The organism is Rhizobium rhizogenes NBRC 13257 (genome assembly GCF_000696095.1).
In the GTDB taxonomy this organism is placed as follows: domain Bacteria; phylum Pseudomonadota; class Alphaproteobacteria; order Rhizobiales; family Rhizobiaceae; genus Rhizobium; species Rhizobium rhizogenes.
In genome coordinates this window covers 56021-113691 of the sequence record NZ_BAYX01000021.1, presented here as the reverse complement: position 1 = coordinate 113691, position 57671 = coordinate 56021, and the positions used below count along the sequence as shown (strand labels likewise).

The window sequence follows — 57671 nt, the reverse complement described above, 5'->3', positions numbered from 1 at the left end:
CCTATGTCGAGCTGAATGCGGCGATACTCGAACAGCTCGAAGCTGGAATGACGGCTGAGGCTTCCGCGGCACTCGAGGCTTACCTGACGCAGTCCGAGCGCGCTGTTCTCGCTGCCTTTTCGCGAATTGATGTGAGGAACTCATCCGGGAAGTAAATGCGTGCGGCTAAGCCGACCTGAGACCTGTCGCGCTTGAACTTATCGCTGAAATTGGCTTTGCCCATACAGGCCTCCTTGCCTCTGTTTTAGGGAAGAAGGTGTCTACGAAACTAGGGTCTATTCAGACCACAAGGCGCTTGAACGCAAAACTGGCGTGGTTGTACTCATCCATTGGATAATAGTTTCACGGCAGGTCAGGTTGTCCAAAAGTACTTTTTTGAGGGAATGCGGCTGACCATTCTTGCAGCGCGGCGGCAGCTTTGGCGTAGTCGAGCCTAGAGATTGCCTCACGCACGCTCTTAAATTTCTCGTCGTTCGCTCGACCGCCAAGCACTCGCTCCAGCATCTCAAACACCTGCCGCGCATGAAGTTGGCAATCTTCCAAAAGGTCATGCAGCTCGATCGTCAGGGCTGCCACCGCGGGAATATCCAACCGCACATCAGCCTTCGCGCGCGCGGCTGGTTCGGCAGATTGAACGAGGTGAGGAATGGCGACAAAGGCTGAGTTCAGCGCATCGGCCAATGCTGACAGCAGACGAGGGTTGGTTGATGGAGCCGGGTGGGCCAGCCGCTCCTCCAGCATCGTGGCCAGGGTTGCGACTTCAGACAGGCCCAGCGTTGTGGAGACACCTTTCAGCGTATGAGCGAGAATGCGCCCCTGTTCGAAATCGCCATTTTCTATATGGCGGCTCAAGGTGGGCACGACATCGGCAAATTTTCGGCCAAAATCGACGATCAGCTTGCGCAGCAGCGGCTCGTTACCGTTCACCCTGACAAGCGCCGCCTCAAGGTCGAAAGGCGGCAGCGCAGACGGCAGTCCGCCGAAGGGCGAAATGGTAATTTGTTGCGCCGACGCAGGACTGGCGAGTCCCGGGCCATCTGTCACCAATGGCAGTCGGATCCAACGGCTCAACGCGGCCAGCAGTTGTGCTGGATCGAGGGGCTTGGATATGTGATCGTTCATGCCCGCCGCCAGGCAGTTCTGGCGCTCGGCCTCGTAAGCATGCGCGGTCATGGCTATGATAGGCAACCACTGATCGCCCAGCCCAGCGCGTATCTCCCGTGTCGCATCCATGCCGCCAAGCTCCGGCATCTGAAGATCCATCAGCACGGCATCGTAGCGATGGCCGGCCTCAAGCACCTTTCGCACGGCGATCAAGCCGTTTTCGGCCGTATCGACGTTCAAGCCGCCGTCGGTCAAGATTATCTGGGCCAATTCGAGATTGATCTCGTTATCCTCGACCAGCAGAATTCGGGCGCCCCGCAGCGCTGGCGCGACCATCGGAGTGTGCTCGGCAGTGTTCTTGGACGGTACTTGGTCCGTATGGGCGAATATCCATGTTAGCATGTCGAACAAGGAAGAGGCGCTGACGGGCTTGGATAGAAAGCCGTCTATGCCGAGCGTTTCGGCTTCACCGACCGCCTGCTCCCTTCCATAGGCGGAGATCATGACGATGCGTGGCCAGTCTTCACTCGGCAGGATGGATTGTAGCACCTTGATTGCTTCCAGGCCGTTCATGCCCGGCATCTTCCAGTCGAGCAGCACCAGATCGAAGGGACGGTGTTCGGCAATGGCACTACTGATCGCCGCTAGCCCTTCCTGCGCGGAGGCTGCCAATTCCGGGATAATCGACCAGGCTTCGCAAAAGCCTTGGAGAATTTCCCGTGAACCCTCGTTATCGTCGACCACCAGCACTCGCAGATTGGCGAAGGCGACCGACTTTTGCTCGACTGTGTGCCGACGAATTTCATCTTCCTCCAGCATAACGGTGAAGGTGAAGGTACTCCCGTGACCCTCTTTGCTTTCCACCGAAATGCCACCATCCATGAGGGCGACGAGTTGACGGCTGATCGCAAGCCCCAGCCCCGTGCCGCCGAAGCGCCGCGTGGTGGAGCTGTCGGCCTGGGTAAAGCTGTCGAACAGCCGTGCAACCTGTTCAGATGACATACCAAGACCGGTATCGCGCACCACGCCCTCGATCACGCAACGGCTATCCTGATGTTCTCGTAAGTTGAGCTTAAGGGTAACTTCACCGCTGCTAGTGAACTTTATGGCGTTGCTGACGAGGTTCAGCACCACTTGGCTCAATCGCAGTTCGTCGCCGCGCAACATAGCCGGGATTGCCGGATCCACCTGCCAGCCGATGGCGATGCCTTTCTCCTGCGCTTTCAATGTAGAGAGTTCCATGGTTCGTTCGATCATGGCCCGGGGATCAAAAGACGCTTTTTCCAGCGCCATCTTGCCGGCCTCAATCTTTGAGAAATCCAGGATGTCCTTGAGCAGGCTCAGCAACCGGTCGCTCGCACCGCGGATCTTGGTGACGTAATCGTGCTGCCGCGCTGTGAGTTCCGTTCGGCCGAGAAGATGGCTGAAGCCTAGGATGGCGTTCATCGGCGTACGGATCTCGTGGCTCATATTGGCCAGGAATAGGCTCTTGGCCGCGTTGGCTTGCTCGGCTTCACGCGTACGGACTTCGAGCGTCTCGTTCTGCACGGTGAGAACGTGCCCCATATTTTCGATGCGCTCGAAGGCGTTGACCAGCTTGTTGCTGAGCCAGATCAGCACGGTCGTCTGGAAAATAACAATCCCCGCATGCAACAGCACCCGGTTGATGCCCGCGTCATTGACGAAGACCGCCGCTGGCACCGTATAGTTCAGCACCAAATGGTGTAGGGCAATGGCCGTGGCCGCCAGCAGCAGGCTAGGCGCGTCGAACCAGGCGATCAAAAGGGCCAGAGTGGCGAAGAAATACATGTGCATGTCCATCTGCCAACTCAGGCCGGATGTCAGATAGACCAGCAGGGCCGGCTCACCCATCAGCGCAACGGAGCTTAGATGGCGTGTGACCGGCGCACTGCCCGTAAAATGCCAAGACAAATGTGTGGTCGCCGCAAACAGCCCGGCCAGCAGAACCGGCATGAGAGCGGGTTTGCCGACATAGAATGCGATTGCTGCAAGGAGAGGGACGTGAAGCCAGAGCAGGGGAACAAGCAATCGTCCGAAACCAGTGCGCAGGCGGGCGATTTCATTCATCAGATTGCCCCTTTGCCATTATCGACAAGACCGCGACAGCTACGTTGCGTCGGCGCGTCGAGTACCAGCCAGGCGCCGGCAGCATAGAGCGCGGCGACGAGGTCCTCCGGTTCGTCAGGGCGGCGCTCGCCTTCGGGCGCACGGCGCACGACAATGATATTGGGCAGTGCTCCGCCAGCAATCATCCGTCCGCCGGCCGCCGCGACTAGGGAGGCCATCCGGTCCTCTTTCCACCACGGAGGTCCTATGACGGCCATCTGAGCATCGGGCGCCGGATTGCCATAGGTCATGGCACCGATACCGAAGGCACTGACAAGCAGCAGTGCCAAAGCCGGTAAGATCGCCACCAACCTGCGGCTCTCGGAGCAAGTTCCAGATGTCATGAGGCATCCGCTGAGTGTCAATTAGATAATCTAATGTAAATTCTGCTAATTAATGTTGGTCTAGGCAATGATTGTCGGATTGGATCAGATTTCGGGTAGGCTTATGAATCGAAGATTGGAAGATTCCAGCTGATTGACAGATATTGTCAAGTTTTTTGACTTTTCTGCGCGAGTTATGCGAGCTGGACGTGACCAACCACGGACAATGTCCTGCAGCAGTATCCTTTACAGGATGGCCCGGTCGCAAACTTTTGGAAAGCCTTGAGGAGCGGCTCTCGCTGGACACAGTTATGCAGCGAGCGCGGAAGATTGCTGAAACGCTGACGAATAAAACTCGTCAGCTGCTTTTCGTGCAAGACAATGCCTCTTTACATCAGAAACCCATCAGATCGCATGATATGCCGCGATGATTGCGACAACCTGTGCCGAATCCAGTGCCTGCAACTGAGCCGTCTTTGGATATGCGGCCTTCGGCAGGGAGATCAGAGACGCACACAGTAGCGGCCGCCAATCGAGTTATTGCCATTCCACGTTTTTGAAACAGCCGGGTCGATCGTTCGAACCCCCGTACGGGGGATTGGCGCCTCGCTGAGCAACGTCGTCGCGGGCTGGCTTACCAATATCGGTGGATATGGGCTTGCCTATTGGGTTCATGGCGGCGTAGCCGCTTTCGCAGCTGCTGCCTTTTTCGCGGGATATAAGAGCATTGCGCCAACACAAAAGAACGATATTGGTGAGGCTGACGACCTTGCCGTCGCTACACCCTGATCGCCCTTCCGTCCTTTACCAATCTGTGAATTAAGAACGACATGAACGCACTGACCACGACTTGGGGAATAGCCGGGCTGACCGCACTCGGCGTCATCATGCGGCCTTTCGCACTGCCGGAAGCCGTATGGGCGGTCATGGGCGCGCTGCTGCTTCTGGTTTTCGGGCTGATCGGTATTGCCGATGCCTGGGTTGGCGTTACGAAGGGCCTCGACGTCTATCTCTTTCTCATAGGCATGATGCTGCTCTCCGAACTGGCTCGCCGGGAAGGTCTCTTTGATTGGCTGGCCTTGGTCGCAACCACCCATGCCAAGGGATCGCCAAGGCGGCTTTTCGTGCTGATCTATGGTGTCGGCATCGTCGTCACCGTCTTTCTCTCGAATGACGCAACAGCCGTCGTGCTGACGCCGGCGGTCTATGCGGCATGCAGGGCGGCGAGGGTGAAGGATCCCATGCCCTATCTCCTCATCTGCGCCTTCATCGCCAATGCCGCTAGTTTTGTCTTGCCGATCTCGAACCCGGCCAATCTTGTGATTTTCGGCGGCGGTACGATGCCGCCGCTGTCGCGCTGGTTTGCCGCCTTCGCCTTGCCTTCTCTCGTGTCCATCACCGTAACGTTCCTCGCGCTCTACTGGACGCAACGTTCCGTCATCAATGCCGATAGCGTCGCGCCGGATATGCAGGAAATGCCGCTGTCATCAAGTGCGAAGCTTGCGGGTATCGGTCTGTGTGCCACGGCTGTTGTATTGCTTGGCGCATCCACGCTCGATTTCGATCTCGGCTTGCCGACATTTCTGGCAGGATGCCTTACCACGACGGCTATCTTGCTGATGGAGCGCAAAAGCCCGGTCGAGACGTTCAAGGGCGTTTCCTGGAGCGTGCTGCCGCTCGTCGCCGGATTGTTCGTCGTCGTGGAGGCGCTGAACCGGACGGGATTGATCGACAGTCTGGCGCAGTATCTTTCGCACGGTGCCGCGGCCTATCCGTCACAGACGGCTGCAGCTGCAGGCGCAGTCACCGCTTTGGCTTCCAATCTCGTCAACAATCTGCCGGCGGGCCTTGTGGCAGGCAACGCTGTTCAGGCGGCGGATGTTTCCGACAAGATCGCCGGTGCCGTGCTGATTGGCGTAGATCTCGGGCCAAATCTTTCGGTCACCGGCTCACTCGCGACGATCCTGTGGCTGACGGCGCTGCGTCGCGAGGGGCTGCATATGGGAGCGTGGCCATTCCTGAAGCTTGGCGTCATCGTGATGATACCGGCGCTGGTTTGCTCAATCATTGCCCTCATCATCCAATAGGATATTTGGCCATTGGGCCAGTTGTTCAATGCTTGGACAGCTTCTTCTCGACGCGGGAAATTGATTAGGCTCAGGACCCATTGACTGGATGCTTGCCGATCGTGGATATGACGCCGACTGGTTCATGGCTGCTCTATTCCACAAGGGCATCAAACCCTGCATTCGGCGGCGCAAATCCCGCTACAAGCCGGTCAAATACGACAGGCGCCGCTACAGATGTCGCAACCGCATCGAGATCACGTTCGGTCGTCTCAAGGATTGACGCCGCATCGCTATCCGATGCGACCGATGTCCGACCGTCTTCTTCTCCGCCATCGCTCTCACAGCAACCGTAATCTTCTGGCTGTAATCAACCAGACCTGACCCTAGCTCGCGGCCATCAACCTGTCTTCGGCCTCAAGCTGGCTCTCCTGGCGTGAAATATATTTCATTGCGTGAATTATATTGACATATCGATTTCTCCGAGGCTAATTACAGCCACCGGGGTTCGAGGAGGAAGTCCGGTTTCACGAACAAGGCGCGCGGTGCGCCATCGGCTTTTTGGGAGGGGCGTCAGCCTCGAGGAGGAACTTTGCGCAATTTTCTGGGCACGACAGCGATGGCTGTTTTGGCTGTCGCGACATTGAGCACGGCTGCGTCAGCGGCTGAAACGGAAAACCCGTTTCGCTGCAAGCCGGGTGAGAAATACGTCATGAACGTCATGGTTTCGGGCGTCGAATACTGGTTCCCGGTCTACGAAATGTTCAAGCAAGCCGGTCGGCAGCTTGGCTGCGAGACCGCCTATACCGGTACGCCGGAATATGACGTCAACAAGCAGATCGCCACCTTCGATCAGGCGCTCGCCCAGAATCCGGCAGGCATTCTTGTTCATCCGATGAATTCCGACCCATTCATCGAGCCGATCAACCGCGCCATCGATCAGGGCACGGCAGTCGTCACCTTCGCGGCGGATTCGCCGCTTTCCAAGCGCATCTCCTTCATCACTTCGGACAATACGCGTGAAGGCACTTACGCCGCCGATGCAATCGCCGAGAAGCTTGGCGGTAAGGGTGAATACGCGGTGCTGGAAAATCCGGGCCAGGACAACCACGACAAGCGCATCGCCGCCTTCATCGCTCGTATGGAAACAAAATATCCTGGCATGAAGCTCGTCGGACGGGCCGCGTCGAACCAGGACCCCAACAAGGCTTATCAAGGTCTCATGAGCCTGGTGCAGGCGCATCCAAATCTCAATGCCGTGTTCATGCCGGAGGCAAATTCGGCGATCGGCGCGGCCCAGGCCAACAAGGAAAGCGGCGGCAAGATTCTCGTGATGTGCGCCGATGTCAATGCCAACATCCTCGACATGATCAAGGCCGGCGAAGTGTTCGGCTCGATCAATCCGAACCAGGGCATGCAGGGCTACATGGGCTTCATGATGTTGTGGTTTGCCAAGCATCCGGAACTGATCGACCCGATGAACGATGCCAAGCGCTCCGGCTTCAACCCGATGAGCATTCCCTTTGTCGACAATGGTCTGTCGATCGTAACGGTGGCCAATGCCGATGATTTCTATTGGGATAAATACCTGAAGCGCCGTGGCACGAAAGGCATCGAGGAGTAGGCCTTGCAAAGTGGTTGTCCGGGATGAGGAGATCCCGGGCAACCGATGCAGAGTAGGGAAGGGAGAGGATGTCATGACGCCAGCGCCGGTCTTGGAGATACGTAATGTCAGCAAACGCTTCGGCGCCATCAAGGCGCTGACGGATGTGACATTTGCCCTGGAAAAGGGTGAAGTCCATGCACTTTGTGGCGAAAACGGCGCGGGCAAGTCGACGCTCATGAACATTATCGCCGGGGTGCTGCAGCCAAATGAGGGGGAGATCCTCATCGACGGCGCGTCCGTGAAGATCTCTTCTCCGGCCGCCGCCCAGTCTCTGGGAATAGGTCTCGTCCATCAGGAAATCGCGCTTTGTCCGGATGCAACGGTTGCCGAGAACATGTTCATGGCAACAACGAACCGGCGCCGGTCGCCCTTTATGAATTTTGCTAGGCTGGAGCGGGAGGCGCAGGCCGTGATGGACCGCCTTGCCCCCATTGATGTCCGCCAGAAGGTCGGCGATCTGCCTATTTCCAGCCAACAGCTTGTCGAGATCGCCAAGGCCCTGACGCTCGACTGCCGCATTCTCATCTTTGACGAGCCGACGGCCGCGCTGACAGAAGCGGAAGCTCAAGTGCTCTTCGGCATCATCAACGACCTGAAAGCCCATGGCATCTCGATCGTCTATATCAGCCACCGCATGGCGGAGATCTTCAGTCTTTGCGACCGCGTCACCGTCTTTCGCGACGGGCGATATGTTTCGACGGAGCATGTGTCCAATATCACGGCGGAAGATGTGGTGCGCCGCATGGTCGGCCGCGAGATCACCCAGCTCTATCCGGAAAAACAGTCCGCGGCGGAGTGCACTGGCGAGAGCATTCTTTCCGTCCGCAATCTCGGCGACGGCAAGCGCTTTCAGGATGTCAGCTTCGAATTGCGCAAGGGCGAAATTCTCGGGATCGGCGGCCTGATCGGCTCCGGCCGGACCGAGATCGCGGAGGGCATTTGCGGGCTACGTCGGACGACGGAGGGTGATATTCGGCTTGGGGACGAGGCTCTCCAAGTGAGATCCTATGCCGATGCGGTACGGGCTGGCGTCGTCTATCTCTCCGAGGATCGCAAGGGCTCCGGCGTATTTCTCGACCTGTCGATCGCGCAGAACATAGCTGCTCTCGATCTGAAGTCGTTGACCGGGCCTTTCGGCCTTTTGAATGCGAAGCTGGAGGCCGAGCGAGCGCAGGATCTTGCGCGCCGTCTCGGCGTTCGTATGGGCGGTATAGACATGCCGATATCGTCGCTTTCGGGGGGCAATCAGCAGAAGGTCGCCATCGCCAAACAACTGGCGGTCGATCCGAAGGTGATCCTCATGGACGAGCCGACGCGCGGCATCGACGTCGGCGCGAAATCAGAAATTCATCGCCTGCTGCGTGACCTCTCCCGTTCCGGGATCGGCATCGTCGTCATCACGTCGGAACTACCCGAGCTCCTTGGTCTTTGCGACCGGGCGATCGTCATCCGCGAAGGCACCGTTGCCGGCGAGCTCGAAGGAGCAGCGATGACGGAAGAGGCCATCATGCGACTCGCTTCGGGCATCGGCGCCGGACAACACACCACATCGAAGGCATCAGAGCATGCCGTCTGAGAAAAAGGCAGAAACGGGGGACAAGGCAATGACAGATCATGCATTGGCGGTGACGAGGGAGCGCGCTTCCTCCTGGAGAAAGCTTGGAACAATGCGGGAAGCGGGGCTGATCGCCATCATTCTTGCCCTCTGCATTCTGATGAGCTTCGCCTCCCCGCATTTTCTGACGCTCGGCAGTTTCAGGGCGATGCTGATGTCGTTCTCGGTCGAGGGTATCGTTGTCGTCGGCATGACAATCCTTCTGATTGTCGGTGGTATCGATCTCTCGGTTGGGTCGGTCGTCTGCTTCTCGATGGTCCTGTCGGGATCGCTATTCCTATTGGGACTGGATCCCTGGAGTGCGTCGCTGATCGGCATCCTCGCCAGCGCGCTGATCGGCTGCGCCATGGGCTTCTTCGTCACTGTCATCGGCCTCAATCACTTCATCACATCGCTGGCCGCCATGGTGATCGTGCGCGGCATCTGCCTCATCATCACCAAGGGAACGCCGCTGTCACTGTTCACGCTGCCGCCTTCCTTCAAGGCCATCGGGCAGGGCACGTTTTACGGGGTGCCCTTTGTGATCCTGATCTTTGTCGCCGTGGTCGCCATCTTCGACTTTCTGCTGCGCAGGGCAACGGCCTTCCGCAAGGTCTTTTACACCGGCAGCAACGAGAAGGCGGCGCTCTATTCCGGGATCAAGACCAACCAGGTCAAGTTCTGGGTCACCGTGCTCTGCGCCACGCTGTCAGGCGTTGCCGGCGTCATCTACATGTCGCGGTTTGGCGCCGCGACGCCCACCTTCGGCGTCGGAATGGAGCTCAATATCATCGCAGCGGCTGTCATCGGCGGCGCGTCCCTGAGTGGCGGTTCCGGCACGATCCTCGGTGCCATCCTCGGTATCGCGCTTTTGTCCGTGGTCACGAGCTCGCTGATCCTGCTCAATGTATCGGTCTATTGGCAGGACATGATCAAAGGCTGCATTCTACTCGCCGCCGTTTCCATCGACCATTTCCTGCACAAGCGGAAGGCTGCCTGACATGCCGATTGCAAAGTCGAAATCCCCATCCGCGCCCCGCGAGGAAATCGTCATCGCGCGCCAGATGCATCAGGCTCTCGTTCTGCACTTCCTTGAGGGCCTGACCCAGGCGCAGATTGCCGATCAGCTCGGCCTCTCGCATGCCACCATCAACCGGTTGATCAAGCGCGGTCGCCAGCTCGGCCTCGTCGAGATCAAGATCAAATCTCCCGTCGAACCGCTGGTCGACATGGAAGAGCAGCTTCTGGCGCTTGGCGGCATCAGCCGCGCCATCGTGGTGCCGACGGTGTCCGATAATCCGCAAACGACGTTGCAGACGGTCGGAGAAGCGGCGGCGCGGCTGCTTCTCGAGCAGATTGCGGACGGCGATACCATCTGCATCACCGGCGGCAAGGGTGTCAGCGCAGTTGTTGCCAGCCTTCAGCCGCCGCGCCGTTTCGATGTCGCGGTCATCCCGGCAACCGGCTGCGTGCAGGGCAAGCACTATACGGATGTGAACCACGTCTCGACGATGATGGCCGACCGGCTCGGCGGCCACTCATTCCAGATCCACGCGCCTCTCTTTGCCGACAGCGCCGCCGAGCGCGACATGCTGATCAACATGCGCTCGGTTGCCGACGTCTTCAGGCAGGCGCGCGAGGCCAAGGTCGCGGTCGTCGGCATCGGCTCCATTCTTTCCGACGACTCCAGCTATTATGACCTGCATCCCTCTTCGAGCACCGACCGCGCAGCAATCGAACGCTCCGGCGCCTCATGCGAACTGCTGGCGCATCTGCTCGATGACCAGGGCAGTATTTGCGATTACAGCCTCAACCGGTCCCTGGTCTCGCTGACCCTTCCGGAGTTTGCCTCGATCCCGACGAAGATTGGCGTGGCAAGCGGGCCGAACAAGGCAGGGCCGATCCTCAGCGTCATGCGCGGTCATCATCTCGATACGCTGGTTACCGACGAAGCGACCGGCGCGCGCGTTTTGGCGCTCGCAAACGGCGAAGGACAACGCGCATGAGCGAGCAGCAATTGATACGCGATATAGGAAGGTCCGGCGTCGCCGCTTCCGCAGTCGGCCTCGGAACATGGGCGATCGGCGGCTGGATGTGGGGCGGCACGGATGAGGCGGAATCGATCGCCGCGATCCAGGCGTCGCTGGATGCCGGCGTCACATTGATCGATACAGCACCGGCCTACGGGCTCGGTCGATCCGAGGAGATCGTCGGCAAGGCGCTTGCGGGCCGCCGTGACAAGGCGGTTATCGCCACCAAATGCGGCCTCGTGTGGCACACCGACAAGGGCAGACATTTCTTCGATCAGGATGGCAGACCGGTTCACCGCTATCTTGGCCGCGATGCGATCTTCCACGAGGTCGAAGAGAGCCTGCGGCGCCTCGCGACGGACTATATCGACCTCTACATCACCCATTGGCAGGATCCTACCACCCCGGTCGAGGAGACGATGCGGGCGCTGGAAGATCTGAAGGCATCGGGCAAAATCCGGGCAATCGGCGCCAGCAATGTCGGAGCGCCGGAACTTGAAGCCTATATTTCGACTGGCGGCCTGGATGCCATCCAGGAGCGCTTCAGCATGATCAACCGGGAGATCGAGATCGATCTGCTGCCGCTGACCCGAGCGAACGGCATTTCGACGCTAAGCTATTCCTCGCTTGCACTCGGCCTTTTGTCCGGCACCATTGGACCCGACCGGGTCTTTTCCGGCGACGATCAACGGCGGGAGAATCCGCGCTTTTCCGTTTCCAACCGCGAGAAAGCGCTGGCCTTTGCGACTGCCATCAGGCCGGTTGCCGATAGGCACAAGGCCAGTGTTGCGCAAATCGTCATCGCCTGGACGCTCGTTCAACCCGGCGTCACCTTTGCCCTCTGTGGCGCGCGCAATCCCGCGCAGGCGCTCGACAATGCCCGGGCCGGAACCATACGGCTGGATGCAGATGATCGATCAGCCATCGATGCAGCAATTTCAGCGAAACTGACCGATATGGACAGGTAACGGATCGTCATCATGAATCGTGAAGAGACGTTCGACGGGCTTCGCCGGAGCCCGAAGGTGGACGCGTGTGTCATCGGCGGCGGCATCAACGGCATCAGCGTCTTTCGCGAGCTGGCGCTGCAGGGGCTTAATGTGCTTCTGATCGAGAAGCATGACTATTGCTCGGGGGCGAGCGCGGCATTGTCGCGCATGGTGCATGGCGGCCTTCGCTATCTCGAAAACGGCGAGTTCAAGCTGGTGCAGGAATCGCTCGTCGAGCGTGATCGACTGCTGCGCAATGCGCCACACTATGTCGCTCCGCTGCCGACGACGGTGCCGGTCTTCGATATCGTCTCCGGGCTTGGCAATGGCCTGGTTCGCTTCCTGGGGTTGACCCGCCGGCCCAGTCGCCGCGGTGCCATCGCCATCAAGGCCGGGCTCAGCATCTACGACTTCCTGACGCGCAAGCGGGCGATGATGCCGCGACATCAGTTTCGCGGCCGGCGCAGCACGCTTGCCAAGTGGCCGGCGCTCAATCCCGACATCAAGAGTTCGGCCACCTATTACGATGCTTGGGTCAGCCACCCGGAACGCCTCGGCATCGAACTGCTGGACGACGGACTGTCGGCCGGGCGGCAGGCACGGGCGCTGAATTATGCCGATATCCGCGCGGCCGGCGAAGGCCGATATCTCGTCCGCGACACCATCGCAGGTTCTTCGGCAATGATCGAACCGACGCTGATCATCAACGCAACCGGCGGATGGATCGACATTACCAACGGTACGCTCTTTAAACCTGAAACGCAGGCGGCACCCCTGATGGGCGGAACCAAAGGCTCTCACCTCATCATCGGCAATGCGAGGCTTTACGAAGCGCTGGCCGGCCACATGATCTACTACGAGAACGAGGATGGCCGGATCTGCATCCTGTTTCCCTATCTGGGCAGGGTCCTGGTCGGCTCGACCGATATCCGCATCGACGATCCCGACAGTGTACGCTGCGAAGCGGACGAGCGGGATTACATATTGCAGTCCCTGTCCTTCGTTCTGCCCGATATCGCGATCCGGCCGGAAGAGATCAGCTTCCAGTTCTCCGGCGTGCGGCCACTGCCGGCGAGCACCGACAGCTTCACAGGCCGCATCCCGCGCGATCATTTCTGCACGGTCGTGGACGCCGACGATGGTGGTCCGTCGGTGCTGTGCATGATCGGCGGCAAATGGACGACCTTTCGGTCGTTCGGCGAACTCGCGGCCGATCTCGCGCTGGAGCGGCTGGGGAAAGAGCGGCGAATTTCGACTGCCGACCGCGCGATCGGCGGTGGGCGGCGGTTTCCCCTGGATCGTGCTGCCTGGATCGCCCGAGTGGCCTCGGAGAAAGGAATTCCGGGCAGTCGCATGGCGACACTTTTCAGCCGCTACGGCACGCAGGCGGAAGCGATCGCCGGCTTCGTTGCGACGGCACCCGACAGACCCATGCCGCATCCGGACTATTCGGAGCGCGAACTGCTTTTTCTCATCCGCAACGAGGCGGCGGAACATCTTGACGACGTGCTGCTGAGGCGCACCACGCTTGCGATATCAGGTGATCTCTCCCAGCAGATGATGGATGCGGTGCTCGCTCTTCTGGCTGCGGAAAAAGCCTGGACACCGACGCAGAGCGCTGCCGAACGCGGCCGTTTTCTCACCCTTTTGCGTGAACGCCATGGCGTCACCGAAAGCACTCTTACAGACCGGAACGAACAAAGGAGCATGGAATGCGAAGCAACAGCAAAGTCCGGATGAACCGGCTGTTCAACGGCGGCCGCTGCCTGGACGTGGCCATTGATCACGGTGTCTGCAACGAGCCGTCCTTCCTCAACGGCCTCGAAGACATGCCGGCGGTCGTGAAGACCCTGGCGGCGGCGGCCCCCGATGCGATCCAGATGAATTACGGCCAGGCAGACCTGCTGCAAACTATTGCCGCCAAGAATAAGCCGGCGCTGGTGATGCGCGTTGACATGGGAAACCCGTATAACCGCACGCGTCACCGGGACATGTGGGCTGTGCTCCAGAACGAAGCTGAGCCGCTGATCGGCGCGATCGAGATGGATGCGGCCTGCGTCGTCGTCAATCTCTTCATGCTTCCCGACGAGCCGGATCTCTTTCGCCAATGCGTTGAGAATATTGCCCGCGTGCGCGCGGACTGCGACAAGTACGGCCTGCCATTGATGATCGAGCCGCTCGTGATGCAACCGGTGGACAGGGCCGGTGGCTACATGGTCGATGGTGATGCGGACAAGATCGTCACCTTGACGCGATTGGCGCGGGAGATGGGGGCGGATATCGTCAAGGCGGACCCGACCACCAATGCGGAGGATTTTCATAGGGTTGTCGAGGCAGCACGGTGCCCGGTTCTGGTTCGCGGCGGCGGTAAGGAAGATCTTCGCGCCGTCTTCGACAAATCGGCGGCCTTGATGCGGCAGGGTGCCATGGGCATGGTCTATGGACGCAACATCTATCAGCACGCCAATCCGGGCGCCGTCGTGCGCGGGCTGATGGCGATCATACATGACGATGCCGGCGGCGAGGAAGCCTTCGCGCTTTATCAGCGCGGCTGACAATAAAGACGGGAGCCTTGGGAGGGGTTCGGCATGGCAGATTATCTATTGGGGCTCGACGCCGGCAACACCGTCATCAAGGCGGTCATCTTTGACCGCGCCGGCAATGAAATCGCGGCGGCGGCGGCAGAGGGTCACAGCCGCATGCCATGCCCTGGACATGTGGAACGCGGGCTCGACGAGCTATGGGCGAATGCCCGCGAGGTCATAAGCATCTGCATCGAGCGGGCCTCAATCCGGCCAGAAGATATCATTGCCGTTGGCTGTGCCGGTCACGGAAACGGGCTTTATGCGCTGGATCGCGATGGGCAGCCGCTCCTCGGTATTCAATCGCTGGATACGCGAGCGGCGGCTCTCGTCGAGGAATGGCAGGCGCAAGGGGTTGGTGACCGCACCTATCCGATCGGCCAGCAGCGGCCGTGGTCGTCGCAGACGCCGACCTTGCTTGCCTGGCTGAAACGGTATCGGCCGGAAACCTTCGCCAGGATCGGCACGGTTTTCCTGTGCAAGGACTTCATCGTCAATCGGCTCACCAGCATGCGGGTGAGCGAGGTTTCCGATATGACAGGCTGCGGTTTGCTTGACGTCGCCAATCGCCGCTACGACCGGGTGCTGATGGAAGCCTATGGCCTTGGCGACTGCATGGAGCTTCTACCGCCCTTGATTGAAAGCACGGATATCGCGGGGGAGATCACGACGGAGGCGGCCATCGAGACCGGGCTTGCCGCCGGCACGCCTGTTGTCGGCGGTCTGTTCGATGTTGTCGCGTCTGCCGTCGGCTCCGGCGTCACGCGAACGGGTGCCGCCTCGATCATCGCGGGAACCTGGAGCATCAATCAGGTCATCATCGACAGGCCGCAGCTGGCCGGGCCAGTCTTCATGTCCTCTACCTTCGACCGGGAGCGTTATATGGCGATCGAGTCGAGCGCCACGTCGGCGGCAAATCTTGAATGGCTGGTGCGGGAATTCTTTTCCGACGCTTCGACGGATGGCCGCTCACCTTTCGATCTCTGTGGCGAACTCGCCGCCGCTATTGAGCCGGCTGCGGATGACCCGCTCTATCATCCGTTCCTCTATGGCGCGCAGCAGAACGGCAATGCCCGCGCCGGCTTTTATGGTGTTGCCGGCTGGCATACGAAGGGGCATCTCGTGCGTGCTGTCCTCGAAGGCGTCGCTTTCGGTCACCGTGAGCACATAGAGACAATGCGCCGAGCCGGAGCCGTCTTCAACGAAGCGGTGCTTTCGGGCGGCGGTTCCCGGAGCCTGATCTGGCCGCAGATATTTGCCGACGTTCTGGGTCTGCCTGTGTCGATCGCGCGCTCGCGCGAAACCGGTGCGCTCGGAGCGGCAATCACCGCAGGAACAGGCGCCGGTATCTTCGCGGACTTTGCCGCAGGCGCGGCCTCGATGGTGCGGATGGAGCGCAACTATACGCCGAACAGGCGCCTGGAAGGCCACTATGAACGGCGTTATGGCCTTTACCGCGATATCGCCGAGGCGATGGTCCCGATCTGGCGGCGCCTTGCCTCAGGGGCCGATCAAATAGCAGGAGCCATGAAATGAGCGGATCTTCGAACGAGGCGATCGCAGATGCCGGTTCCTATGACTTCATCATCGTCGGAGCCGGGTCGGCCGGATGTGTGCTGGCCAATCGTCTCTCTGCAAATCCGGCAAACCGTGTGCTGTTGCTCGAGGCAGGCGGCAGCGACCGATATCATTGGGTGCACATCCCGATTGGTTACCTCTTCTGCATGGGCAACCCGCGGGTGGATTGGATGATGAAGACTGCCGCTGAGCCCGGACTCAACGGCCGATCGCTTCCTTATCCGCGCGGAAAGCTGCTTGGTGGCTGCTCCTCGATCAACGGAATGATCTACATGCGTGGGCAAGCCGCCGATTATGACGGATGGCGGCAGGCGGGCAATGCCGGATGGGGTTGGGACGATGTGTTGCCGTATTTTCTTAAGTCCGAAGACAATTACCGCGGCAAATCGGCCCTGCATGGGGAGGGCGGCGAATGGCGTGTGGAGCGGCAGCGCCTCTCCTGGCCGATTCTCGACGCGTTCCGGGAGGCAGCGGCGGAACTCGGCATTCCGAAGACGGATGATTTCAACGGCGGCGATAATGAGGGCTCGGGTTATTTTGAGGTCAATCAGCGCAGCGGAGTGCGCTGGAACACCACCAAGGCCTTCCTGCGCCCTGCGATGAAAAGGCCCAATCTCAGGGTCCTGACTGGGGCGGAAACGGAAAAACTTCAACTCGACGGCCTCCGGGCCACCGGTGTTCGTTTTCGAATGAACGGCAGGTTGCACATGGCGCGTGCCGGGCAAGACATCATTCTCTCGGCCGGAGCGATCAATTCGCCAAAGATACTGGAAATTTCCGGGATCGGCAGTCCCGGCCTATTGCGGGCCGCAGGCATCGACGTGGCTCATTCGCTGCCCGGTGTCGGCGAGAATTTGCAGGATCACCTGCAGATCCGCACTGTCTTTCGCATCGAGGGCGCGAAGACGCTCAACCAGCTCTACCACAACCTTTTTGCCCGCGCGGGCATGGGGCTTGAATATGCCTTTCGCCGGTCCGGTCCGCTTTCCATGGCGCCCAGCCAGCTCGGCATCTTTGCAAAGAGCGATCCATCCCTGGCGACAGCGGACCTTGAATATCACGTCCAGCCTCTCAGCACCGACCGGTTGGGCGAGCCGCTGCATCGCTATCCAGCCGTGACCGTATCTGTTTGTAATCTCCGTCCGGAAAGCAGGGGAACGGTTCATGTGACGGGTCCAAACACCTCTGCGACACCGGACATAAAGCCGAATTACCTATCGGCGAGCCGAGATCGCATCGTCGCGGCCAAATCGATCCGCCATGCTCGTAGCCTGATGCACACAAGCTCGATCTCGGCCTTCGCGCCAAAGGAAATGCTGCCAGGCACGGAGTTCCAGAGCGACGAGGAACTGATCCGAAGGGCCGGCGACATCGCGACGACGATTTTTCACCCTGTCGGCACCTGCAAGATGGGGAGCGACGAAAACGCGGTTGTCGACGCCCGGCTGCGCGTACACGGTATCGGCGGACTGAGGGTCGTTGATGCTTCGATCATGCCGAATATCGTTTCGGGCAACACGAATTCGCCGGTCATCATGATCGCCGAGAAGGCCGCGGAGATGATTGTCGAGCGAGTGTGAGCTGCAAGGAAAGAAATTCCATCATGTGTCTGCGCCGCAGAGAGCATCCACATGGAGTCATCGCGAGACTGAATTACCCTGAAAACGGGATACGTTCTTGGAGAACGGCTGTTCTCCGATAACATGAAAACACGGACTCACGATTGAATACCCTGCGACCTGCATCAATGCGCTTTGAATGAAAAACGCCGAGGACGAGGCAGTTTTGATCCAAGGAGTGCCAAGGCCGTCACTCGATAGCTCGGTCCGTTCATGCTGTCGGCTGTCCTGACCGCGCCTCCGCTGCCATCGGAGCATCCGCGCCGGCAGTCGGTGCGGGCTTGGGAGGTAGAAGCAGATGATGTTAAGAAAGATGCCATCTTCTTCCGTTCGGGGATGACAAGGCGGAACATGTCCCTATTCTTTAGGGACAATCATTTTCTTCATTCCGGATCCGACATCATCCAATTTTGAAAATATTCCTGGGAGGACATCATGACACGCGCAGTGGTCATTGGAGCAACCGGCCATGTCGGCACTTATCTCGTGCCGCGACTGGTGGAGGCTGGGCATGAGGTGGTGGCGATCAGCCGTGGCCAGGCGAAACCCTATTCGCCGAACCGGGCTTGGGATGATGTCGAACAGTTGACGATGGATCGTGGTGCTATGGAGAAGGACGGCAGTTTCGGGCCAGCGATCCGCGCGCTGAAGGCCGATATCCTCATCGACATGATCTGTTTCACCTTGGAGAGCGCCAAACATCTGGCGGAAGCGCTCTCCGGTCATGTCGGCCATTTCCTGCATACGGGCACCATCTGGACGCACGGTCATCCCACCGTCGTACCGACCCCTGAGGAAGCGCTGAAGCGACCGTTCGGTGAATACGGAATTCAGAAAGCCGCCATCGAGGCCTATCTACTGGCGGTGGCGCGCAGCAAGGGCTTTCCGGCCACGCTGATCCATCCCGGCCATATCGTCGGCCCCGGCTGGGCACCACTCAACCCGGCCGGTCATTTTAATCTCTCAGCCTTTTCGACGTTGGCGCGGGGCGAAACGCTCGCATTGCCGAATTTCGGCTTGGAAACGGTCCACCATGTCCATGCCGACGATGTCGCCCAGATGTTCATGGGCGCGATTGCCAATTGGCGGGTCTCGACGGGCGAGAGCTTTCATGCGGTCTCGGGCGGTGCGCTGACGCTCAGAGGCTATGCCGAAGCGATGTCACGCTGGTTCGGCCACGAACCGAAGCTGGAATTTCTTGCCTATGACAAGTGGGCAGAAGGCCAGACGCCGGAGGATGCGACGGCGACCTGGGAGCATATCGCCCGCAGTCCGAATTGCTCGATCGCCAAGGCCGAACGTCTTCTTGGCTATGCGCCGCGCTATACCTCGCTGCAGGCCGTGCAGGAATCGGTGGCGTGGCTGATGGCGAATGGGCGGATTGGGTAGCGGCGCTCGCCTATCGAGGAGGCTATCGCCGCAGCCAGGCTTCCATTCCTCTTGCCGCTGCACGTCCGCTGGCGAAGCAGGCGGTGAGAAGATAGCCGCCGGTCGGCGCTTCCCAGTCGAGCATCTCCCCGGCGACAAACACGCCGGGAAGGGCTTTCAACATAAATCCGTCGTCGATACCGTCCCAGCGGATGCCGCCGGCCGAGGAGATGGCCTCGGCGATGGGGCGTGGCCGCAGCAGCGGGATCGGCAGGGTCTTGATCAGCCGCGATAGCTGCACCGAATCTGCAAGCGTGGCGGGAGGAGCTAGCTCCCGCAGCAACGCTGCCTTGACGCCTTCGATCCCCGCGCCTTTGCGCAGGCGATTGGAGAGGCTGGCCTTTGCATCCTGCCGCGCGAGGTCGCGCGACAGCCGCTCCATCGTCCTGCCGGGCGCGAGGTCGACCAGCAGTGCGGCCTTGCCGTCGCCGACAAGCCGGTCGCGCAGGCTGGCGGCGTGCGCGTAGACAAGGCTGCCTTCGATGCCGTGTTGGGAAATGACAAATTCGCCGGGAAAGGTCCCGGTATCGGATGTCGCCGTGACCGCCTTCAGCGGCACGCCGGCGAAACGCTCCTTGAAAACCGTGCTCCAAGCGACGTCGAAGCCACAATTGGCGGATCGGAAATCGCCGATGTCGACGCCTTTATCTCGTAGCAAAGCGGTCCAACCGGCGTCCGAACCGAGCCGCGGATAGCTGGCACCGCCGAGTGCGAGCAGAGCGGCGTCGCATCGGATAGTCTCACGGCCTTTCGGTGTCTCGAAGATGAAGCCGTCTTTCGCGAAGCCCGACCAGCGATGCCGCGTCAAAATCCTGACGCCTTGCGCCTCCAGCCTGCCAAGCCAGGCGCGCAGCAGCGGCGAAGCTTTCATGGCTTTCGGAAAGACGCGGCCCGAGGTGCCGGTGAATGTCTCCGTGCCGAGCCCTGCTGCCCAGTCCGTGATATCGTCGGGCGTGAAGGCTTCAAGGGCAGGGCGCAGCCGTTCGGAGGCAGAGCCGAAGCGATTGGCAAAGCGGGCAAAATCCTCGGAATGGGTGATGTTGAGGCCGGATTTCCCCGCCAGCAGGAATTTGCGCGCAACCGTCGGCATGCTGTCATAGACGGTGACCTGATGGCCGGAAAAAGACAGCACCTCAGCCGCCATCAGACCGGCTGGCCCGCCACCGATGATCGCGATTTGTTTATCTGTCATGGAGCCGTCCGACGCTGGTTCATTTTTGTTCTCTTGGGCCGTGCAGCCAGCGAAAGCAAGGTGGTTTTGCTGTTCGGGATAGCTTGCCCGTGAGGTGGATGCGCTGATTTGGATAGCAAGGACCCGGCAGGCTACGGCGCTTTCGCGACCATGCTAGGCTGGATAAATTTATATAACCATGTAGTTACTCAGGTCCCCGATTTCCGAGAGGCTGTCAACTTGCGCGATGATCGGGTACTTGTCGGTGACGAGAAGGCCGCATCGGCCTTGCCGAATGTAGCCGGGAACCTTGATGTCTGAAGCCAAAACCGCAAAGAGCAGATCGAAGAGCGTTGATATCGAAGTCGCCGATCAGGCGATATCGAGCGCGCCGGTCGAGCGGCCGCGGCTTCGTGATGCCGAGCGCACCAGCAAGGCGATCCTGGCGGCGGCGACCAAGGAGTTTGCCGAGCGCGGCTATGGCGGCGCCCGTGTCGATGCCATTGCCGAGCGCGCCAAGATCAACAAGCGCATGCTCTATCACTATTTCGGCGGCAAGGACGCGCTCTATGTCGCTGTCCTCGAAGGCAGCTACGTTGCTATCCGTTCGGCGGAAGCAAGGCTTGATCTCTCGCATCGCAGCCCCAGCGAGGGCATGCGGGAGCTGGTTGTTTTCACATGGAAATATTTTCTGGATCACCCGGAATTCCTCGGCATTCTCAGCACGGAGAATATGCAGAAGGCCCGCTTCCTGAAGCGCTCGGCCCGAATTTTCGAGCTGCATTCGCCGTTGGTCGCGGAGATTTCCGGTCTGCTCGACCGTGGCGTTGCCACCGGCGATTTCCGGTCTGGCTGCGATCCCGTCAAGATCTATATGAGCATTGCGGCGCTTGGCTCCTTCTTCCTCACGAACCGCTGGACGCTGTCGACGATCTTTCAGCGAAACCTCTCCGAAAAATCGGAAATCGATGCCTGGGGCGAGCATATCATCGAGGTCATCTTCGCCTATCTGCGCCCCTGAGAGCCCGGATCGGCCAATTCAAGAAAATCTGCATAATTGCCGTCGCGATCGCTGACGACGATCGTTGACAGAGCCGCATTGTCGTGTCAGTCATGTAACTATATAGTTATTTACGGGAGGAATGACTTATGGCGACAAAGCCGATCGGCATCATCATGCACGGCATTACCGGCCGCATGGGGTACAATCAGCATCTGGTGCGTTCGATCCTGGCGATCCGCGATCAAGGCGGTGTGCAGCTCGCAAACGGCGACAGATTGATGCCCGAACCGATCCTTGTCGGCCGCAACGCCGAGAAGATCGCGGAGATTGCCCGCAAGCACGGCGTTGCCAAGACGACCACTGATCTCGATGCCGCGCTTGCCGATCCGAACAACACGATCTTCTTCGACGCCGGCTCGACGCAGATGCGTGTCTCCCTGCTGGAGCGGGCGATTGCCGCCGGCAAGCATGTCTATTGTGAAAAGCCGATTTCTGAGACGCTGGACGAGGCGCTGTCGGTTGCCGCCTCGGCAGAACGGCGTGGCGTCAAGAACGGCGTGGTGCAGGACAAGCTCTTCCTGCCCGGTCTTCGCAAGATCGCCATGCTGCGTGACAGCGGCTTCTTCGGCAAGATCCTCTCGGTGCGCGGCGAGTTTGGCTATTGGGTCTTCGAAGGTGATTGGGGCGTGAAGGCGCAGCGGCCATCGTGGAATTACCGCAAGGCCGAGGGCGGCGGCATGATCCTCGATATGCTGCCGCATTGGCGCTATGTGCTGGACAATCTCTTCGGCGAGGTCAAAGCCGTGAGCTGCTACGGCGCGACCCATATTCCAAGCCGCGTTGACGAAAATGGCAATACCTACATCGCCGATGCCGACGATTCTGCCTATGCCACCTTCGAGCTCGAGGGCGGCATCGTCGCCCACATCAATTCCTCCTGGGCCGTGCGCGTGCGCCGTGACGATCTCGTCACTTTCCAGGTCGACGGTACGCATGGCTCTGCGGTCTGTGGCCTGATGCGCTGCTGGACGCAGCATCGCGTCAACACGCCGAAGCCGGTGTGGAATCCGGATCAGCCACAGACGATCAATTTTTTCGACACCTGGGACGAAGTGCCGGACACACAGGTCTTCGACAATGGCTTCAAGGCGCAGTGGGAGGGCTTCCTGCGCCATGTCGCCGAGGATGCGCCGTGGAAATTCACGCTTCGTGAAGGTGCCAAGGGCGTTCAGCTCGCCGAACTTGCTCAGAAGAGTTGGGTCGAGCGTCGCTGGATCGACGTTCCCACGCTTGCCGCGCGCTAGGAGGTCGAGATCATGACCAATACCCTTCGTTTGCCCACGGCTGACGGCAAGCTTGCCGATTTTACCGTCGTCAACACGCCGCTCAGCCCGCCGGAGCGTCCGGCCGGTGGCCATCTGTTCAATCGCGTCGCCTATGCGGCCGCCCATGTCGTCGTCGATCCGCTCGCCGATAACGATCCTTGGCTCGACCGGAATATCGATTGGGAACGCACGATCGCATTTCGCGAATATCTCTGGGATCTCGGTCTCGGCGTGGCGGAAGCCATGGACACGGCGCAGCGCGGCATGGGCCTCGACTGGACCGGCGCCAAGGATCTGATCACCCATGCACAGTCGGCCGCCCGTAATCGTTCGGACGCGCTGATCGCCTATGGCGCCGGGACAGATCATCTCGCTCCCGGTCCCGACGTTACCATCGATGACGTCATCCGGGCCTATGAAGAACAGGTTGCCTTCGTCGAGGGGCAGGGCGGACGCATCATCCTGATGGCGAGCCGCGCGCTTGCCGCCGCCGCCAAGGGGCCGGATGACTATATCCGCGTCTATAACCGCATTCTCGGACAGGTGAAGCAACCGGTGATGATCCATTGGCTCGGCTCAATGTTCGATCCGGCGTTGGCGGGCTATTGGGGCTCATCGGACGATCTGCGCGCCATGGAGACGGCGGTCGCCATCATCAACGACAACGCATCCAAGGTGGATGGCGTCAAGATCTCGCTGCTGTCGGCTGAAAAAGAGATCATCATGCGCCGCCGCCTTGATCCCTCAGTCAAAATGTATACCGGCGACGATTTCAATTATGCCGAATTGATCGCTGGCGATAGCCAAGGCTATTCGCACGCACTGCTCGGCATCTTCGACGCGATTGCGCCGGCGGCGAGTGCGGCCCTTTCGAAGCTCACTCAGAACGATCTCGATGCCTTTCACCAGATACTGGCGCCGACCGTTCCGCTGTCGCGCCACATCTTCAAGGCGCCAACGCGTTTCTACAAGACCGGCGTCGTCTTCCTCGCCTATCTCAATGGCTTTCAGGATCATTTCCAGATGCTGGGCGGCCAACAGAGCACGCGCTCCATCGTGCATCTTTCGGAGCTTTTCCGTCTGGCCGATACGGCGCGTGTTCTGAGGGATCCGGATCTTGCCGTGCAGCGGATGAAGACGATCCTTGCAACGGTCGGCGTCGCCTAATCGGAAACAGGATCTGGGAGGATCATCTGCATGGCTATATCGGGCCTTTCCATCAATCTTGCGACCGTGCGCCAGCAATATGACATGCGCCAGGCGGTCGAGGCCTGCCTGAAGCAGGATATTGTCGCGATCGCGCCCTGGCGCGATCAGGTGCATAAGATCGGCCTTTCCGAGGCTGCAAAGATCGTGGCCGATAACCGGCTCCAGGTGACCGGCCTTTGCCGTGGCGGCATGTTTCCGGCGGCCGATGCCGAGGGTTTGAAGGCTGCGATCGACGACAACAAGCGGGCGATCGACGAGGCGGCGGCGCTGAACGCCGATTGCCTTGTGCTTGTCGTCGGCGGCCTGCCCAAGGGGTCGAAAGACATTGGCCAAGCCCGGGAAATGGTGGCCGATGGCATCGCGACAATCCTGCCGCATGCCCGCAGTGCCGGCATTCCCCTGGCGATCGAGCCGCTGCATCCGATGTATGCCGCCGACCGCGCTTGCGTGAACACGCTGGAACAGGCGCTCGACATTTGCGATGTTTTGGGTGAGGGCGTCGGCGTTGCCATCGACGTCTATCACGTCTGGTGGGATCCGAAACTTTACGAGCAGATCGCCCGTGCTGGCGCCAATAGTCAGATCCTTGCGCACCATATCTGCGACTGGTTGGTGCCGACCACGGACCTTCTGCTCGATCGCGGCATGATGGGCGACGGCATCATCGACCTGAAGCGCATCCGCGCCGCCATCGAGAAGGGCGGCTATGTCGGCGCGCAGGAAGTGGAAATCTTCTCGGAAGCGAACTGGTGGAAAAAGCCGGGGGCGGAAGTCCTCTCCACCTGCGTCGATCGGTTTCGCAGTGTCTGCTGATACGGGTCGTAAGTATCGCAGGACATAAAAATGCCGGGCCACATGTGGCCCGGCAAATATTGAAGAGCTGATTGAGACGGCTTATTCGGCCGAAACGATCTTGCCACCTTCCCACTTGAAGAGCGAGAAGCTCTGGGAGGTGAGGTCGCCGGTTTCGCCGTAGGTGACCTTGCCGATGGCGGTGTCGATCGGTTCGCCGGTCTTCAGGGCGGTGCCAACAGCTTCCGCGTCGTCGGCCTTGCCAGCCTTTTCGATTCCGGCTTTCAGCACCTGCACGGCGGCATAGGCGTTGAGCGTAAAGGCTTCCGCCGGAATGTTGCGTGCCTTCAGGGCAGCGACGGCGCTCTGCGAATCCGGGTTCTTCAGGGCGTCGGACGCATTGGTGAAGATCGTACCGGCAGCGGCCTCATTGGCGATCGCCCAATATTCGCTGTTGGACAGGCCGTCGCCGCCGATGATCGTCGCCTTGACGGAGATGTCCTTCAGCTGGCGGACAAGCAGACCGGCTTCCGGGTGATAGCCACCGAAATAGATCACGTCGACACCGGCCTGTTTCAGTTTTGCTGTCAGCGCGCTGTAGTCCTTTTCGCCCGGGGTCAGGGAATCGTTGATGACCTCCGTCACGCCGCCCTTGTTGAGGGTGGCCTTGAAGGCGTCCGCCAGGCCCTTGCCGTAGGCGCCCTTGTCGTTGAGGATGGCGATCTTCTTGTCCTTGAAGTTCTTCACCACGTAGTCGGCTGCGACGGTGGCCTGCTGGTCATCGCGGCCGCAGGTGCGCAGGATGTTGGTGAGGCCGCGATTGGTCAGGTCCGGAGCGGTCGCAGTCGGCGTCACCATCAGGATGCCGTTTTCAGAGAGTGCGTCCGAAACCGGAATGGCGACGCCCGAGGTCACAGGACCAACGACGAAACGAATGCTGTCGCCGACGAAACCGTTGGCAACGGAGACGCCCTGCTTCGGATCGCCGGCATCATCGCCGAGCTTCAGGACGAGCTTCTGGCCGAGAACGCCACCGCTCTTGTTGATTTCGTCAACGGCGGTCTCTGCGCCATTCTTGACCTGATCGCCATAGGCGGCGACGGGGCCGGTCAGCGGCGCGATCAGGCCGATGGTGATATCGGCATGCGCAAGCGGCGCAAAGGCCAGCGAGGCGACGAAGGTCGCAGCCGTCAATGTCTTCAGACTCATTTTCTCTCTCCTCGGATGGGCACGGCAGCGCCCTTTGAACCCGCCGCAATGGCCTGTCGTGACGCGCGAACTGCCGCAAGGCGCCCTGAATTGGAGACAGGAAGTTACATCGAGGCCGATGAACGCTTTCGGACATTTTTGACCTCAAAAGCGCTCATAAGGGTAGTTTCTGTAGGAATATTAGTACGATTCCGCAAGAAAATAACCGTGAGGAAGACAATTTTGACGCGTTTTCGCGAGTTCTTACTAAAGATTCGCCCCTGGAATTTGACGGGTTAGAGCGGCTTTTGACCGCCATCAGCTCCGTTGCGGGCAGTGTCCCAGCTCCCGGTCATCAGGGAACTGGGCGACCAGCCGTCCTCGTGGAATTTCCAGCGTAGCGGCAAGGTGCCCGGACGACGGATGATCTTGCGTGGCGTGAAGCGCCATAGGCGCTCCGCCCCTTGAAAGGCTGATATTTCCGGCGAATCGAGGATCACTTCCGCCTCGCCGGTGAGTTGCAGCAGTTCGCCGCTGTTGAAATCCGCAAAGACCAATCCCGCCTTCGGATTGATGACGATATTGCCGAGCGTGTTGAAGAACAGATTGCCGGCAAAATCCGGAATGGTCAGTACGCCGTCGCCACCGATACGCACAAACCCTGCTTTGCCGCCGCGATGCGACACATCCACCTGTCTTTGCCCATCCTCGCGGTCAACATAGGAGCCAACGAAAAAGGTGTCGGCGCCAGCGATCATTTCTTTTGCCTTGGCGTCGAGTTCGACCAGATGCCATGCCTGTTGATCCGTCTCCTCGGACGGATCGCGGACGAAGGTGAAATCCCGCAGCTGGATATATCTGGGACAGTTGCCATAGGCCTGACCGACAGCGACATCGAAGCCATCGTCCCCATGTCGGACGATCGTGCCGTTTAAGCGATTGCGGCGGCGGGTATGAAGCTCGATCCCCAGCATCCCTATGGCATCGCCATCCTCCATGCCCGCATCGGCGGGATCTGCCGGATCACGGGCAAGGTCGACGCTCAGCGTATGGATGTCGGGGCTATGCAGAAAGCCCGGACGGGCGGCCCGCAGCGTCGCCCAGACGTCGCCTTGAGCATCGACACTGCCGAGCACAATGAACGGCAGTTGCGGATAGAAGTCGCGGTGCTGGTCGATCAGATGATCGCGCAGCACGCGCTGGCCGACTTCGCCCATTCGCTCCGCCACCCCGACCGTTTTCTGCAACTCGATTTCCCCGGCATGCCAGGGAGGGACATCTTCAGCTTTGTCGGCGGTTAACATGATCTGACCTTTCAACGAGCCTTAGGCCACGTCGGCAATGCCGATTGGGGTTTTCTGGAAGGGATAGAAGCCTGGCAAAGCCTCGATGCGGGCAAGCCAGGCGGTGACGTTGTGATACCGGAAGCGATCGACATTGCCCTCTGGTGCGCGGGCGATGTAGCTGTAGAGCGCCACATCGGCGATCGTCGGATGATCGGCCGCGATCCATTGGCGGCTGGCAAGCTCCGCGTCGATCAGCGTCAGAATGGCATGAGCGCGAGCGATTACTTCCTCCGCATCGAATTTGGCGCCGAAGACGGTGACGAGACGGGCGGCGCAAGGGCCGTAGGCGATTTGGCCTGAGGCCACCGAAAGCCAGCGCTGCACGGCCGCAGCGCCAACCGCGTCGTCCGGTAGCCAGCCCTTTTCAGCGTATTTTTTGGCGAGATAGACCAGAATGGCGGTGGAGTCGGCGATAATGACGCCGTCGTCATCCAGCAGAGGAACCTGTCCGAAAGGATTGAGCGCCAAGAACGCCGGGGTCTTGTGTTCGCCCTTGGAGAGGTCGAGCTCAACGATATCGGTATTGACGCCGATCAACGAGAGGAACAGGCGGGCGCGGTGGGAATGACCAGACAGCGGATGGAAATAGAGCTTCATGTTTAGTCTCCGGATTGAGGGGGTGGACCCGGGCCAAACATGATTGTTTCCACCTGAGAACAGAAGTACGATTGCAAGCAAGAAACAATTCCATAATTTGAAATAATTTCGATTGTGGCAGGAGGCGCAGTTGGACAGGCTGCAATGCATGAAAGTGCTGGTGAAAGTGGCCGATGTCGGCAGTTTCGCTGCTGCGGCGCGGCAGTTGCACATGAGCCCGCCGGTCGTGACCCGTGCGATCGCCTTCCTGGAAGAGGTGACCGGCGCGCGGTTGTTCCTGCGCTCGACGCGTTCGGTAAAGCTGACGGCGCAGGGTCGCCACTATGTCGAGGACTGCCGCCGCATCCTCAGCGATATCGATGAGGCCGAGGCGTCGGCCGGCGGCTCCTATGCGACGCCCTCCGGCATGCTGACGGTCACGGCGCCGATGCTGTTCGGGCAATATTACATCATGCCCATCGTCACCGCGTTTCTGGCCCTGCATCCGGCGGTCATCGGTCGTGTGCTGCTGTTCGATCGTATCGTCAATCTGGTGGAAGAGGGGATCGATGTTGCCATCCGCATCGGCCATCTGCCGGATTCAAGCTACAATGCCGTGAAGGTCGGCACCGTGCGCCGCGTTGTCTGCGGCGCACCCTCCTACTTCGAGCGCCATGGTCTGCCAGAGACGCCGGCCGATCTCGTAGGCCATACGATCATTGCAAACACCGGATCGTCCGCTCCGCTCGACTGGCATTTTGGCCCCGAGGGCAAGCTCTCTCCTGCTCTCCACCCGCGTTTGTTCTGCAACTCGGTCGAAGCCTCGATTTCGGCGGCGTCAAGCGGCTGGGGCCTCGCCCGCACGCTGTCCTATCAGATCGCAAAGCCGGTCGCCGAAGGCCGGCTGCGTGTCATTCTGGAGGATTTCGAGGAGGAGCCGCTGCCGATCCATGTCGTACATCCCGAGGGCCGGCATGCCTCCGCGAAGACGCGCGCCTTTGTCGATTTTGCCGTAGAGCAGTTGCGGGCGGGAGCAGCATTTCCTTAGCCGTCGCCAAGCGCCGTGTGCCAAGCCTCGCGGTAGTCTTGCAGGCCCAGCAGCTCGGCCCGGATAGGCTGGCTCGCCGTCGCGGCAGCTGGCCTGATGCCGGTCAGCAGCGCGGCACCCTGGCTGGTCCCGGTCGAGCCGGGCAGGGCGACGACATCGGATCCTGTCAGCGAAGATAATGCGGCCAGATAGGCCCGGTTGAGGGCGAAAGGTCCTTCGACGAAGATCGGACCCTTGGCGCCGATCAGGCCGAGGCAGGCTTCCGTCATCAGTGCCAGATAGAGGCTTGCAGCTGCGAGTCGTTCCGCCGGGCTTGCCGATACATCGCCGATCCAGCGTATCTTTTTGCCGGGGAAGGGGCCGGATCCCTCGACCACGTTCGGCAGCAGCATGATGCCCTTGCCGATCACGGTTTCGAGCGAAGCTCCTATAGCATTGGGATCCGCCTGCCCAATCTCGCCGGCGAGAATCTCGAACTCCCGCCCGCCCATGAAGCGTGAGGAGGGGACGGCGCGGCCATAGGCATCGACATTGGCGAGGGCATCGCGGGTCGGATCGAGATGCTCGAGATCGCCGCCGACGGCGAAGCTGATCACCCAGGTGCCGGTCGACACGACGGCGAAGGGTACCTCATTCTCCACCAGATGCGGCAGCAGCGAGGCGTTGGAATCGTGGATGCCGCAATAGACTGGCACCGGCGTGTCGATACCGATCTCCGTGGCGATCCTGGGCAGGATTGGCCCGAGAGCGCCGAAGGCGGAGCGGATCGATGCCATTAATGGACGAATGCCGAGCGTATCTACCAGCGAGGAATAGGCCCCGGCCGTCGGATTCCAAAGGTCGGTATGGCAACCCAGCGAGGTGACTTCGTTGGCGGCAACGCCGGTTAGCCGGAAGGCCCAATATTGCGGATAGGTGAGGATGGCGCGGACGCGGGCAAAATCGTCAGGAAATTGACTCTTCTGATAATGGATCTGCGCGCCGACATTGAGCCCGCCCGAAAGCTTCGGCGAAAAGGTCTCGCTGAAGGGCGGCCGCAGGCGTTCGTAAGCCTGCTGCACAGCGTCCGGATAGACGTGCTCATAGTCGAGCACCGGCAAGGCAAGATCGCCGTCAGCCGCAAGAAGCACGGCCGAGGCACCATGGGTGGTGATCGATATTGCATCGAAGCCGGGAGCCTGAGCAAAGCCCTTCAGTGCCCCGATGACGAAATCCCACAGCCGCTCGATGTCGTAGTGCGGATAGGGACCGGTCTTCAGCACTGTGTTGGTCGTTTTTACGGCGGCGATCTCGGCGCCGCTGTATGCGTCGAGCACCACCACCTTGGCATTGGTTTTGCCGATGTCGAGAACGGCGATGCGACGATAATTTGGTGTGGCGGTCATGGCAGATGGAAGACCCTGACGAGATCGCTCTGAACCGGCGAGTTGTCGGGATTGGTTGCCATGATGTCGGCCATGTGCGCCCACCACTTTTTCATGACGGGATGATCGGGAAGGCTCGCCATCGTGTGATCTCTAGGCCGCGTCAGGACGCCGAACAGCGTGTTCGTCTCGCGGTCGAGATGGATGGAATAGTCGCTGGCGCCGGCCTGGTGCAGCAGCTCGACCAGTTCCGGCCAGATCTCGTCATGGCGTCTCCTGTATTCGAGCTCCATGCCGGGATTGAGCTTCATCTTGAAGGCGTGACGTTCGAGAGATGCGGTCATTTGGAGCTCATGGTCTTGATGCGTTTTGCGACGATCGGCAGGGCGATGGTGATGATCAGGAGCAGGCCGATGAAGATCGACATGACGATGCCGGGCACGTTGAGAAGACCGAGGCCGAAGGTCACCAGGCCCATGACGAAGGCAGCGATGACGACGCCGCCGATCGTGCCGGAGCCACCGAGGATCGAGACACCACCGAGCACCACCATGGTCACGACTTCCAGCTCCCAGCCGAGCGCGATCGATGGCCGCGTCGAGCCAAGGCGCGAGGTGAGGCATACGGCGGCGATACCGCTCATCAGGCCAGTCAGCAGGAACAGGATGAATTTGACCCGCTCGACCGGAATGCCGGAAAAGCGCGCGGCAAAATCATTGTTGCCGATCGTATAGACCTGTCGGCCGAAATTGGTGGCATGCAGCAGGATCGCGAAGACGATCGCCAGCACGATGAAGAGGACGAATTCGAACGAGAAGACCCAGACGACATAGCCCTGTCCGAAATAGGCGAAGCTGTCGGGGTAGTTGCCGTAAGCCTGATCGCCCAGCACGATATAGGAGATGCCGCGAAACAGGCTCATCGTGCCGATGGTGACGACGATCGAGGGCAGTTTCAGCCCGGAGACGAGGAAGCCGTTGAAGAGGCCGCAGAGCAACCCGACCCCAAGGCCGATCGCAACGAGGCCGACCGTGTCGACACCGGCCTGTGCGGCAGCGCCCATGGCGGTCGAGGCAAGCGCGATGATGGCGGCAACCGAAAGGTCGATTTCGCCGGCAATGACCAGCAGCGCCATGGCAAAGGCGATCATTGCCTTCTCAGTGAAGTTGAAGGTCGCATCCGAGAGGTTATACGGGTCGAGGAAGTAGGGCGACGCCAGCGAATTGAAGATGAAAATCGCGATGGCGACACCGAACAGCAGCACTTCCCAGCTTGCCAGGATCCGTTTGAACGGCGTGCCGAGACGGTCGGGAATGCTGCGTTTTTCCGTGGTTGCGTCAGAAACGATACTCATGCGGCGACCTCCTTGATCGAGGCTTCCTTCGCCGCCTGATCCCGGAGGATGATGCGGCCGCGATTGCGTTCACGCCGGGCGTTGAAGACGACGGCGAGGATGATGACGGTGCCGGAAATCGCCATCTGCGTGAATGGCGAAATGCCGATGACGGGCAGGGCGTTCTTGATGACGCCGAGGAAGAGTGCACCGAGCACGGTGCCGGCGACCGAGCCGACACCGCCGGCAATCGAGATGCCGCCGATGACGCAGGCGGCGACGCTATCGAGCTCGAAGCCGTTGGCAATGTCGACGTAGGCGACGGCATAGCGCGACACCCAGAGATAGCCGCAGAGGCCAGCCAGCGCACCCGACAGTACGAAGGCGAGGAAGCGCGTCCAGCCGACATCGATGCCGGCATAGACGGCCGCGACCGGATTGCCGCCGCTGGCATAGGCCGAGCGGCCGAAGCGCGTATAGCGCAGCACGAAATACATCATCAGCACGATGGCGATGCCGATCCAGGCGAGCACCGGCAGGCCAAGCAGCGGCGTGCGCGGTACGCTGAGGAATTCCGGCGTGAACTGATGCGCGTTGACCCAGGCGCCACCGGACAGCACGAAGGCCATGCCGCGATAGATGGTGAGCGTGCCGAGGGTCACGACGATCGGCGGGATTTCCAGCGCCCAGACGAGATAGCCGTTGATGGCGCCGAGCGCTGCGCCCATGACGATGGCGGTGATCACCAGAACGATCAGCGGCAGGTCGGGATAGGCGGCATTAAGCATGGCGACGGCCATACCGGTGAAGGCGAGATTGGCGGCGACGGAAAGATCGATCGATTTCGTCAGAATGACGGTCATCTGCGCGAGCGCCAGGATGATCAGGATCGATGTGTCGTTGAAGATATTGGCGAGATTACTGGGCTCGGCAAAGCCGGCCGCGCGCGTCGCAAAGCCGGCGATCATCACGATGATGATGGCGAAGAGCAGCGTTTCGCGTCTTTTGAGGATGCGTGGCATCCAACCCTCCCTATGCATTGCCCGTGGCGGCGCGCACCAGTGTTTCAGGTGTCAGCCCGTCGCGGTCGAACAGTCCGGCCGATAGCCCCTCTTTCATCACGAGAACTCGATCCGACATGCCGAGAATCTCGGGGAGTTCGGAGGAGATCATGATGATGCTGAGGCCCTCAGCCGCCAGTTCGCTGATGAAGCCGTGAACGGCGGCCTTGGAGCCGATGTCGATGCCCTTGGTCGGCTCGTCGAGGATGATGATCTTCGGCTGTGTCGCCAGCCATTTGCCGATGACGACTTTCTGCTGGTTGCCGCCCGACAACGTGCCGACCGGCACTGACAGGGCTGCGGCGCGCAGATCCAGTCGCTCGGCATATTTACGAGCCAGCGCAAATTCGTCGGCCGCTTTCAGGAACCCCTTGCGCGAGGTGCGCCCGAGCGAGGGTAGCGACATGTTCTGATAGATCGGCATCGGCAACGCCAGGCCGTGGCGGCCGCGCTCCTCCGGTACGTAGACGATGCCGGCACGGATAGCGTCCTGCGGCGAATGAATACGGATGTCCTCGCCGTTCAGTGTCAGCTTGCCGGAAAGCGGCGGGGTGATGCCAAACAGCGATTGACAGAGTTCGGAGCGGCCGGCGCCGATCAAGCCGTAGACGCCCAGAATCTCGCCGCGACGGAGCTTGAAGGAAATGTCGCGGAATTCGGTACGGTGGCAATAATTCGCGACTTCGAGCACGGTCTCGCCGATCGTGACAGGCACCTTCGGGAAGGCATCCTTGACGTCACGGCCGACCATCATGCGGACGATCTCGTCCTGCGGCGTTTCCTTCAGCCTGCCATGGCCGACAGCACGGCCGTCACGGAAGACGACGAAGTTGTCTGCGATTTCATAAACCTCATCGAACTTGTGGCTGATGAAGAGGATGGCCTTGCCCTGGGCCTTCAGGTTGCCGACGATGCGGAAGAGATCGTCGATCTCCTTGCGGGAGAGAGCTGCGGTCGGCTCGTCCATGATGACGATGCGGGCCTCGATCGACAGCGCGCGGGCGATCGCCACGAGATGGCGCTGCGCGATGGAGAGGTCCTTCAGGCGGATCGAGGGATCGATGGTGCTTTCCAGCGATTCCAGCAGCTGCCTTGCGCGGCTGTTCATCGTCTTCCAGTCGATGGTGCGGAATTTCGTGCGCGGCGCGTGGCCGAGAAAGATGTTTTCAGCAACCGTCAGCTCATCGAAGAGCACGGTTTCCTGGTGAATGGCGGTAACGCCGGCGTCGATGGCGGCCTGGGCGTTGTGAAAGGTGGTCGGCTTGCCATCGACAAGGACTTCACCTTCGTTCGGGCGGTAGATGCCGGTGAGGATCTTGACGAGTGTCGACTTGCCGGCGCCGTTTTCGCCGATGAGCGCGGTGACCTTGCCGGGATAAAGCGAGATGCTGACGCCGTCGAGCGCCTTCACGCCGGGAAAGATCTGCGAAATGCCGCGCATTTCCAGAATGGCTGTACTGTCCACCATTGGCGTACCTGTGGCGGGTCGTTGAAGGACTGTGGTCATCAGCAATGTACCGGATAGGGTGAAACCAGGTCCGGCGGCCGAGGCCGCCGGAGGGCTACGAACAAGGCTTCGATCAGAAAACCTTGGAGAACTGATCGATATTCGAAGCGTTGTAGACGAAGGGATCGGCCATGGCGGCTTCGCTGTTCTCGCCGACCTTGATCTTGCCCATGCGGCCGGCATTGATCTCGCTGCCCGGCTTGCCGGTGGTCTCACCCTTGACGAGGCGATAAGCGATCTGCGTTGCCGAATAGCCGAGGTCGATCGGGTTCCAGATTGCGAATTCCTTCGTGGCGCCCGACTTGATGGCGCCGGCCATTTCGGACGGCAGGCCGAGACCGGTCACGTAGACCTTGCCGATCTTGCCGGCATCCTTGACGGCCTGCGAAGCGGCGAGCACGCCGACGGTCGTCGGAGCGACGATGACCTTGACTTCCGGATGCGAGGTCAGGAGGCCCTGGGCTTCGCGGTAGCTCTTGTCCGAGAGGTCGTCGCCATAGACGGTGGTGACGAGGTTGAGGCCGGGGAAGTCCTTCAGCTGCTTCTTCATCTCGCCGATCCAGATGTTCTGGTTGGTCGAGGTGGTGGTGGCCGACAGGATGGCGAAATCGCCCTTGCCGCCGTCAAGATGATCCTTGGCGAGCGTCAGGCACATCTTGCCGATCAGCGCATTCGAGGACGGGTTCAGCTGCAGGATGCGGCCGGCCGGAGCCACGCCGGAGTCCCAGGAGATAACCTTGATGCCGCGCTGCGTTGCCTTCTTGAGGGCAGGGACCACAGCGTCCGGATCGTTGGCGGAGATGGCGATGGCGTCAACGCCCTGTGCGATCAGCGAGTTGATGACTTCGATCTGGCCTTCGGCCGTCGTCGAGGTCGGGCCGGTGTAGATCACCTGGACGCCGCCGAGTTCCTTGGCGGCTTCCTGTGCGCCCTTATTGGCCGCTTCGAAGAAGCCGTTGCCGAGCGACTTCACCACGAGGCCGATCTTGATGTCCTTCGCACTTGCCGTCCCAGCCATCAGTGCTGCGGCAAGCGCGACGCCAACCGCCAGTTTCTTTGCAATATTCATGTCTCTTCCTCCCAAGTTGATAGTCTATGCTCACTCCGCCATAGACGCGCACCTCACGCGACTGATGGGGAATCCTCCTCTTCGGCCTGTGCCGAAACGCTTGTTATGATCAGGGATACGCCCGCATCCTCAATCATCCTTACGGTCTCCGCCGAAATGCCGTCGTCGGTGATGATGGTCGTCACCTGTTCGAGCGGGCACAGGATCAGGCTGGAGCGCTGCTTGAATTTGCTGGAATCGACCATGACGATCATCTCGTCGGCCTGGCGCATCAGCTTCTGCTCGCTCTGGATCAGCAGCGCGTCCGCCTCCATGATGCCGAGCGGGCCGACGCCCTGCGCACCGATGAACATGCGCCGTGCGTAGAAATTCCGCGTTGTGTCGTTGTCGAAGGGTGACAGGATCAGGCTCTGCTCGCGATAGATCGCGCCGCCCGGAACCGTCACCGTATTTTTCGAATGCTTAACCAGATGTTCGGCGATCGCGAAGGAATTGGTCATTACCTGCAGCCGGAAGGCCGAGATATAGTGCACGAGCTGGAATGTCGTGGTGCCGCCATTGATGATGATGGCGTCGCCCGGATTGCACAATTCGGCAGCTTTGCGCGCTATTGCGCGTTTCTTATCGATATTGACACCTTCCGAAACGCGGAAGGGGCGGCCGGCCAGATTGCCGAGCTGCGGAGGATGGATGGATTCGGCGCCGCCGCGCACACGCCTGATCTTTCCTTGCACATGCAGGGCCGCGATATCACGGCGGATCGTCGCTTCAGAGGCCTCGGTCAATTCAGAAATATCCTGAATCGTCACCACAGGTTTTTCCTGTACGGCGCTCAAAATAATGCGATGGCGTTCGCGTTCGTGCATCGGTTCCTCCTTGTTGGCGGTTATTCCGTAAATATGGCAGAGTGTCAATCATAAACGATCATAAACTTTCATATTGCATCGCAACATTATCAAATATGATCGTTTTCGATTGACAAAACGACTCTCTGTGAGCGATATCCTGATCGTAACGGGGCGGCGCCGTGGTTTTGGTGCGCTCGCAAATGATGATTCCATGGGAGGATGACATGACGGCTGAGGTTCGACTTCTGGACAATCGTTGGGATGACGCCTACGCGGCCAAGCTCGACGAGCCGGGCAAGTTGCTCTACCGCTCCAATCTGCTGGGCGCCGACAAGCGTATCACCAATTACGGTGGCGGCAACACGTCGGCCAAGGTCATGGAAACCGATCCGCTGACCGGCGAGAAAGTCAAGATCCTCTGGGTCAAAGGCTCCGGCGGCGATGTCGGCACGATCAAGCTCGATGGTTTCGCCACGCTCTATCAGGACAAGCTCGACAGCCTCAAGGGCATCTACAAGGGTGTTGCCGACGAGGATTGCATGGTCGGCTTCCTGCCGCATTGCACCTACAATCTCAATGCCCGCGCCGCCTCCATCGATACGCCGCTGCATGGTTTCGTGCCCTTCACCCATGTCGACCACATGCATCCTGACGCGATCATCGCGATCGCCGCCTCCAAGAATTCTCGCGAACTTACCCGCGAAATATTCGGCGACGACATTGGCTGGCTGCCCTGGCGCCGCCCCGGTTTCCAGCTCGGCCTTGATCTCGAAGCCTTCGTCAAGGCGCACCCGAACGCCAAGGGCGTCGTGCTCGAAAGTCATGGTCTTTTCACCTGGGCCAACGATGCCAAGGATTGCTATGAGCTGACGCTCGCGATTATCAACAAGGCCATTCAATGGTTTGCGGCAAAGACCGAGGGCAAGACCATTTTCGGTGGTGCAGCGGTCCAGAGCCTGCCGCAAGCCGCGCGCCGCGCGATCGCCGCCCGGCTGATGCCGGAAATCCGTGGCCGCATCGGTAAGGCGGAGCGCAAGCTCGGTGACTTCGACGATCAGGACGCCGTGCTCGAATTCGTCAATTCCAAGGATTTGCGCCCGCTCGGCGCACTCGGCACCAGTTGCCCGGACCACTTCCTGCGCACTAAGATCCGCCCGCTGATCGTCGATTTCGATCCGGCCAAGCCGGATGTCGATGCCATCATCGCCGGTCTCGACAAGGCGCTGGAAGACTATCGCGCCGATTACGCTCGCTATTACAATGACTGCAAGCATGACAATTCGCCGGCCATGCGCGATCCCAATCCGGTGATCTTCTTGGTGCCGGGCGTCGGCCTGCTGTCTTTTGCCCGCGACAAGGCGACGGCGCGTATTGCCGGCGAATTCTACGTCAATGCCATCAACGTCATGCGCGGCGCTTCCACCGTGTCCGAATATCAAGGTCTGCCGGAGCAGGAAGCTTTCGATATCGAATATTGGTTGCTGGAAGAGGCAAAGCTGCAGCGCATGCCGAAGCCGAAGAGTCTTGCCGGCCGCGTCGCCTTCGTTACCGGCGGTGCCGGCGGCATCGGCCGCGCCACCGCGGCGCGTCTGGTGGACGAGGGCGCCTGCGTCGTGCTGGCGGATATCGATCAGGCGGCGCTTGAGAACACGCAAGCCGATTTCGCCAAGAAATACGGCGCCGACGCGGTGCGCAGCGTTAAGCTAGATGTGACCAAGGAAGAGGGGGTCATCTCCTCCTTCGCGGAAGCCTGCGTCGAGTTCGGCGGCATCGATATCCTCGTGTCCAATGCCGGCATTGCCTCCTCCGCGCCGATCGAAAGCACGGAGCTTTCGATGTGGAATCGCAATATCGACATTCTCGCCACCGGCTACTTCCTCGTTTCGCGCGAAGCCTTCCGTCTGTTCCGCCGCCAGAATATCGGCGGTAATATTGTCTTCGTCGCCTCGAAGAATGGTTTGGCTTCGTCGCCGAATGCCGCCGCCTATTGCACGGCCAAGGCCGCGGAGATCCATCTGGCTCGCTGCCTGGCGCTGGAAGGCGCGGATGCGGGTATTCGCGTCAACACGGTCAATCCCGATGCGGTTCTGCGCGGCTCGAAGATCTGGAACGGCGAATGGCGCGAACAGCGCGCCGCCTCCTCGAAGATCGAGGTGGACGATCTGGAGGAACATTACCGCAAGCGCTCGATGCTGAAGCTCAATGTCTTCCCGGAGGATATTGCCGAGGCAATCTATTTCCTGGCTTCGGACCTTTCCGCCAAGTCGACCGGCAATATCATCAACGTCGACGCCGGCAACGCGCAGAGCTTCACGCGCTAATATCATTCGGCTCGCGCCGGCCGGGACAATGCCGGGGTGAGCCTTCGCTTTTTGGGAGGAAAGAATGGCTGAGTTTAGAATTGCGCCGGATCTGGTCGCCGCTGAAAATGATAAGCGCGCCGCCGCGCTGACGTCCGATTATGAGGCATTGGGCGCGACACTTGCCCGTCGCGGCGTGGATATCGAGAATATCACGAAGAAGGTCGCCGAATTCTTCGTCGCCATTCCTTCCTGGGGCGTCGGGACGGGCGGCACGCGCTTTGCCCGCTTTCCGGGCACCGGTGAGCCGCGCGGTATCTTCGACAAGCTTGACGATTGTGCCGTCATCAACCAGTTGACGCGGGCAACCCCAAATGTGTCGCTCCATATCCCATGGGACAAGGCGGATGCTAGGGAACTGAGGGCAAAGGGCGATGCGCTCGGCCTCGGCTTCGACGCCATGAACTCCAACACCTTCTCCGATGCCCCCGGCCAAGCGCATTCCTACAAATACGGCTCGCTCAGCCATGTCGACGCGGCAACCCGCGCGCAGGCCGTCGAGCACAATCTCGAATGCATCGAGATCGGCAAGGCCATTGGATCCAAAGCACTGACCGTCTGGGTCGGCGACGGCTCGAATTTCCCCGGCCAGAGCAATTTCACCCGGGCGTTCGAGCGCTATCTCGCGGCCATGGCGGACATCTACAAGGCGCTGCCGGACGACTGGCGGCTGTTTTCCGAACACAAGATGTACGAGCCGGCCTTCTATTCCAGTGTCGTGCAGGACTGGGGCACCAACTACCTGATCGCGCAGACGCTTGGGCCCAAAGCCCAGTGCCTCGTCGATCTCGGCCACCACGCGCCAAACACCAATATCGAAATGATCGTCGCCCGCCTTATCCAGTTCGGCAAGCTCGGCGGCTTCCACTTCAACGATTCCAAATATGGCGACGACGATCTCGACGCCGGCGCGATCGAGCCCTACCGCCTGTTCCTTGTCTTCAATGAACTGATCGATGCGGAGCAGCGCGGCGTCAACGACTTCAATCCGGCGCATATGATCGACCAGTCGCACAATGTCACCGACCCGATCGAAAGTCTGATCTCCAGCGCCAACGAAATCCGCCGCGCCTATGCGCAGGCGCTGATCGTCGACCGCAAAGCATTGGCGGGCTATCAGGATACCAATGACGCGCTGATGGCGTCGGAAACGCTGAAGCGGGCCTATCGCGCCGATGTCGAGCCGATCCTCGCAGAAGCCCGTCGCCGCACCGGCGGCGCCATCGATCCGGTCGCGGCCTATCGGGCGAGCGGCTATCGGAAAAAGGTTGCGAGCGAGCGTCCGGCTTCCGTTGGCGGTAGCGGCGGGATTGTCTGAGAGATTAAAACGCGGGTAGCTGGGGACGAGCCGGCTTTCTCACCGAAAGGTCGTCATCCTCGAGTGGCGCATTGGCGAGGAGCCATCCGAAGGACGGCAGCGTTTTCATTTCTTGAGATTTGTCACAAGGCAGGATCACGGCGACACGTTCGCCGTGACACCGGAAGATGGTGCCGTTGTCGTCGATGGCACGTTCGATCAAAGTCGCAAGAGCAGCCTCGTTACCCTTGATCTCGATTTCTTTCAGTGGGATATCTCACTGATTGTTGCAGGCTTAGGATACAATTGAGTCGATCCGTCATCAATGTGTCGGCAGATCCTGGTTCAGGAGTGCCGACAGTAAATGATCCAACGGCACACGGTCTGAGAGCCCGAATTTCCGAGATGAGGCGCAACAGACGCAGGGCCGACATCACTTTACTTTCCGGCCCAATTCAACCGGTCTGACTGATCAGCCTTCGATATTCGCGTTCCGGCACTCCATAGGAGCTCCCTGCAAGGGCCTCCAGCCCGACGCGATCTCTAATCGCAACGAAGCCTCGTTGAGAGACGATAAGATGCTTTCCCTCAAGAACGTGCAGCGTTGTCGTGACGCTTTGCCGACGGACCGCAAGCATGACGGCCAGAAAGTCATGGGTAAGGTCGATCTTGTCTCCGTCGGTGCGATCGTGACACATCAAAAGCCAACGCGCCAAGCGTTGCTCGATCTGGTCTGCGGCGTTCGAGAATGCGGTATACGCCGTTTGAATTGATGCGGCCTGGACGTATCTTAAAAGCAGATTGCGCAGCTCGAGCCTATCGCTCGCTGCTGCCAGAATGCGCGCGTTTTGGATGCGGTATCCTGCGCCGGCGACCTGCATAAATATCGAGAAGGGTGCCGACTCAGACCCTTGAAGGACCGCTGTCGGGGAAAACCCCTCGCGACCGAAGACGCCTATCTCGGCGCTCTTGCCTTCGGGAGCGCGTACCACGACCGATCCGATCCCCGATTCGAGAAAATAGATGTAGTCGCTGATCCTATCAGGCGTTGTGATCATGAACCGTTTGGGAAGATCAATGCCCTCAAGATGAGACGCAATATGATCGAAGTCCTGATCGGACAAGGACCTTAAAAGCGTATTACGAATCTCTGATTTTTTTGGCGGGGACATGCTCTCTCCTCGTAAGGGCAAGAGCAATCGGGTCTCCCAGTCGGCCGCGCCATAAAGTCTACGGACGATCAAACAATCCTAGTCTCTGATAGTGTTCGATTTATGTTTATCGAAAAAAATGCGCAAGCTAGCGCGGAGTCTCTGCACGATACCGAACAAAAAATGTGTCGGCGGACCGAAGCTGCGGCTAATGTGAAATTCCCGGACGACGCGATGCCGGGCTTGGGCCCGCTTGGCCAAAACGCCCCTTGATATCGATGTTATAAATCGACCTATGCCAGGAAATCACGCAACTTAGATCGAGCGTGCTGTCGTTTTTCCGAATATTCGGAAGTAAAAAATCTTGCCAGTGGCTATGTTGGCAAATTGATATGCGCAATTCGACTTAAATGTAGCCGAGAAGGTAGACTTTTGTCCGGTATCGGACAAATGTAATCTGGGCCTTATGCGGGGAGGCTTAGGGTGGTCTCCTTCGTCACCGCAATGGCGGGGGAGACGACTCTGCCATTGAGACCCATTCAAAACGATCCGTGCATTGCGCGTCTTCGATTAAACGCAAGCTTAGCGCGAAAAATACTGTGATATCCCCCCGCCAAGCTCAATATCCCAGCGCGACCCCGTCCTTGCGGTGATCGGAAGCGCCGAGCAAGACGCCGCGCTCGTGATCGATCATGATCGCCTGCGCGCCGCCGATCGGCTCGTCCGCCCATTCGGTGATGTGACCGCGCCGCTCAAGATCCCGTTTGGTCTCTTGCGAGATCGTCGGTTCCAGCGACAGCTTGCCGCCGAAGCAGAAGCTGCGCGGCTGATCGCTTGCCTGCTGCGGATCGAGATCGCGGTCGAGGATCTGCGTCAGCATATGGGCATGGCCGGCCGCCTGATATTGCCCGCCCATGACCCCGAAGCTCATGCGTACCTTGCCGTTCTCCATCAGCATCGCCGGGATGATGGTGTGGAAGGGCAGCTTGCCGGGGCCGATGGCGTTCGGATGTCCCGGCTTGACGACGAAGCCAGCACCACGGTTCTGCAGCAGCACACCGGAGCGTGGTGCGTAGATACCGCTGCCGAAGGGCATGAACACCGAGTTGATCAGTGAGATCGCATTGCCGTCGCGATCGACGACGGAAACATAGACCGTGTCCCTATGTGTCGGTCCATCCCAGATAGCGGCGTCGGCTGCGCGTTCGAGACTGATCTTCGCGCGCATGGCGGCAATCGAGCGGTCGGACAACAACTCGTCGATATCGAAGGTCAGATAGTCCGGATCGCTGATCAGCTGGTCGCGCATGGCGTAGCCGGCCTTGGTGGCTTCGGCATGCAGATGAATACGATCGGCCTCCGAGAGCTTAGGATCGCGCAGATCAAAACCGTCGAGGATACGGGTGATCAAGAGGGCCGCCAAGCCCTGGCCATTTGGAGGGCATTCGAAGAGGTCGCGGCCGCGGAACTTGCCGGAGATCGGCGTGGTCTCGAACGCCTTGTAGTCGGCGAAATCGCTTTCCTCATGCAGGCCGCCGAGCGATTGCAGAACCTGGGTGATCTCCTCGGCCACCGCGCCACGATAGAAGGCGTCGCGACCATCCTTAGCAACGGCTTTCAAAGTGGCGGCGAGCGCCGGGTTGATCATGCGTTCACCGGTTCGTGGCGCCCGGCCATGCGGCAGGAAATAAGCTGCTGAAGCCGCATGTTTTGCGACGCGGCTGCTGTAGCGGTGCCAGTCGAGCTCGACGCGCGGCGTGATGCAATAGCCTTCTTCGGCTGCCGCGATCGCCGGTGCGAGCACACGGCCCATGTCGAAGCGGCCGTAGGCGTCGATCAGCCGGCACCAGGCGTCGATGGCGCCGGGAATGGTGACCGCATGCGGGCTGTCGTCGGGAATGGCGGTGAAGCCTTTTTCGAGGAAATAGTCGAGTTTCGCCTTTTGTGGCGCGCGCCCGGACCCGTTGAGCGCCACCGGCGTGCCGCCGGCTGCGCTATAGAGGGCAAAGCAGTCGCCGCCGATGCCGGTCATGTGCGGGTCGATAACGGATTGCAGCGCAACCGCGGCGACTGCCGCATCCACCGCACTACCGCCCGCCCGTAGGATGTCGACGGCGGCAAGGGTTGCCAGCGGATGCGAGGTTGCGGCCATGCCCCTGTCGGAAACGGCGACCGAACGGCCTGGCTTGAAAAAATCCCGCTGCTGCATGTCTCTCAACGTCCTCTATCTGTCCTATTCGCGTTCGCGATCGATCGCGTCCTCTCCATCGTTTTAGGGTGTTTTTTCCGTGATGGAACCCTTACCGTGCTCTCCGCGTCCTGGAATTTCGAACAGTGTTGCGCGAAATCGGTCGAGTGCTGCGGCAATGGCGCCGATCAGGCCGGCCTTGCTGCCAAGCGGGCTGATGGTGCAGGAAAGCGGCACCGGCACGCAGCGTGACAGATAGAAGATGATCCGCTCGACCAATTCGGGCCTAGCGCCGACGCTGCCGCCGAAAATCACCCTTTCCGGATCGACCACGGCGGCGATGGCAACAAGCGATGTGGCGACGAGACGCGCCACTTCGTCGATCACGATCGCGGCGACCGGGTCGTCCTCGCGCTCGAACATGTCACGCACGCTCAGGCCAGGCGTGCCGCCGAGCGCTTCATAACGGCCACGGATGGCGACGCTGCCGATCGACGATTCCAGCGCGCCGGCGGCAAAACTGCGGGAATCGAAGGGATCGGCGCCGATCGGCAATGTGGATATCTCGCCAGCTGCTCCACGCGCGCCGCGGATGAGGCGGCCTTCGTTGATGATCCCCATGCCAATGCCGGTGCCGAGCGCCACGAAGACGAAATTGTCGATGCTGCGGCCGTCACCGCGCCATTGCTCGCCAAGGGCGGCCAGGTTGACGTCGTTGTCGATGAGGATGTCGAGACCCAGCCTGTTGCGCAGACTATCCTCTAGGGTCAGTTCCGTTAGGCCGGGAATGTTCGGCACCATCGCCAATCGCCTGGTTTTCGGGTGGATGGCGCCGGGAATGCCGATCGCGCCCATTGCCACGGATTTCGCGGCAATGCCGGATTTCTGCAGCAGCGCTTGATGCATGCGGGCGATTTGCTCGATGACATGTTCGCCGCCGCGCGCATCCGTGCCCTCGATGGCCTCTTCGATGATATCGCCCGTAAGGCCGGCCAACGCCGCATGGATCTTTGTGCCGCCGACATCGGCGCCGAAGACGAAGGCCTTGCGCGGTTCCAGCTCATAAGTCACCGCACTCCGCCCGACTGAGCCTTGGGTGCGGCCAGTGACACGGAGCCAGCCTTCTGTCTCCAGATCACGAACGATCTCGGACATGCTTTGTTTCGAGAGCCCGGTCAGCCGGGCCAGTTCGGCGCGGGATACGGGAGCGGTTTCGAAGATGGCGCGCAATACCGCACGCGATGTGGCCTGCCGGGTGTGGGGGATAGAGGTTGATATATCCATTGTCACCAATTCGTCAATTTTAAGAACAAATTACGGAGATCGAATAATCCGTCAAGGCCTTTCTGCGCAATTTTCGGTGAATTCCTTCGTCCGTCGCTTCCGCACAATATCTTTTGGTAAGTTTTCTTTACGAAGTCGATAGCTGAATGCTGTCTATGGTTTTGAATCGCCGTACGGCATGTGGCGCCGGTTGTATTTTCGGGGTAGCCGAGGCGCTGGAATTGAGTATTGTCAGTGGGGATGAGGGCCTTGTTTGTGTTGTCGAAGGAGGTCTCGGAGGGAAGTGTCTCGCTCGTTGCGGGCGTGGTAATTATTGAGGAAAATCACCATGACGATTGATATTGACGGTTTCGCCGGGCGTCTGAAGCGCCGGGAAAATGGCGGTATGATTTCTGCCTGGATTGGCACGCCCGATCCATTGCTCGTCAATCACCTGTCGCAAGAGGATTTCGACGCGGTCGTGCTCGATATGCAGCATGGCATGTGGGATATGGCGTCTGCCGCCAATGGTATCGCCCAGGTGCGGCTGGCCGGCAAACCGGCGATCGGGCGCATCCCCGTCGGTGATTTCGCCTCTGCCTCGCGACTTCTGGATGCCGGTGCTTCCGGTATCATCGCGCCGATGATCAATTCCGCCGATGACGCCCGCGCCCTGGTCAAGGCGACGAAATATCCGCCGCTCGGCGAGCGGAGCTGGGGACCGTCGCTGGCCCTCAACCATTTTGGCATAGCGCCTGACGATTATCTGCAGCGCGGCAACAGCCTGACCGTCACGATCGCCATGGTCGAGACCCGCACCGCACTCGATGCCATCGACGAGATTCTCACCGTCGATGGCGTCGATGGCATTTTCGTCGGGCCGGCCGATCTCTCCATCGCGCTATCGAACGGCGCGCGGCTTGCTCCCGATAGCGCCGCGATCGACCAGGCGATGAGCCATGCGCTCGCGCGCTGCCGCGCCCATGGCAAACTGATCTGCGCCTTTGGCAGCGATGGCGAACGTGCCGGGCAATATTTGAAGCTCGGTCTCGACCTTGTTATCGCCGGCGCCGAAACGGCACAGCTGCGCACCGGTGCCCGCACCGCTATCGCCGCCGCGCGCAAACTCGCCGCGTCCTGATGGACTGCCGAAACGGTGATCCTAGTTGGGTCACTGTTTCGGCAATTCTGTCTGGTCGTCGATGTCGCGAGTTTCGAACTCAAATAGCGGTGGTTGCCTTCAAATAGCGGAGCTGGATGCGCGCTAATTTACAAGTTTAACCCAACAAGGATTGTAATTCTCTCTGCCGCAGCCACCGCCGACGGCCTTTGCAGGGGTAATGGCATTCTGAGCGGCGATAGCGACCAGCGCCACCGCGATGACGGTCAAAATGGTTTTCGTGTATCTATCCATAATATTCTCCGGTAGATGGATGTAATAAATACACTTTAAAGTTGCTTTTATGAAAGTCAACATCCAGAGACCCGACTCGGTCGCCCTGGCGTTTCGGAAAACCGTTAATTTCGCCCTATGCCCTGCACAGCATAAGAGCTGTGCTTGGTCTCGTTCGACACCCGGAATCGTCGCTCAAGCGGAATGGCCTGAGCCGCCGGTCTATTCCAACCGGCGCTCGCGTTCCTGTTCGGTAAAGGCGGTCCCATCTGTGAAGATCAGCCTGCGTCTCGCGCGTTCGACAGGCGTGGCGCGGGTTCAGACCTTGACTTCGAAGACCATGTTGAATGGCGTTTCGGTCGCCTTGCGGAAATGCGAATAGCCTGCATCCATGGCGACCTTGCGCAGTTTCAACTCGCCGGCTTGCGCGCCAAGGCCCAGGCCGACTTCCTGCGCAAGCGAGGCCGGCGTGCAGATCATCGTCGATGCGCCGTAGAAGACGCGGCCGACCGGATTGAGGTTGTCCTTCAGGCAATCATGCGCAAAGGGTTCGACGATCATCCAGGTGCCGTCGTCGGCAAGGCTTTCCTTGACATGTTTGCCGGCGCCGACGGGATCACCCATGTCGTGCAGGCAATCGAACATCGCCACGAAATCGTAGCCGGCAGCCGGGAAGTCCTTTGCTGTTGCTTGTTCGAAGGTGATGCGTCCGTCGACGCCCGCCTCCTTCGCCGCCGCTTTCGCTCGCTCGATAGAGGGAAGGTGATAATCGAAGCCGAAGAATGTGGAGTTCGGATAGGCTTGCGCCATCAGGATGGTCGAGGCGCCATGGCCACAGCCGACATCGGCGACGGCAGCGCCGGCTTCGAGCTTTTCATGCATACCATTCAGTGCCGGTATCCATTCCGAGACGAGATGGCTGTTATAACCCGGCCGGAAGAAACGCTCCGTGCCGCGAAACAGGCAGGCGCTGTGCTCATGCCAGCCGAGACCGCTACCGGTCTTGAAAGCATTGGCGATCTTCGGTTCATCGAGCCACATGGATTGAACGACATCGAAGGCACCGGTGAAGAAGGCGGGACTGTTTTCCTCCGCAAATACCATCGCCTGTTCGGGCGTCAGGTAGAAGCGTTCGGTCTTGTCGTCGTAGCTGACGTAATCTGCCGCTGCTTGTGCCGACAGCCATTCGCGCAGGTAGCGCTCCCTAACGCCGGTCTTGTCGGCCAATTCCGCCGAGGTCATCGGCGTTCCATCCGCCATGGCCTTGAACAGGCCCAAATGGTCTCCGAGTGTTACCAAAACACCGGAGACCGCTGCGCCGAGATCGCCGACCAAGCGCCCGACCAGGGCATCGAGTTTCTGTACATCAGGTTCACGCATGACATCCTCCTCCCAGAATTGATGCAGCGTTCCGTCCATATATGGGACGCGTGAGCATACTCCTGGGCAAGAGGGGAGGCAATGATGCGGCGAATCCGAGCAAGCTCCGCGCCGCTACTCCATGGGGAGGTAACGCATTGAAATAAAATCGTATTTATCGAAAATCCGCGCGATGCCTCAGCCGGCGAGGGCAAGCTCTTTCTCCAGAGCGGAGAGCAGACGGGGATCGTCAGCGGTCACGTCAGGTGCAAAGCGAGCGGCAACCTTGCCGTCGCGGCCGATCAGGAATTTTTCGAAGTTCCAGATGACCCCGCCATCCTGCCCGGTCTCTAGGCCATGTTTTGCAAGGCGCTCGCGCATCGGGCCATCGCCGGTGATCTCGACGCCGGAGCCGATCAGGCTGTTGTAGAGCGGATGGCGCTCTGCGCCTGTTACAGCGATCTTGGAAAACATCGGGAACTGCACGTCATAGGTCAGGGTGCAGAAGCTCAGGATCTCGTCATCCGTGCCCGGCTCCTGACCCTTGAAATCATTGGCCGGGAAGCCGGCGATGATTAGGCCGTCATCCCGCTTGTCCTCATAGAGCTTTTCCAGCGATTCATACTGCGCTGTCAGGCCGCATTTGGAGGCGACATTGACGACCATGATGACCTTGCCGCTGTAGTCGGCAAGCGTCGTCTCGCTGCCGTCGATCCTCTTTACCGGAATATCGAGTACGCTGTCGGTCATCGCAATCACTCCAAATCATCTTGAAACAGGGGCGGATATCACCCCCTGCTTCCAATGAAGTCAAGGTCACGATCCGGCTTAAGCGGCCTCATCCATCCGGACGAGGTGACCATGTGTGACCTCGCGATAGCGCCGCTTCGGCGTGACATAGCCGACCGGCCGCACCGGGCTCTTCAACTCCTCGACGGCGAGATTGCGCTTGATGCCGCGCCGCGCCGGATCTGGCACGGGGACGGCCGCCATCAGCTTCTTCGTATAGGGATGCTGCGGGTTCTCGAATACCGAGGCGCGCGGGCCGATCTCGACGATCTCGCCGAGATACATCACCGCGACACGGTGGCTGACGCGTTCCACCACGGCCATGTCGTGCGAGATGAAGAGATAGGCGAGATTGAGGCTTTGCTGCAGATCCATCAGAAGGTTGCAGACCTGCGCCTTGATCGAGACGTCGAGGGCCGAGACGCTTTCGTCGGCGACGATGACCTTCGGGTCGAGGGCAAGGGCGCGGGCAATGCAGATGCGCTGGCGCTGACCGCCGGAGAATTCATGCGGGTAACGCGACATCATATCCGCCTTCAGCCCGACGCGTTCCAGAAGGTCGGCCGCCTTCTCGCGTCCCTGGGCGCGGGTGCCAAGATTATGTTCGATGAAGGGTTCGGCCACGGCGGCGCCGATGGTCATGCGCGGATTGAGGCTGGCGAAGGGGTCCTGGAAGATCATCTGGATGCTGCGGCGCATGCGGCGCAGATCGAGCGCGTCGAGTTTCATCACGTCATAGCCGTCGAGGCGGACTTCGCCGGCATTGGGGTTGATGAGGCGCATGATCGAGCGGCCGGTCGTCGATTTACCGCAACCGGATTCGCCGACCAGCGACAGCGTCTCGCCCTGGGCAAGATCGAAGGAGACGTTCTCGACCGCATGGATGGCGCCGGTAGTGCGACCCAGCAGCCCGCCATGCAGGTTGAAGCGGGTCACAAGGTTCTTCACCTCAAGGATCGGCGTCTTGCGACGATCGACAGTGTCGGCAAGTGCGACCGGCTCGCTACGCTCGCCGGTGCGGGCATCCACGATCGGGAAACGCAGCGGCCAGGCCTGATCCTTCATCGAGCCGAGGCGCGGCACAGCGGAAAGCAGGGCGCGGGTATAGGGATGCTGGCCGCGATGGAAGATGTCGTCGGTGTTGCCCGTCTCCACCGCCTCGCCGCGATACATGACGATGGTGCGGTCGGAAATCTCGGCGACGACGCCCATATCGTGGGTGATGAAGAGGACGGACATGCCTTCCTCCTCCTGCAGCACCTTGATGAGATCGAGGATCTGCCCCTGGATCGTTACATCGAGCGCCGTCGTCGGCTCATCGGCGATCAGGAGCTTCGGACGCGAGGCTAGCGCCATGGCGATCATCACGCGCTGGCGCATACCGCCGGAAAACTGATGCGGATATTCGTCGAAGCGCGAGGCGGCGTTCGGGATACGCACCTTTTCCAGCAACCGGATCGTCTCGGCCTTGGCTTCCGCCTTGGAGATATCGCCATGGCAGGTGAGGGCCTCGGAGATCTGCCGGCCGATGGTGAAGATCGGATTGAGGCTGGTCATCGGCTCCTGGAAGATCATGGCAATATCCTTGCCACGCACCTTGCGCATCTCATTATCCGGCAGCGACAGGATCTCGCGGCCATTGAGCTTGACCGAGCCTTCGATGCGGCTGCTGCCCTTGGCGAGCAGACGCATGATCGACAGCGAGGTGACGCTCTTGCCGGAGCCGGATTCACCGACGATCGCCACTGTTTCGCCCGGCATGACATCGAAGGAGATGTTCTTCACCACCGATCGCCACTCGCCATCGGCAAGGAAGGACGTCGTCAGATTGGAGACGGAGAGGACAGGTTTTACATCGGGATTCATCTGCTGCGCGGCTGTGGTCGTCATGAGTTCCCCTTTATGATTTTGCGCATCGTATCAGGCATCTGTTTCCGCTCAAGACAGTTTCGGTAATGTGGCGAAAGATGCGGACGGACGCCCCTCGGCAATTCTTGCGGCTTCCAGCGCCGCGATCTTCTCGTCGATCTCGCGGCGGTCGATCATGCCATCAGGGTTCTGCCGCGTCGCCATAGTCTCGGCGAAATAGAGATAGCGTTCCTGCGCGACGGCATAGAGCCGTTCGAGCTCGGTCAGCGGATCGGCGCTGTCGTCGACGCGGATGTTCAGCCAGGCGTAATCCTGATCGCGATGGATCACGAGTGCTGCCGATTGCTTGCCGCGCTTGTCGCCGCCGGCGTCCTCGCCGGCGCGCATGGCCTCGAGCAGCCGCTCGGCGAGCGGTTTGCCCTTGGTCTTCTTGAAGGTCGAAAGCGTCTCGGCAATCACCTGAGGCCCGGCCAGCATATTGCCGGCAACCGAGACATTGTCGTCGATCAGATGGCCGGCCCAGTCGACGCATTTGGCGCCGGTGAAGGCGGCATTGTTGCCCTTGGCGTCGATCAGGTGGAACTGCCGCTGCTCGCGGCCGTCGTCGCGGGCGGTCAAGGTCGTAACGATCTCCTCCGGTGCATGACCGGCGGCAAGCATCGCAACGCCATCAATGCCATAGAGCGGGCTGACGAAAGCCTGTGTCGCGACAGCGCCGATGCCGCCTCGAATATGCGGCACCAGGCTGCCGACAGCGAAGAAGCGGGTGGCGACGGCGATGGCGAGATGGCCGGTTTCAGGCTCGCGGGCAACGATCGACCAGGTCATTTGCTTATCTCCCGATTGCGTAGGCTTGCATCAGACGCGGCGTGGCGGCTGCGCGCAGCAGGCCGCTGGCATCACGCTGCGCGGCGGTCAACCGTCCGACCGTCCATTCCGGAGCAACCGTCAGCTTGTGACCCTTCCGGCGCAGCGCATCGAGCACCTCGGGGCTGAAGTTTGCCTCCGCCGTCAGGCCGCCCGGCTCGCGCGTGCGGGGATAGAAGGAGCTTGGAAAATGTGTGCTGTGGAACAGCGGTCGGTCGATCGCCTCCTGAAGGTTCAGGCCGTGATGGACATAGCGCAGGAAGAAGGCGAGCTGCCATTGCTCCTGCTGGTCGCCGCCGGGCGTGCCGAAGGCGAGCGTCGGGCGGCCTTCATGGAGCGCGAGCGACGGCGTCAGCGTCGTGCGCGGCCGCTTGCCGGGAGCGAGCGACGAGGGCAGGCCGGGCTTCAGCCAGAACATTTGGGCGCGCGAATTGAGGCAGAAGCCGAGGCCGGGAATGATCGGCGAGGATTGCAGCCAGCCGCCGGAGGGCGTCACCGACACCATGTTGCCTTCGCGGTCGATGACGTCGATATGCACCGTGTCGCCGCGCTTCTCGGTCAGATGCGACATGGTCGGCTCATAGACCGCCCCGGTCTTGGCTTCCGGCGCTTCCAGCATGGCCATGGTGAGATCGTACTGGCTTTCGAAGCCGGCGATTTTGCCCGGACGCAGATCGAACGAGGCTTCCGAAGAGATCAGCTTGCGGCGCTCGGTGGCATAGGCGTCCGAGAGCAGGATATCGAGCGGCACTTCGGAGAAATTCGGATCGCCGTAATAGACCTCGCGGTCGGCGAAGGCGAGTTTCATGGCCTCAGTAACGGTATGGACGTAATCCGCGCCGGCGGGGTCCATCGCGGCGATATCGAAGCCCTTCAGCAGCGACAGTGTTTGCAGGAAGGCCGGTCCCTGGCCCCAGGGACCGATCTTGGCGACGGTCCAGCCGTGATAATCATAGGTCAGTGGCTCCTCGATCGTTGCCGACCAGTTGGCCATGTCGTCGGCGGTCAGCACGCCTTTGTGCTTGCTGCCACTGGCATCCATCACCTCGGCCTTGCGGACGTAGGTGTCGATCGCCTCGGCGACGAAGCCGCGATAATAGGCGCCGCGCGCCGCTTCGACCTGTGCCTCGCGGCCGCTCTTTGCCTCCGCTTCCGCGATCACCCGTTTCCATGTTTCGGCAAGGACAGGATTCTTGAAGTTCGACCACGGCTCCGGAGCGGAGCCACCGGGCAGCCAGGTCTCGTAGGAGGTCGGCCATTCCTTGCGATAGAAGTCGGCAAGGCCGGCAATGGTCGCAGCGACACGGGGCAGAATGGGGTGGCCGTGCTCGGCATAGTGGATCGCCGGTTCCAGAACATCACGGACGGTGAGCTCGCCGTAATCGCGCAGCATCAGCATCCAGCCATCGAAAGCGCCGGGGATGACAGTGGCGAGCAGGCCGTCGCCGGGGATCAGCGACAGGCCCTCCTTCGTATAGTGCTCGATCGTTGCGCCGGCGGGGGCGGGAGCTTGGGCGCAGATGACCTCGACCTTGTCCTTCTTTTTTGAATAGATGATCGCGGGCATGTCGCCGCCGGGACCGCAAAGATGCGGCTCGACGATCTGAAGCACGAAGCCAGTCGCAACCGCGGCATCGAAGGCGTTGCCGCCCTTTTCGAGAATGCTCATGCCGACCGCGGAAGCGATCCAGTGGGTGGAGGTGACGACGCCGAAGGTGCCGAGGATTTCCGGGCGTGTCGTGAATGCGGTCATTGCGGATGTCCTTTCAGATGATTCATGCTTCGCGCGGATCGAGCGCATCGCGCAGGCCGTCGCCGAGGAGATTGAAACCGATGACGACGAGAAAGATCGCAGCGCCCGGCCACATGGCCATCCAGGGTGCCTGCTCGAGATAATTCTTCGCGACGTTGAGCATCGAGCCCCAGCTCGGTGCAGGTGGCTGCTGGCCGAGCCCGAGGAAAGAGAGGCTGGCCTCTGCGATGATCGCCGTGGCGATGGTGAGCGTTCCCTGCACCAGGATCGGGGCAAAGACGTTCGGCAGGATGTAACGGATGATGATGCTGGAATGACGAAGCCCGATCGATCGAGCGCCTTCGACATAATCTTCCGTCTTCACCGCCAGTACTTGGCCGCGCGTCAGGCGCACGAAGACCGGCGTCGCCGACAGCCCGATGGCGATCATTGCATTGGTGAGGCTTGGTCCGAGAAAGGCGGCAAGCGCGATCGCGGTGATCAGGAAGGGCATCGCGAGGAACGCTTCGGTGACACGCGAGATGATCTGGTCGATCCAGCCGCCGTAATAGCCGGAGATAAGGCCGAGAGGGACACCGATCGCTACCGCAATGGCGACGGAAAATATGCCGGCCATCAGGGACGCCCGCGTGCCCCAGATCATGCGCGAGAGGACGTCACGGCCAATGTCGTCGGTGCCGAACCAATGGGCCGTCGAGGGTGCCTTGCGGATCGCCGACCAGCTGGTAGCGACCGGATCGGGTATCGGCAGGATTGGGGCGAGGATGGCAGCCAAGGTAAAGAACAGGATGATGGAGATGCCGACCAGCGCGCCCTTGTTGGCCTTGAATTTGCGCCAGGCTCGGTTCGGCGCGCGCTTGGCCGGGGCGGTGGCAACAGCCGTCTGCACGATCGCGTTCATAGGGCTGCCCTCAGACGTGGATTGAGGAGGACGTAGAGAATATCGGCGATGAGGTTCATACCAATGAAGCCGACGGCAGTGCAGAGCACGACGCCCTGGACGACGGCGTAATCGCGGTTGAAGACCGCGTCGACGATGAGCTTGCCGAAGCCGGGAATGGTGAAGATCTGCTCGGTGAGCACGGCGCCGGCCAGCAGTTCGCCGAAAAGCAGGGCGCTGACGGTGACGATGGGCAGGATGGCGTTGCGGAAGGTGTGCTGCAAAATGACGACGACTTCCGAAAGCCCCTTGGCGCGGGCTGTGCGGATATAGTCGGCGCTGAGCACGCTCAGCATAGACGAGCGGGTGTGGCGCATCAATGTGGCGGCGAGCGCATTGCCGAGCACGAAGGAGGGCATCAGCATGGTCTGGATTGAGCGCCAGGGATCCTCGAAGAACGGCTGGTAGCCGGAGGCCGGCAGCCAGTGCAGCTTCACCGAGACCAGCAGGATCAGCATGATGCCGAGCCAGAAATTCGGCACCGACAATCCGCACAGGGCAACGACATTGGCGAGATAGTCGATGATGGTGTTCTTCTTCACCGCCGCCAATATGCCCATGGGAATGCCGATGACAAAAGCGAAGATCATCGACATCACGGCAAGCTGGATCGTCACCGGCAGCTTCTGGGCGACCAGCGTCAGCACCGGCTGGTTGGTGCGCAGCGACATGCCGAGATCACCCTTCAGCACACCCTGCAGCCAATAGCCGTATTGGTAGATGACGGGATCGTTCAGCCGGTATTTCTCGCGCAGAAACTCGAGGACCTGCGGATCGCGCTCTTCGCCGGCCATGGCAAGGATCGGGTCGCCCGGCAAGAGCTTCTGCAGGGAAAAGACGAAGACGGAAATGATCAGCAGCGTCGGTATGGCGACCAGCAGTCTTTTTCCGATGTAGGTGTACATGAGCGCATCCTGATCTCGGTAAGGGCCTGCGGGAGATGTCTTTCCCGCAGGCTGCTGTCGAACTAGCTGCCCTTCTTCACGCCGGCGAGGCGGATCATGCCGTCCGGCGAGGCTACGAAGCCGGTGATCTTCTTGTTGTAGCCCCAGATCCAGGCCTGATGGCCGAGATAGATGATCGGCAGATCTTCGTTCAGGATCGCCTCGGCCGCATCATATTTTTGCTTGCGCACCGCATCGTCCTGCGACTGGCGAGCTTCCAGCAACAGCTTGTCGACCTCAGGATTGCTGTACTTGGAATCGTTGAGGCCGGCGCCGGTGGTCACAAACTGCTGGATATTGCCATCCGGATCGGCGCGGCCGGACCAGTCGGAACGGCTGAGCTGATAGTTGCCGGCCGTCTGCGCGTCGAGCAGCGTGGCGAATTCGGTCGATTTCAGCGAAACGTCGAAGCCGGCCTCGGCCACCATCGACTGGATGATCTGCATCATTTGCATCGAGACGGGATTGTTGGCGACCGCAAGTTCCACCGGCACGCGATCGTAGCCCGCTTCCTTGATCAGCGCCTTCGCCTTGTCGACGTCGCGGGTTGGAACTGGGATGTCCTTGTCGTACCAGGGGCTGTTTGGCGCGAAGGGCTGGTTGCCGGCAAGGCCGGTGCCGTCATAGACGATCTGCATGGCGGCATCACGGTCGATCGCCAGCGAGAAGGCCTGGCGCAGGCGCTTGTCCTTGCCCATCGGATTGTCGGCGCGCGCGCCGTTGCCGACATTGGCGTAGACGCCCAGCCAGCCGGTACCGATGGCATCCGCATAGACGAGATTGCTATCGCTCTTGACGGTGCCGGCGTCGGAGGCGGCGACGCGCTCGATCATGTCGAGATCGCCGGAGCGCAGGTTAGCCAGGCGCACCGTCGTGTCGGGGATCGGCAGGTAGGTCACCTTGTCGATGAAGATATTGTCCTTGTTCCAGTAGTCCTGGAACTTCTCCAGCACGATACGGTCCTGCTGCACGCGCTCGACGAACTTGAACGGGCCGGAGCAGACGGGATGGTCGCCGAACTTCGCACCAGCCGCCTTGGCCGCGGTCGGCGAGACCATCATCCCGGAGCGGTCGGAAAGCTGGGCAAGCAGAGTGACATCGGGCGCCTTCAGCGTGAAGGTCACTTCATGTTCACTGGATGCCTCGACCTTGGCGACGGAGGAGAGCTCGCTCTTGCGGCGCGATTCCGGCAGGGTCTGGTAACGCTGGATATTGTCGACCACGGCCTGTGCGTTGAACGGCGTTTCGTCCTGGAACTTGACGCCCTGGCGCAATTCCATTGTCAGCTGCTTCCCGTCTGCGGACCATTTCCAGGAGGTCGCGAGCTGCGGCACGAATTTGAGATCCGGCGTCACATCGACGAGCTTGTCGCAGAGTGCGGTATAGACGATGCGGCCGACGAAGGTGCGCGATTGTGCCGGATCCAGCACGTCGGCATCGTCCTGAAGGCCGATCTTGAGTTCGACGGCAAAGGCCGGCAGCGCGATCAACACGCCGGCGGCCAGCGATGTCAGAAATTTGGCGATCTTCATGCTGTTCTCCTGTTTATATTTTTGTTTTCAATGCGGTTCCGGCCGGTTTCCCCTCCGGTCGGGCAGTCTCGGCGCAGTTGCGCCCATGGTCAGTCAAGCGCCTTGGCCAGCTCCCTTTGCAGTGGCTGGGCGTCGAGCGAGGTGACACGGATCAAGCTCTCCTGTAGCATCAGCAGATGCTGGCGCATGGCCTCGGCGGCCTTCATCGGATCGCGCGCTGCGATCGCGTCGATGATCGTCATGTGCTGGGCATAGGAGGCCGGGCGCGTGTTGTTGGTGCTGCGGGCCAATTCGCGAATGGTTTGCCACGCCTCGTCCTGGCGGACGTGGTTGATGACGTCAAAGATCGTCAGGAAAAACTGGTTGCCGGCGCTCTGCGCGATCAGGCGATGCAGTGCGCCATCCCAAAGCTCGCGGCTATCGGCATCGTCGCTGGCGACGATCTTCTTCGTGAGTTCGTACATGCGCTCGATATCGTCAGGCTTGGCGCGCATGGCGGCGAGCTGGGCGAGCTGCGGCTCGACGCGCAGGCGCACCTCCATGATCTCCATGAGATTGGTGCCGGCAATCATCGATCCGACATGCTGGCTCCAGTCATCCGGGCGCTGGCCGGCATAGGTACCCGATCCCTGGCGCCGCCAGATGCGACCTTCGGTCTCCAGCACTTCGAGCGCGCGGCGGATGGCACGACGGCTGACGCCGAACATCTCTGAAAGCGCCCGCTCGGTCGGCAATTTGCCATCCGGCAGCAGATTATCCGAGCCCAAAAGCCCCCGGAGTTTCTCCAGGGCATGGGTCGAATTTTCAGGAAGGCCGCTGGCTGCCATGAGGTTAAATGGTCCGAACCAATTTTTGATTGGTCCGATACAAGTTCAACTCGAGCGCAGCGTCAAGCTCTTTTTTGTGCAAGTCTGCTCAATGCATAATGTTTGCGCAGCGGCCCCCAGCCGGGACTGCTACCGGCCGCTCGAACGTGCCGAGAGCGACACCTCGGGCGCGAAGGCAAAATCCTTGTCGAAGGGATAGGTCGGCTTCTGCTTGCGCAGCCGCGGCAGGCGTTCGACGAACTGGTCGACCACACCGGGCGAGAGCGCCATCAGGTTCGGATTGGCGATCGGAGCCAGCTCCGGCGACAGATAGCCGGATTTCACGACGATGATCTTGGCTTGATGCGGATCGAGGCCGAGGCGGGTGAAGTCGGCGATGTTGTGATAGGGGCGGCGTTTTGCCGATAGAACCAGATCGATACCGCCGATGGAGACGACGGCTTGCCGGTCTGCTGCATCGTCGGTTTGCAGCAGGAATTTGACAGTGAATTCAGCTCTTACCGGTTTGCTGCCCTTGGTGTCGAGCGAGGCACCGACGGTGAGATCGAGCTTTGTGCCAACGCCGCCTGCATAGCAGGCCTCGGTCGCGGCCTTGTCGGCGATCCCGGCGAAAACGACGCCGTCAGCACCTTTGGCAATCAGTTCCGCCAGCACGTCGGCGCGGTCGCCGACACCCCCGCCGGTCGGATTGTCGCCGGATTCGGCCAGCACCACCGGAGTAGTTGGGCTCGTGATCGCCTTGGCGACGCATTCCTCGATCGAGCCTGTCTCGCAACCAAAGACGAAATCCCGGCGCACGTCCCAATAGGCTTGTGCCAGCCGTTTCGCTTCGCGCTCCAGCACAGAGCGATCCGTGCCGGTCATGATGGCAGCGGCGGTGGCGCGCGGCTCGTCAGCCCACACATAACCCACCATCAATGAGGCATCCCAGACGCCGTCGATGGCGTCGATGCCGGGCAGCAGGTCGTAGAGGCTCTTGGCCGGTTCATCGACCGTGCTGGTGCGCTCGCCGGGCAGGACGACCGGGATCGGTGCCCAGAGCAGGATCGGTTTCACGCCGGTCTTCAGGCTCTCGGTCAGCATCTTTACCGCGCGGCGCATGGTTTCCTCGACATCGATATGCGGCGCGGTGCGATAGGTGGAATACATGTCGAGCGCGTCGATGATGCGCTGGGTGATGTTGCCGTGCAGGT

At 60.4% G+C, this 57671-nt stretch carries 47 protein-coding genes and 1 pseudogene (2 of these 48 running past the window's edge); 21 read left to right on the top strand and 27 right to left on the bottom strand.

Features of this window, described 5'->3' with window-relative positions; genetic code table 11:
- On the top strand, positions 1-155 hold the 3' end of the coding sequence (locus RRH01S_RS29190; RefSeq protein ID WP_007694126.1) for a GntR family transcriptional regulator. It extends 520 nt beyond the left edge of the window; the window shows 155 of its 675 coding nt (coding positions 521-675); the start codon falls outside the window, past its left edge; it ends in the stop codon at positions 153-155.
- Between the two features lie 187 nt (positions 156-342).
- Here RRH01S_RS29190 and RRH01S_RS29185 read toward each other — a convergent pair whose 3' ends face one another.
- Together RRH01S_RS29185 and RRH01S_RS29180 are read right to left on the bottom strand one after the other, a co-directional pair.
- The gene (locus RRH01S_RS29185) at positions 343-3192 is read right to left on the bottom strand and encodes a response regulator (protein WP_042476448.1); all 2850 of its coding nucleotides are present in this window, start codon (positions 3190-3192) and stop codon (positions 343-345) included.
- Complete coding sequence (locus RRH01S_RS29180; protein ID WP_007694132.1) at positions 3192-3575, bottom strand: hypothetical protein; 384 nt, start codon at positions 3573-3575, stop codon at positions 3192-3194. Before RRH01S_RS29180 ends, RRH01S_RS29185 begins: the two co-directional genes overlap by 1 nt.
- Before the next feature lie 809 nt (positions 3576-4384).
- Between RRH01S_RS29180 and RRH01S_RS29175 the strand changes: the two genes are divergently transcribed.
- The 12 genes and pseudogenes from RRH01S_RS29175 (at position 4385) to RRH01S_RS29115 (ending at position 19067) form a co-directional block, all read left to right on the top strand.
- Entirely contained in the window at positions 4385-5641 is a 1257-nt protein-coding gene (locus tag RRH01S_RS29175; protein WP_042476446.1) for an arsenic transporter, read from the top strand.
- An 82-nt stretch (positions 5642-5723) separates the two neighbouring features.
- Positions 5724-5990 (top strand): annotated as a pseudogene (locus RRH01S_RS29170) (transposase); the annotation flags it as partial.
- 222 nt (positions 5991-6212) lie between these two features.
- Entirely contained in the window at positions 6213-7244 is a 1032-nt protein-coding gene (locus RRH01S_RS29165) for a substrate-binding domain-containing protein (RefSeq protein ID WP_007694139.1), read from the top strand.
- Positions 7245-7317: 73 nt separating this feature from the next.
- Positions 7318-8862 (top strand): sugar ABC transporter ATP-binding protein, encoded by a 1545-nt coding sequence (locus tag RRH01S_RS29160; protein ID WP_042476442.1) that lies wholly within the window; start codon positions 7318-7320, stop codon positions 8860-8862.
- Between the two features lie 28 nt (positions 8863-8890).
- On the top strand, positions 8891-9880 hold the full coding sequence (locus RRH01S_RS29155; protein ID WP_110924675.1) for an ABC transporter permease: 990 nt from the start codon (positions 8891-8893) through the stop codon (positions 9878-9880).
- Between the two features lies 1 nt (position 9881).
- A complete protein-coding gene (locus RRH01S_RS29150) occupies positions 9882-10886 on the top strand; it encodes a sugar-binding transcriptional regulator (RefSeq protein ID WP_007694144.1) in 1005 nt (334 codons plus the stop codon).
- Positions 10883-11878, top strand: coding sequence for an aldo/keto reductase (locus tag RRH01S_RS29145; protein WP_042476433.1), 996 nt, complete (start codon positions 10883-10885; stop codon positions 11876-11878). Before RRH01S_RS29150 ends, RRH01S_RS29145 begins: the two co-directional genes overlap by 4 nt.
- Positions 11879-11890: 12 nt before the next feature.
- Complete coding sequence (locus RRH01S_RS29140) at positions 11891-13639, top strand: glycerol-3-phosphate dehydrogenase/oxidase (RefSeq protein WP_007694148.1); 1749 nt, start codon at positions 11891-11893, stop codon at positions 13637-13639.
- Positions 13612-14454, top strand: a complete 843-nt coding sequence (locus tag RRH01S_RS29135) for a class I fructose-bisphosphate aldolase (RefSeq protein ID WP_007694150.1) — start codon at positions 13612-13614, stop codon at positions 14452-14454. The genes RRH01S_RS29140 and RRH01S_RS29135 overlap by 28 nt, the downstream gene beginning before the upstream one ends.
- 33 nt (positions 14455-14487) lie before the next feature.
- Positions 14488-16017 (top strand): FGGY-family carbohydrate kinase, encoded by a 1530-nt coding sequence (locus tag RRH01S_RS29130; protein WP_042476429.1) that lies wholly within the window; start codon positions 14488-14490, stop codon positions 16015-16017.
- Complete coding sequence (locus RRH01S_RS29125; RefSeq protein ID WP_042476425.1) at positions 16014-17639, top strand: GMC family oxidoreductase; 1626 nt, start codon at positions 16014-16016, stop codon at positions 17637-17639. The genes RRH01S_RS29130 and RRH01S_RS29125 overlap by 4 nt, the downstream gene beginning before the upstream one ends.
- 474 nt (positions 17640-18113) lie before the next feature.
- Positions 18114-19067 carry an NAD-dependent epimerase/dehydratase family protein gene (locus RRH01S_RS29115; protein ID WP_042476420.1) on the top strand — a complete coding sequence of 318 codons (954 nt, stop codon included), beginning with the start codon at positions 18114-18116 and terminating at the stop codon, positions 19065-19067.
- Between the two features lie 22 nt (positions 19068-19089).
- Here RRH01S_RS29115 and RRH01S_RS29110 read toward each other — a convergent pair whose 3' ends face one another.
- The gene (locus tag RRH01S_RS29110; RefSeq protein WP_042476418.1) at positions 19090-20298 is read right to left on the bottom strand and encodes a TIGR03862 family flavoprotein; all 1209 of its coding nucleotides are present in this window, start codon (positions 20296-20298) and stop codon (positions 19090-19092) included.
- Positions 20299-20590: 292 nt separating this feature from the next.
- Between RRH01S_RS29110 and RRH01S_RS29100 the strand changes: the two genes are divergently transcribed.
- The 4 genes from RRH01S_RS29100 (at position 20591) to RRH01S_RS29085 (ending at position 24627) form a co-directional block, all read left to right on the top strand.
- Positions 20591-21298: a TetR/AcrR family transcriptional regulator gene (locus tag RRH01S_RS29100; protein ID WP_080705498.1), complete on the top strand. Its 708-nt coding sequence runs from the start codon at positions 20591-20593 to the stop codon at positions 21296-21298.
- 128 nt (positions 21299-21426) lie between these two features.
- Entirely contained in the window at positions 21427-22584 is a 1158-nt protein-coding gene (locus tag RRH01S_RS29095; RefSeq protein WP_042476414.1) for a Gfo/Idh/MocA family protein, read from the top strand.
- A 12-nt stretch (positions 22585-22596) separates the two neighbouring features.
- A complete protein-coding gene (locus tag RRH01S_RS29090) occupies positions 22597-23772 on the top strand; it encodes a dihydrodipicolinate synthase family protein (protein ID WP_042476412.1) in 1176 nt (391 codons plus the stop codon).
- A gap of 30 nt (positions 23773-23802) precedes the next feature.
- Positions 23803-24627: a sugar phosphate isomerase/epimerase family protein gene (locus RRH01S_RS29085; RefSeq protein WP_042476410.1), complete on the top strand. Its 825-nt coding sequence runs from the start codon at positions 23803-23805 to the stop codon at positions 24625-24627.
- Positions 24628-24708: 81 nt separating this feature from the next.
- On the opposite strand, the gene RRH01S_RS29080 is transcribed toward RRH01S_RS29085, so the two are convergent.
- From RRH01S_RS29080 to RRH01S_RS29070, 3 genes are all read right to left on the bottom strand, one after another.
- Entirely contained in the window at positions 24709-25815 is a 1107-nt protein-coding gene (locus RRH01S_RS29080) for a branched-chain amino acid ABC transporter substrate-binding protein (protein ID WP_042476407.1), read from the bottom strand.
- A 275-nt stretch (positions 25816-26090) separates the two neighbouring features.
- Positions 26091-27041 (bottom strand): pyridoxamine 5'-phosphate oxidase family protein, encoded by a 951-nt coding sequence (locus RRH01S_RS29075; protein WP_234711781.1) that lies wholly within the window; start codon positions 27039-27041, stop codon positions 26091-26093.
- 78 nt (positions 27042-27119) lie between these two features.
- Positions 27120-27737 carry a glutathione S-transferase family protein gene (locus RRH01S_RS29070; protein ID WP_007693592.1) on the bottom strand — a complete coding sequence of 206 codons (618 nt, stop codon included), beginning with the start codon at positions 27735-27737 and terminating at the stop codon, positions 27120-27122.
- A 130-nt stretch (positions 27738-27867) separates the two neighbouring features.
- Between RRH01S_RS29070 and RRH01S_RS29065 the strand changes: the two genes are divergently transcribed.
- A complete protein-coding gene (locus tag RRH01S_RS29065; protein WP_007693594.1) occupies positions 27868-28764 on the top strand; it encodes a LysR family transcriptional regulator in 897 nt (298 codons plus the stop codon).
- On the opposite strand, the gene RRH01S_RS29060 is transcribed toward RRH01S_RS29065, so the two are convergent.
- The 7 genes from RRH01S_RS29060 to RRH01S_RS29030 all read right to left on the bottom strand — a co-directional run bounded on the left by RRH01S_RS29060 (position 28761) and on the right by RRH01S_RS29030 (position 35964).
- Positions 28761-30149, bottom strand: a complete 1389-nt coding sequence (locus RRH01S_RS29060; protein WP_042476402.1) for an FGGY-family carbohydrate kinase — start codon at positions 30147-30149, stop codon at positions 28761-28763. The genes RRH01S_RS29065 and RRH01S_RS29060 overlap by 4 nt on opposite strands.
- Complete coding sequence (gene rhaM / locus RRH01S_RS29055) at positions 30146-30472, bottom strand: L-rhamnose mutarotase (RefSeq protein WP_042476401.1); 327 nt, start codon at positions 30470-30472, stop codon at positions 30146-30148. The genes RRH01S_RS29060 and rhaM overlap by 4 nt, the downstream gene beginning before the upstream one ends.
- Positions 30469-31482: an ABC transporter permease gene (locus tag RRH01S_RS29050; RefSeq protein WP_007694387.1), complete on the bottom strand. Its 1014-nt coding sequence runs from the start codon at positions 31480-31482 to the stop codon at positions 30469-30471. The genes rhaM and RRH01S_RS29050 overlap by 4 nt, the downstream gene beginning before the upstream one ends.
- On the bottom strand, positions 31479-32483 hold the full coding sequence (locus RRH01S_RS29045) for an ABC transporter permease (protein WP_007694386.1): 1005 nt from the start codon (positions 32481-32483) through the stop codon (positions 31479-31481). Before RRH01S_RS29045 ends, RRH01S_RS29050 begins: the two co-directional genes overlap by 4 nt.
- Before the next feature lie 10 nt (positions 32484-32493).
- A complete protein-coding gene (locus RRH01S_RS29040; protein WP_042476399.1) occupies positions 32494-34029 on the bottom strand; it encodes a sugar ABC transporter ATP-binding protein in 1536 nt (511 codons plus the stop codon).
- A 73-nt stretch (positions 34030-34102) separates the two neighbouring features.
- Positions 34103-35098 (bottom strand): rhamnose ABC transporter substrate-binding protein, encoded by a 996-nt coding sequence (gene rhaS / locus RRH01S_RS29035; protein ID WP_007694384.1) that lies wholly within the window; start codon positions 35096-35098, stop codon positions 34103-34105.
- Between the two features lie 53 nt (positions 35099-35151).
- Positions 35152-35964 (bottom strand): DeoR/GlpR family DNA-binding transcription regulator, encoded by an 813-nt coding sequence (locus RRH01S_RS29030; protein ID WP_007694383.1) that lies wholly within the window; start codon positions 35962-35964, stop codon positions 35152-35154.
- Positions 35965-36170: 206 nt separating this feature from the next.
- Here RRH01S_RS29030 and RRH01S_RS29025 point away from each other — a divergent pair, with 206 nt between their 5' ends.
- Both RRH01S_RS29025 and rhaI read left to right on the top strand, forming a co-directional pair.
- Complete coding sequence (locus RRH01S_RS29025; protein ID WP_042476395.1) at positions 36171-38267, top strand: bifunctional rhamnulose-1-phosphate aldolase/short-chain dehydrogenase; 2097 nt, start codon at positions 36171-36173, stop codon at positions 38265-38267.
- Positions 38268-38331: 64 nt separating this feature from the next.
- Positions 38332-39624 (top strand): L-rhamnose catabolism isomerase, encoded by a 1293-nt coding sequence (gene rhaI / locus RRH01S_RS29020; RefSeq protein ID WP_042476391.1) that lies wholly within the window; start codon positions 38332-38334, stop codon positions 39622-39624.
- A gap of 434 nt (positions 39625-40058) precedes the next feature.
- Here the strand turns inward: rhaI and RRH01S_RS29010 are convergent, their stop codons facing one another.
- From RRH01S_RS29010 to RRH01S_RS29000, 3 genes are all read right to left on the bottom strand, one after another.
- Complete coding sequence (locus RRH01S_RS29010) at positions 40059-40775, bottom strand: Crp/Fnr family transcriptional regulator (RefSeq protein ID WP_007694380.1); 717 nt, start codon at positions 40773-40775, stop codon at positions 40059-40061.
- A 598-nt stretch (positions 40776-41373) separates the two neighbouring features.
- A complete protein-coding gene (gene ggt / locus RRH01S_RS29005) occupies positions 41374-42963 on the bottom strand; it encodes a gamma-glutamyltransferase (protein WP_042476387.1) in 1590 nt (529 codons plus the stop codon).
- 63 nt (positions 42964-43026) lie between these two features.
- Positions 43027-44226: an ROK family transcriptional regulator gene (locus tag RRH01S_RS29000; protein WP_042476383.1), complete on the bottom strand. Its 1200-nt coding sequence runs from the start codon at positions 44224-44226 to the stop codon at positions 43027-43029.
- Positions 44227-44554: 328 nt separating this feature from the next.
- Between RRH01S_RS29000 and RRH01S_RS28995 the strand changes: the two genes are divergently transcribed.
- Positions 44555-45346 (top strand): HpcH/HpaI aldolase family protein, encoded by a 792-nt coding sequence (locus tag RRH01S_RS28995; protein WP_012650134.1) that lies wholly within the window; start codon positions 44555-44557, stop codon positions 45344-45346.
- A 123-nt stretch (positions 45347-45469) separates the two neighbouring features.
- Here the strand turns inward: RRH01S_RS28995 and RRH01S_RS34575 are convergent, their stop codons facing one another.
- The 11 genes from RRH01S_RS34575 to RRH01S_RS28940 form a co-directional block, all read right to left on the bottom strand.
- On the bottom strand, positions 45470-45619 hold the full coding sequence (locus RRH01S_RS34575; protein ID WP_007694376.1) for a hypothetical protein: 150 nt from the start codon (positions 45617-45619) through the stop codon (positions 45470-45472).
- A 297-nt stretch (positions 45620-45916) separates the two neighbouring features.
- Positions 45917-46978 carry a class I SAM-dependent methyltransferase gene (locus RRH01S_RS28985; protein WP_012650135.1) on the bottom strand — a complete coding sequence of 354 codons (1062 nt, stop codon included), beginning with the start codon at positions 46976-46978 and terminating at the stop codon, positions 45917-45919.
- Positions 46979-47155: 177 nt separating this feature from the next.
- Complete coding sequence (locus tag RRH01S_RS28980) at positions 47156-47707, bottom strand: glutathione peroxidase (RefSeq protein WP_042476380.1); 552 nt, start codon at positions 47705-47707, stop codon at positions 47156-47158.
- A 78-nt stretch (positions 47708-47785) separates the two neighbouring features.
- Entirely contained in the window at positions 47786-49636 is a 1851-nt protein-coding gene (locus RRH01S_RS28975; RefSeq protein WP_042476377.1) for an ABC transporter ATP-binding protein, read from the bottom strand.
- A gap of 48 nt (positions 49637-49684) precedes the next feature.
- Entirely contained in the window at positions 49685-50443 is a 759-nt protein-coding gene (locus RRH01S_RS28970; RefSeq protein WP_042476374.1) for a DUF1028 domain-containing protein, read from the bottom strand.
- A 4-nt stretch (positions 50444-50447) separates the two neighbouring features.
- On the bottom strand, positions 50448-52235 hold the full coding sequence (locus RRH01S_RS28965; protein ID WP_042476371.1) for a gamma-glutamyltransferase family protein: 1788 nt from the start codon (positions 52233-52235) through the stop codon (positions 50448-50450).
- 22 nt (positions 52236-52257) lie between these two features.
- Positions 52258-53136, bottom strand: a complete 879-nt coding sequence (locus RRH01S_RS28960; RefSeq protein ID WP_042476368.1) for an ABC transporter permease — start codon at positions 53134-53136, stop codon at positions 52258-52260.
- A complete protein-coding gene (locus RRH01S_RS28955) occupies positions 53133-54080 on the bottom strand; it encodes an ABC transporter permease (protein ID WP_042476366.1) in 948 nt (315 codons plus the stop codon). Before RRH01S_RS28955 ends, RRH01S_RS28960 begins: the two co-directional genes overlap by 4 nt.
- A gap of 62 nt (positions 54081-54142) precedes the next feature.
- Positions 54143-55651, bottom strand: a complete 1509-nt coding sequence (locus RRH01S_RS28950) for an ABC transporter substrate-binding protein (protein WP_012650142.1) — start codon at positions 55649-55651, stop codon at positions 54143-54145.
- A gap of 89 nt (positions 55652-55740) precedes the next feature.
- Positions 55741-56478 carry a FadR/GntR family transcriptional regulator gene (locus RRH01S_RS28945; protein WP_042476362.1) on the bottom strand — a complete coding sequence of 246 codons (738 nt, stop codon included), beginning with the start codon at positions 56476-56478 and terminating at the stop codon, positions 55741-55743.
- A 129-nt stretch (positions 56479-56607) separates the two neighbouring features.
- A protein-coding gene (locus RRH01S_RS28940) for a M81 family metallopeptidase (protein ID WP_042476359.1) crosses the window boundary here: on the bottom strand, positions 56608-57671 show its 3' portion. 379 nt of this gene lie beyond the right edge of the window; the window shows 1064 of its 1443 coding nt (coding positions 380-1443); its start codon lies beyond the right edge, outside the window; it ends in the stop codon at positions 56608-56610.

Bases quoted from the DNA above. Each gene is read 5' to 3' on its own strand.
- RRH01S_RS28970 (WP_042476374.1), bottom strand. From the start codon at position 50,443: ATGACCTGGTCGATCGTTGCCCGCGAGCCTGAAACCGGCCATCTCGCC.
- RRH01S_RS28995 (WP_012650134.1), top strand. From the start codon at position 44,555: ATGACGATTGATATTGACGGTTTCGCCGGGCGTCTGAAGCGCCGGGAA.
- RRH01S_RS28945 (WP_042476362.1), bottom strand. From the start codon at position 56,478: ATGGCAGCCAGCGGCCTTCCTGAAAATTCGACCCATGCCCTGGAGAAA.
- RRH01S_RS29060 (WP_042476402.1), bottom strand. From the start codon at position 30,149: ATGACCGCCACACCAAATTATCGTCGCATCGCCGTTCTCGACATCGGC.
- RRH01S_RS29030 (WP_007694383.1), bottom strand. From the start codon at position 35,964: ATGCACGAACGCGAACGCCATCGCATTATTTTGAGCGCCGTACAGGAA.
- RRH01S_RS28955 (WP_042476366.1), bottom strand. From the start codon at position 54,080: ATGTACACCTACATCGGAAAAAGACTGCTGGTCGCCATACCGACGCTG.
- RRH01S_RS29095 (WP_042476414.1), top strand. From the start codon at position 21,427: ATGGCGACAAAGCCGATCGGCATCATCATGCACGGCATTACCGGCCGC.
- RRH01S_RS29070 (WP_007693592.1), bottom strand. From the start codon at position 27,737: ATGAAGCTCTATTTCCATCCGCTGTCTGGTCATTCCCACCGCGCCCGC.
- RRH01S_RS29010 (WP_007694380.1), bottom strand. From the start codon at position 40,775: ATGTCCCCGCCAAAAAAATCAGAGATTCGTAATACGCTTTTAAGGTCC.
- RRH01S_RS28965 (WP_042476371.1), bottom strand. From the start codon at position 52,235: ATGACCGCATTCACGACACGCCCGGAAATCCTCGGCACCTTCGGCGTC.
- RRH01S_RS29110 (WP_042476418.1), bottom strand. From the start codon at position 20,298: ATGACAGATAAACAAATCGCGATCATCGGTGGCGGGCCAGCCGGTCTG.
- RRH01S_RS29050 (WP_007694387.1), bottom strand. From the start codon at position 31,482: ATGAGTATCGTTTCTGACGCAACCACGGAAAAACGCAGCATTCCCGAC.
- RRH01S_RS29115 (WP_042476420.1), top strand. From the start codon at position 18,114: ATGACACGCGCAGTGGTCATTGGAGCAACCGGCCATGTCGGCACTTAT.
- RRH01S_RS29140 (WP_007694148.1), top strand. From the start codon at position 11,891: ATGAATCGTGAAGAGACGTTCGACGGGCTTCGCCGGAGCCCGAAGGTG.
- rhaS (WP_007694384.1), bottom strand. From the start codon at position 35,098: ATGAATATTGCAAAGAAACTGGCGGTTGGCGTCGCGCTTGCCGCAGCA.
- RRH01S_RS28975 (WP_042476377.1), bottom strand. From the start codon at position 49,636: ATGACGACCACAGCCGCGCAGCAGATGAATCCCGATGTAAAACCTGTC.
- RRH01S_RS29150 (WP_007694144.1), top strand. From the start codon at position 9,882: ATGCCGATTGCAAAGTCGAAATCCCCATCCGCGCCCCGCGAGGAAATC.
- rhaM (WP_042476401.1), bottom strand. From the start codon at position 30,472: ATGACCGCATCTCTCGAACGTCACGCCTTCAAGATGAAGCTCAATCCC.
- RRH01S_RS29180 (WP_007694132.1), bottom strand. From the start codon at position 3,575: ATGACATCTGGAACTTGCTCCGAGAGCCGCAGGTTGGTGGCGATCTTA.
- RRH01S_RS29155 (WP_110924675.1), top strand. From the start codon at position 8,891: ATGACAGATCATGCATTGGCGGTGACGAGGGAGCGCGCTTCCTCCTGG.
- rhaI (WP_042476391.1), top strand. From the start codon at position 38,332: ATGGCTGAGTTTAGAATTGCGCCGGATCTGGTCGCCGCTGAAAATGAT.
- RRH01S_RS28950 (WP_012650142.1), bottom strand. From the start codon at position 55,651: ATGAAGATCGCCAAATTTCTGACATCGCTGGCCGCCGGCGTGTTGATC.
- RRH01S_RS28960 (WP_042476368.1), bottom strand. From the start codon at position 53,136: ATGAACGCGATCGTGCAGACGGCTGTTGCCACCGCCCCGGCCAAGCGC.
- RRH01S_RS29100 (WP_080705498.1), top strand. From the start codon at position 20,591: ATGTCTGAAGCCAAAACCGCAAAGAGCAGATCGAAGAGCGTTGATATC.
- RRH01S_RS29130 (WP_042476429.1), top strand. From the start codon at position 14,488: ATGGCAGATTATCTATTGGGGCTCGACGCCGGCAACACCGTCATCAAG.
- ggt (WP_042476387.1), bottom strand. From the start codon at position 42,963: ATGCAGCAGCGGGATTTTTTCAAGCCAGGCCGTTCGGTCGCCGTTTCC.
- RRH01S_RS28985 (WP_012650135.1), bottom strand. From the start codon at position 46,978: ATGCGTGAACCTGATGTACAGAAACTCGATGCCCTGGTCGGGCGCTTG.
- RRH01S_RS29160 (WP_042476442.1), top strand. From the start codon at position 7,318: ATGACGCCAGCGCCGGTCTTGGAGATACGTAATGTCAGCAAACGCTTC.
- RRH01S_RS34575 (WP_007694376.1), bottom strand. From the start codon at position 45,619: ATGGATAGATACACGAAAACCATTTTGACCGTCATCGCGGTGGCGCTG.
- RRH01S_RS29185 (WP_042476448.1), bottom strand. From the start codon at position 3,192: ATGAATGAAATCGCCCGCCTGCGCACTGGTTTCGGACGATTGCTTGTT.
- RRH01S_RS28980 (WP_042476380.1), bottom strand. From the start codon at position 47,707: ATGACCGACAGCGTACTCGATATTCCGGTAAAGAGGATCGACGGCAGC.
- RRH01S_RS29025 (WP_042476395.1), top strand. From the start codon at position 36,171: ATGACGGCTGAGGTTCGACTTCTGGACAATCGTTGGGATGACGCCTAC.
- RRH01S_RS29080 (WP_042476407.1), bottom strand. From the start codon at position 25,815: ATGAGTCTGAAGACATTGACGGCTGCGACCTTCGTCGCCTCGCTGGCC.
- RRH01S_RS29135 (WP_007694150.1), top strand. From the start codon at position 13,612: ATGCGAAGCAACAGCAAAGTCCGGATGAACCGGCTGTTCAACGGCGGC.
- RRH01S_RS29175 (WP_042476446.1), top strand. From the start codon at position 4,385: ATGAACGCACTGACCACGACTTGGGGAATAGCCGGGCTGACCGCACTC.
- RRH01S_RS29000 (WP_042476383.1), bottom strand. From the start codon at position 44,226: ATGGATATATCAACCTCTATCCCCCACACCCGGCAGGCCACATCGCGT.
- RRH01S_RS29090 (WP_042476412.1), top strand. From the start codon at position 22,597: ATGACCAATACCCTTCGTTTGCCCACGGCTGACGGCAAGCTTGCCGAT.
- RRH01S_RS29125 (WP_042476425.1), top strand. From the start codon at position 16,014: ATGAGCGGATCTTCGAACGAGGCGATCGCAGATGCCGGTTCCTATGAC.
- RRH01S_RS29040 (WP_042476399.1), bottom strand. From the start codon at position 34,029: ATGACCACAGTCCTTCAACGACCCGCCACAGGTACGCCAATGGTGGAC.
- RRH01S_RS29145 (WP_042476433.1), top strand. From the start codon at position 10,883: ATGAGCGAGCAGCAATTGATACGCGATATAGGAAGGTCCGGCGTCGCC.
- RRH01S_RS29085 (WP_042476410.1), top strand. From the start codon at position 23,803: ATGGCTATATCGGGCCTTTCCATCAATCTTGCGACCGTGCGCCAGCAA.
- RRH01S_RS29045 (WP_007694386.1), bottom strand. From the start codon at position 32,483: ATGCCACGCATCCTCAAAAGACGCGAAACGCTGCTCTTCGCCATCATC.